This is a genomic window from Streptomyces sp. PA03-6a, assembly GCF_033792765.1.
GTDB lineage: Bacteria > Actinomycetota > Actinomycetes > Streptomycetales > Streptomycetaceae > Actinacidiphila.
In genome coordinates, this window is record NZ_JARAVK010000022.1 from 1 (window position 1) to 55,771 (window position 55,771).

Consider the following 55,771-nt stretch of genomic DNA (forward strand, 5'->3'; position numbering starts at 1 on the left):
CTGCTGCGTTGTGTACATACCGGGGCTCTTTGTTCTCGGCCGGCGGGTGCGGGCCAAGCACCTGGCGGTGCTCCTGGGGCCGGACCTGGCCCGGGTGCGGGCGGAGGGGAAGCGTAGCGGATAGGACCTGGGCCCGGGCCCCCGACGGAGGGGCGGGCACCACGGCGACGGACGACAAGGAGCCGCATGCGGACGCACCTCCGGGAAAGACCAACGGTCCAGCCACGCAAGCTCATCAGTGCAGGACACAGCGGCCGCTGACGCGCTGCTCCCCCGTCTCGACGGGAGAGGCGCTGCAGATGAGGAGGCCATCGTGACAGTCATATCCGTTCCCCAGGCCTTCAACGAGGAAGAGCTCTTCGTCGACCTCGAGTCGATCTTCGGGCAACCGCTCTTCCTGAAGTGCGAGGGCTTCAACTTCGCCGGTTCGATCAAGCTCAAAGCCGCGACCGAGATGGTGGAGACCGCCGAGCGGGAGGGGATCCTGACTCCGGAGTCGATCCTGGTCGAGTCCTCGTCCGGCAACCTGGGCGTGGCCCTGAGCATGATCGCCGCCAGCAAGGGCTACCGGTTCCTGTGCGTCACCGACGCACGGTGCAACCTGTCGACCCGGCTCCTGATGAAGGCCCTGGGCAGCCAGGTGCACATCATCTCGGGCCCCGACGCCCACGGCGGCTACCTCGGCGCGCGGCTGGACTTCGTCCGCGCGCTGTGCGCCTCGGACGACCGGTACGTGTGGCTCAGCCAGTACACCAACCCGGGCAACTGGAGGGCGCACTACCGGACGACCGCTCCGGAGATCGCACGGCAGTTCCCCGAGGTCGACGTCGTGTTCGTCGGGGCCGGCACCACGGGAACGCTGATGGGCTGCGCCCGCTGGTTCCGTGAGTGGTCCCGGCCGGTGAAGGTCGTCGCGGTGGACAGCGTCGGCTCCGTGACGTTCGGCGGGGCCCCGGGCCGGCGGATGATCCCCGGGCTGGGCATGAGCGTCCACCCGCCGCTGCTCGACGAGTCCTTCGTCGACGAGGTCGTCCTGGTCGAGGAGGCGGACACCATCCGCGCCTGCCACCGGCTGGCCCGCCGCGGCTTCCTGTTCGGCGGCTCGACGGGCACCGTGGTCAGCGGCGCGATGAGCTGGCTCGAGAAGAACGGCGCCCCCGGCCTCACCTCGGTGGCGATCGCGCCGGACCTCGGCGAGCGCTACCTCGACACGATCTACCAGAGCAACTGGCTGCAGGACCTGTACGGCGAGGACGTCCTCGAACCCGACGAGCGGGCCGACACGTCCTGGGCCGACCCCGCCTGGGCGGCGGCTGCCGAAGCCGCGTGGGCCAACACCCCCGCGGCACCCCCCGCCGAACCCGAACCCGAACCGGCGAGGACGCAGTCGGTCTCACCCGACGGTCAACTGCACTGACGGCCGGGCGGTGACGCCGCCCCCCGTCGAACGCGTGCTGCTGCGGCGGTCCCCGACCGCCGCAGCAGCACGTGCGCGTCAGATCGGGTTCCGCAAGAGGCATTCGGGCCGCCCGCACTGAGTAGATCCGCCGCGCGGAAATGAGCACGCGTGCTCATCCCCCGCCCAGGAGCATCGCCGTAGCCTCGTGAGCACGGTCGGTAACGACACCTGGGACCAAGGGGGAACCTACGATGATCCGCCGCGCCGCCACCGCTCTGGCACTCTCCGCCGCCTCTCTGCTGATCGCCGCGGGGGTCGTCACCGCCACCGGCCCGCAGTCCCAGGCCTCGACCGAAGCCTGGGTCGGACCCGGCGTCGTCAAGGCATGGGTCGGCCCCGGAGCCGCCACCCAGGCCTGGGTCGGACCCGGCGTCGTCAAGGCATGGGTCGGCCCCGGAGCCGCCACCGAAGCCTGGGTCGGCCCCGGCGTCGTCGAAGCCTGATCCGGTCCGGGCGGCACCGGGGGCCGGATGACGCGCCGGTCCGCACGACGTGAAGGCGGGCGCCGTCGACGGCGCCCGCATCCCCGTCCGGAACCGGCGCCCCCGGCCCAACACGCCCTTACATGGCAAGCGTTACCGGTGGTATGTCATGCGCATGACTACCTCTCGAAGCGCTCGCTTCGTCTCCCTGCCCCGCGCAGGCGCGGTGGCGGCCGCGGTCCTCGCGGTGACCGTTCCCGGGCTGCCACCGGCGGCCGGCGCGCCTGCGCCCGCCGGGGCCGCCGTCGCTGCCGCCCCCGGCGGCACCCTCTCCGTACAGAGCGCCGTGAACGGCCTCAACGCCTCCGACAGCGGCGGCACCGTGGCGCTGCACCGGCCCAAGGGCAACGAGGACCGGCAGCAGTGGACGGCGGTCGCCGTGTCCGGAGGGCAGGAACTGCGCAGCACCGACGACGCGAGCCACTGCCTCGGGCGTTCCGGCTCCGACGCGGCGATCGTGGCGTGCGGCGGCGCGAGCGCGGCCTGGGAGATCACGGCGGCCGGCGACGGTACCTACGCCCTCACCGTGCCCGGCACATCCGACCGCCTCACCCTGGGCGAGGCGCCGGGCGGGGGCGTGTACCCCGAGCGGCCGCGCGTGGGCGCCGCGGGCCCGCTGTCCCGGTGGTACCTCACACCCACCCCGCTCCCCCGGGCCGCCATGCCGCCCGCCGACCAGCGCACCCTTGACCAGGTCACCTTCCTGACCGCGCACAACGCCTACGCCAACGGCGTCGACGGCGGCTTCGCCCCGCCCTTCGTGAACCTCTTCCCCAACCAGTCGCGCGGCATCTCGCAGCAACTCGACGACGGCGTCCGCGGCTTCATGATGGACATCCACCAGACCCCGGACGGCGCGATCCTCTGCCACAACAGCTGCACGCTGGTCAGCCGTCCCGTCGCCCTCTGGGTGGACCTGCAGCGGATGGTCGACTTCCTCCGGCAGCACCCGGGGCAGTTCGTCACCGTCTTCCTGGAGGACTACGTCTCCCCCGAGGTGCTGCGCTCCGAGCTCTCCCGGGTGAACGGTCTGTACGACGTCCTGTACCGCCCCGACCAGGACGGCGTACGGGAGCACGGCTGGCCCACCATGGCCGACCTGGCCGCGCGCGACAAGCAGATGATGATCTTCACCGACCGGACCCGCGGCTCCGACACCGGCCTTAAGCGCGACAGCTTCGGCGTGCAGTACCAGCAGGAGTGGACCGTGGAGAACTACTGGTCGATGGGCTCCGGCGCGAGCACCTCCGACTGGTCCTGCTACAGCCGCTGGTACGGCGCCGGGGTCAACGTCCCGCTCACCCGCGAGGAGCCCGGTTTCCGGCCGCTGTTCGTCATGAACCACTTCCGGGACACGACCATCGCCGGCACCGCGTCCACCGACAACGGCAAGCTGCTCAACCGCACCCAGAACTTCTGCGAGCCCGCGGCCCGCAAGAAGCCGACGTACGTGGCCGTCGACCGCTACGACCTCGGCTCGCCGAAGAGCGCGGTCGACCAGCTCAACACCTACACCGTGGTGCCGTAGCCGTGGCCGCGACGTTACCGCGCCGGCCCCTCACGGCCGTGGCCGCCGCGCTCGTCACCCTCATCGGCCTGCTCACCCCCACGACCGCGCTCGCGCGGGACCCGGAGCCCTCGGCCCCCGCCGCCCCCGCGGCGCCGGCCACCGCACTCGCCGCGTCCTGGACCCCGCCGCTCAGCACCCGCGGGCGTTACGTCGTCGACGCCGAAGGCAACCGCTTCAAGCTCACGTCCGGCAACTGGCACGGCGCCAGCGGCACCTGGAACGGCTCGGGCGATCCGGCCGACCCCGCGAACCACCACGCGGGCGAGGACTCCGGCCGCATGCCGCTCGGCCTCGACCGGGCGCCGATCGCCGAGATCCTCTCCGGCTTCGCCGAACTCGGCATCAACAGCGTCCGGCTGCCGTTCTCCGGCGAGATGATCCACGACACCGTCCCCGTCACCGACGCGGCCGTCGCCGCCAACCCCCAACTGCGCGGCAGGACACCGCTGCAGGTGTACGACGCCGTGGTCGCCGCCCTCACTGACGCGGGCTTCGCCGTCATCCTCAACAACCACACCAACACCACCCGCTGGTGCTGCGGCGTGGACGGCAACGAGCGCTGGAACGCCTCGCAGTCCACCGGCACCTGGGAGGACGACTGGCTGTCCATGGTCCGCCGCTACCGCGACAACAAGCGCGTCGTCGGCGCCGACCTGTACAACGAGGTGCGCCGTTCGGTCTGGGACGACCCCAACTGGGGCCTCGGGGACGACCACGACTGGTTCGCCGCCTCGCAGCACCTGGGCGACCGCATCCTCCAGGAGGCCAACCCCGACCTGCTGGTCATCGTCGAGGGCATCAACTGGACGGGCCTGCCCGTCGACGGCCTCCCCCACGACCGCCCCACCCTCGAGCCCGTCCAGCGGCTGTCCCACACCCTCGTCCGGTCCGGGAAGCTGGTGTACTCCGCGCACTTCTACGGCTACACCGGCCCTCGCCACAGCGGCGCCACCGGCATCGGCGAGACCCACGACCCGCGCTACAGCGACCTCGGGCGCGACGAGCTGTTCGCGGAGCTGCGCCGGCAGGCCTTCTATGTGTCGTCGGACACCGGCCGGCACTACACGGCACCGCTGTGGATCAGCGAGTTCGGCGTCGGTGGCCGGGACGAGACCAACGAGAAGTCCCGCGCATGGTTTGCCAACTTCACCGACTTCCTGATCCAGACCGACGCCGACTTCGCCTACTGGCCGCTGGTGGGCTGGCACGAGAACCGCCACGGCAACGGCTGGGCGCTCCTGCACTGGGACGCCGCCGGCCACCGGATGGGCCTGTACGACGGCGACGACTGGCGGGCCTCCGCCTGGTCCCGGCTCGTCGGCAGCCCCGGCCGCACCGGGTACGTGGCCCCCGCCGACCGCTGGTCGATGCTCAGCCCGGACCACGGCGACTTCGTGCAGAGCCTGCGCATGCGGGCCCGTCCCGACTGGGACCCCGGCGCACGCAAGGCGGCGTGCCCGGACGGGCAGCGGCTGATCGGACTGGCCCACACCGGCAACCGCGGCCTGTGCACCGACACCGGAGCCGGGGACCTGTGGGCGTCCTCGGGCGCGTACCAGGTCGTCACGGACGAGCGGTACGTCCCGTCGGGCGGGGACTGGGCGTCGGGCTACACCAAGCTGCAGTGCCCGGCCGGTTCGTTCCTCGTCGGCTACGCCGTCCGCGGCGCCGCCGTCTCCAGCGCGCTGTGCGCCACCGCGGGCACGGCCCTGGGCGGCGGCGGGCGCACCGTGTGGTTCGACCGGGGCGACAACCGTCCCGCGTCGGGTGCCGGCGGGGACTTCGGTCACGGCAGCTACAAGGGCCAGTGCGCGGAGGACGAGTACGCGGCGGGCATCGCCTACACCGGCCGCTTCGGTTCCTCCCGCACGCCGGACGCGCTGTACTGCCGGTCGCTTCCGTAGGGGCGGGTCCGTGCCGCCGCCCACCGCGCCCCTGTGGCGGTGGGCGGCGGCACGGGGCCCGGTCAGCTGCCCGGGACGGTGTCGGTGAAGACGGTGCCCGCGGTGCGGTAGGCGGCCACCTTCGCGGCGACCTGGGCCGGGGTCAGCACCTGGTCCTTGACGAAGTAGACGTAGTCCACCTGCTGGTCGTAGGAGCGCGAGGTGCTGCCCGTCTGGCCGGCGAGGTCGATGAGCCAGTGGTTGAAGTCGATCCACTGGCCGGTCTCGGGCAGGTAGGGCTCGCCGTGGGTGCCGAAGACCTGGCCGTCGATGTAGTAGGTGATGGCGTTGTTGTCGATGGTGAACTGCAGGTCGTGCCAGCCGTCGTAGCTCTGGCGGTTCTCCGAGTGGGTGTTGACAGCGTTCCACGGGTCCGGGTTGTAGGTCTCCCAGGACGTCGTGTACATGATGTTGCTCGGCTCGCCCCAGCCGCCGTTGGGCAGGTACTCGAAGTCCTGCTCGCTGTAGTTCGGGTCCATCGGGGCGTTGAGCGGCGTGAAGGCGAAGAAGGTCTGCACGACGTGGTCCCCGTCGGGGCCGCCGGTCGGGGTGTCGTCGAAGCGCACCCGGGCGGCGTAGGTGCCGTTGCGGAACTTGCGGGCGCTGGTCTGGATCTCGCTCTCCTTGGTGCCGGCGGCGGTGCCGTCGGTGGTGAGGCGCAGGTTCATGACCTTGTTGCTTCCGGTGCCCGCCACGAAGGTGACGTCCTGCGGGGACCAGGTGGCGCCCGGCACGCCGGGACCGCCCTGCCCCGACTTCACGGTCCAGCCGTGGCTCTGCAGCGCGGGGTCGCTGCTCGAGGTGTAGCTGAAGTCGTCGAAGAGCGCGGGTGCGTTGGGGTCGGTGGGCGGCGTGGTCGGCGGATCCGTGGGCGGCGTCGTGGGGTCGTTGCCGGCGGGCGCGGTGCCCCAGACGACCGAGCCGCCGCGCTGCACGGTGACCTTGTCCCAGTCCGCGTACGACGTCTGGGAGCCGTTGAACGAGTAGTCGTCGGACTGGGTCAGGCGCTGCCAGTCCGCGCGGTAGAAGCGCAGCTGCATGTCGCCGGTGTTCTGCCCGGGGGCGAGCGATCCCGCGCCGGAGGTGAAGCCGATCTCCAGGTAACGGTCGGCGGTGGCGGTGGGGTTGGCGAGGGTGCCGAAGGTACCGGTGATGTTGGCGCACCCCTTGACCGCCCAGGAGCACGCGAAGCGGTACGCGGTGGTGGGGCTGTCGGCCTTGAAGTAGTAGCGCAGGGTCACCTCGCCGAGCGGGACGGACGAGGTGCCCCGGTTGGTGATCTCCAACCAGGGCTCGGTCTGGTCCGCGGTGGCCCCGGACGCGCTCGTCCGGTACTGCGCGGTGAGCGTGGCCGCCGCGGCGGAAGCGGGCAGCGCGACGAGCCCGGCGCAGGCGAGACCCGCCGTCGCGCAGGCGGCCACGGCGGTGCGGACCCGGGCGGTGGTGCGGAACGGTCCTGACATGGGGACCCCTTCCAGTCGGGTGGAGCGCGTGGGGGAGGGCTTACCACTTGGCAACTGGTCTTCCACTGGTAAGGGAAGGTGGCATAGACCAGATGAGGGGTCAAGCCCCGTAACAGGAAGGGAATTCGAGACGTCGGCGGCCCAAGCGACAGCGGAAGGCTGGAGAACTGGTCAGCAACTGGATAGCCTCGGGCACACGGCATTGCACGGCCATGGAGAAGGGCGGGCGCATGACGGGTGAGGCACCGCGGTCACCGCTGAAACGGGAACGGGTCCGCGACCACCTCCTGGAACTCGTCGAGTCCCAGGCACCGGGCACCCCGATCCCCTCGGAGCGCGCCCTGTGCGAGCGGCTCGACGTCTCGCGCCCCACCGTGCGCTCGGCCGTCGACGAACTGGTCACCACCGGCCTGCTCGTCCGGCGCCACGGGAGCGGCATGTTCGTCGCCCCCGCGAAGATCACCCAGGAACTCGCCCAGGGGGAGAACGCCTTCAGCCTGCCGCAGGCCTCCGGCCACTGGCTCAGCCGCGTCCTGGAGTTCGCCACGGTACGGGCCGGCGCCCGCGTCGGCCGCAAGCTCCGCGTGTCGCCCGCCGCCGAGATCGTCTACATCGCCCGCCTCCGCCTCGTCGACGGCGAGCCGATGGCCGTCGAGTACCTGCACGTACCGGCCGACCTGGTGCCGGGGCTGCGCGCCGCCGACATGGAGTCCGGGGACTTCTACGCGTACCTGCGCGAGCGGCACGGCGTCCACGTGCACGAGGCCGTCCAGTCCATCGAACCCACCGTCGCCAACGAGGAGGAGGCCCGGCTGCTGCACGTGCCGGTGCTCTCCCCCGCGCTCCTCTTCGACCGCCTCACCAGTGACGCCGCCGGCCGCCCCGTGGAGTACGTGCACTCCCTCTACCGCGGCGACCGCTACCGCATCGTCTCGCGCCTCTCCCTCGCCGACTCCGCGCCCGCGGGCCGGCCCGTTCCGGCGGGACACCACCCGGGCATGCCCCCCGACGAACGCGCCGCCCCGGCCGGCACGCTCGCCCACGTGGTGGGGGACGTACAGCCCCGCGGATGAGGGCCCGCAACCCGTACACATGTGCGGCCCTCAACCCCTATGATCACTCCGCTCCCGTGTCCACCGGAGCCGCGCACGACCCGAGACAGGCCATCCACGATGTCCAGCAAGCCCCCCAAATCCCCTTTGCTGCCCGCCCGCTGCGCGCAGGCGGCGATAGCCGCGGCCGCCGTCCTGGACGTGTTCCGGGCGGTGGCCCTCCAGGACCGCCGCCTGCATCCGACCGATGCGACGCGGCACACCTCCGGCCTGGTCTCCCAGGTCTTCGTGTACCTGATGACACTGACCGTCGTCCTCTTCCTCGTGTGGCTCGCCCGGTCCCGGCGCAATGCCCTGGCGCTGTCCCCGCAGGCACCACTCCCGGGCGGAGGCTGGCTGATCGGGGCGTGGTTCGTCCCGGTGGTGAACCTCTTCGTGCCCCGGCGGTTCGTCCTCGACATCGGACGTGCGAGTTCCCCGTCATGGAACCCGAAACGCGACTCGACGCTGGTGAACCTCTGGTGGGCGGCCTGGATCGGGCACGGAATCGTCCTCTCGCTGGCCACCCAAGCCGCCCCGGGCTCGCGGTCCGCCCTGGCGGTCGCGGAAGCGCTCATGATCGCCGCGGCCGTGCTGCTGGGCATCCTCATCGAGCGCATTACCACGCTCCAGAGCGCCGCGCTGGGCACCTCGGTTCCCCTCTCCCCCGTCACGCAGTCATGAGGCAGGCTGCACCCATGACCGGCTACGACATAGTGCGGGTCTTCTGCGGACCCGACGGCGGCCACGGCGACCGGCTGGCCGTGGTGCGTGACGGAAGCACCGTCACCGACGACCAGGACCGCGTCGCGTTCGCCCGGCGATCGGGCTTCGCCGAGACCGTGTTCGTGGACGACCCCGAGCGGGGCATCATCGACATCCGCTCGGCGGACGGACGGCTGCCCTTCGCCGGCTCCCCCTGCATGGGCACCGCCTGGCTGCTGGACGCCCCCGAACTGATCACCCCGGCGGGGGTCGTGGGCGTGCGCCTCGACGGCGAGTTCACGTGGCTGGAGGCCAGCCCCGCCTGGGCCCCGCACCGCACCCTGCGGCAGTACGACTCGCCGGAGGAAGTGGACGACCTGCCCGTACCGCCGCCCGGCGAGTGGGTCTACGCCTGGGCCTGGGAGGACGAGGCCGCCGGACGCGTCCGCGCCCGCGGCTTCCCGGGCCGTGGCGACGGCGTCGACGAGGTCGAGGCCACCGGCTCGGCGGCGCTGCTGCTCACCGACCGCCTCGACCGCTCCCTCAACATCGCCCAGGGCCGCGGCTCCCAGATCCTCACCGCCCCCGCACCGGACGGCCTGGTCGAACTCGGCGGCCGCGTCCACCTTGAGCGCGCCGTCCCCGGCACCCCCACACGCACCCGCCCCGCGATCACCCTCGGCACACCGACCTCGTCCCGCCGCCGTATCCATCTGCTCGACCTCTGACCCATGGCCGGGGACCGGGCGGTGGATCTCCTTCCGGACGACAGGCACGACCCCGAGATCCGGGTTCGAACGTCTTCCGTCAGCGAAGGGGGAAGCCGTCCGTCCCGCCGAGCCGGCGGATCTCGTCGAGCGGGAACGGGGTCTGCCTGCTCCGACGCTGGAAGGAGAGGTTGAAGTCGGAGATCACCGCGGCGACCGGCGAGTGCCGGGCGAGGATCGCCGTGGCCACCTCCGGGATTCCCGTGGGGCGTTTGCCCTCCGCATAGGCGCGCACCAGTGCGTAGCGGCCCTCCCGGTCCTCCCTCCGGAATCCGTACAGGGCGGTGACCAGCCAGTTCACCAGGTATGTGGCGGTGTAACAGCGGTCGTAGACCTGATTTCGGTCGAAGAAGTCGGCTTCCTCCTGCGACAGTTCGAACCCGGAGGACATCGCGAGGCCGTAGTCCGCGAAGTACAGCCGCCGGCCATCGGTCAGGATGTTCTCGAAGTGCGCGTCGAAGTGCAGGAGCCCGTGGCCGTTCATGAACGAGATCCCGGCCGCCAGTTCCCTCTCCACCATGGCGCAGGCCCGGTCGGCGGTCTCGTCCCCCGCTTCGACCTGGGTGCCCAGCCACTGGTGCAGGTTCTGCGGGATGTACTCCAGGAAGAGCGCGACGCTCGCCGAGGACTGCCGGAACGCCTCGATCCGGCGGCGCACCTGCGGTGCGCCGCCCCAGTAGGCGACGGCCCTTTCGATGTCGGCCAGTTCCTCGGGCAGGGGCGTCGAGTCCGGCAGCACCCGCCAGTGGTACATCAGGGGGAAGCCCTCGTGTTCCCCCGCGAGCACCCAGTTGGTCGTCATGGTGTGCACGGCGAGCTCGCGCCAGGCCCCGAAGCCCGGCCCGCCGATGGTGCCGACGCCGTACTGGCAGAAGACGGGCATCTCGAACAGATTCGCCGTGGACCGGACGTGCTCGGGTTGCCTCTCCAGATCGGTGAGGGGCACCCGCTTGACGAAGACCGGGGTTCCGGCGACCTCCAGCAGGGCCGCCTTCCCGCCGATACCGGATCCGAGCGGCACGGCCGTGTCGACGAGCTCGCGCAGGGCGCGGTCACTGCGCAGGGCCAGGGAGGTGGAGACGGCACCATGGGCGGTCAGGCGCCCACCGCGCGACATGTCGGGGCACTTCACTGCGGCCTCCACCGTCAACTCCCGCCGAGCGCAACGACCGCACTCTATGTCACGCTCGACGACGGAATCCGGGGGAGGGCCGCCCCCGGCGGACCGCCGCCGGGGAAAGTCCCTGGCCCCGGCGTTCCGCTCCGTCGCATGATGCGCGCATGGCCGAACGGTTGCGGGACAGCGCATGGCAGTACGTCGCGGGGATCGTGCCCGTCGAGGACCTGCCCATGCTGGCGGCGCACGCGCTCGTGGACGGCGACGATTCGCCGGCACTGCGGGAGCTCGCCGGGCTGTCGCGCCGCGAGGACGCGGACGTGATCCGTGAGCTGTACGGACGGGCACTGAGCGAGCTGGACATCCCGGTTCCGGACGAGGAGACCGCCGGCCGGCGGGTGCTCCTCGACCGTGCGCGGGCGCTCGTCCGGGGTGAGTTGACCGCGGTCGAGGTGGCATGCGGGCTCTACGCGGCCACGGCGAACACCCCGGAGGAGACGCACTTCCTCGACACCGCTGCCATGTACAGCGAGTGGCTCCTCCCCGCCCTCCTGCCCGGCTGGGAACGAGAGCTGCGCGCCGCCGCCCTCAGCCTGGTGACGTCCGCCGGGCGGCCGTAACTGCGGGGCCGGCTACGGCCGTCGGACGTACAGCATGTGGCCCAGCGCCAGCACGCTCAGGCCGAACATCAGCACGCCCAGGGGGACATGGAGCGACGGCATGTGGGCGATGCCCAGCACCACCTGTGCCGAGGCGAGGACGAGGAAGCCGGAAGCGTACAGGATGGGGCGGGGCGATCCGCCGCCCGGCCGCCATGCGAGGATCGCGGCGAGCACGTACAGCATCGAGGCGCCGTACATCACGCGTGCTCCCACGCTGTGCAGCACCTCGCCGTGGGACGAGGAGAGCAGTACTCCGGCGGTGACCGCCTGGAAGAAGATCGCCGAGGTCTGCAGGACGATCGCGACCTGGAGGAAGGTGAGGCTGCGGTGTCCTGCCGTTGTCTGTATGGCCATGACGCGGTCCCTCTTCTGTCGCACGGGTGCGGATCGGTACTGTCCCGTCACTCCGACGACCTGGACCCGTGAACTGTCAGGCGGGGCACCGGCCTGACGAACGGGTGCGGTGTCCCGTCGAAGTGGCGGGAGCGGAAGCGGACGGGACGAACAGGGAGCGGTCGCGAGGATGAGCAGCACCCCATTCCGGTCAGGGCACGACCGGTCGGATCCGGACCTGAGCGCGGTCGTCGGCGAGCGGCGCCATCTCATCAACCTCGCCTACCGGCTGCTCGGTTCACTGGCAGAGGCCGAGGACGCCGTGCAGGAGACCTACGCCCGCTGGTACGCGATGTCGCGGGAGCAGCAGGAGGCCATCGAGTCGCCCGGCGCCTGGCTGACGACGGTGGCCAGTCGCGTCTGCCCGGACCTGCTCGGCTCGGCCCGCGTCCGGCGCGAGCGCTACGTCGGCTCCTGGATACCCGAGCCGCTGCCCGACCGTGCGGAGTGGACCGGCGGGCCGGCCGTCGGGGGCGGGGCGGAGTCGGCCGACCCCGCCGACCGGGTCACCCTGGACGAGTCGGTGACCATGGCCTTCCTGGTCGTGCTGGAGGCGATGACGCCGGCCGAACGCGTGGCGTTCGTCCTGCACGACGTCTTCCGGTTCCCCTTTCCCGAGGTCGCCGGGATCGTCGGCCGGACGCCGGCGGCCTGCCGGCAGCTGGCGTACTCGGCCCGCCGGCGTGTTCGCGACGCGCGGGACCCGGCGGTGCCGACGGCCGGGCAGGCCGGTGTAGTGCGGCACTTCAAGGAGGCCTGGGAGGCCGGGGACATCAAGGCCCTCGTCGGCCTCCTCGACCCGGACGCCACGATGGTCGCGGACGGCGGCGGGCTGGTCGGCGCCGTCCTGCGCCCGGTCGAGGGCGGCGAGCGCATCGCCCGGTACCTTGTCCACATCGCGGCGAAGTCGCCGGGGCTGACGCTCCTGGAGCGGACGGTCAACGGCCTGCCCGGCCTGGTGGCCCAGCACGCCGGGGTCACCGTCACCGTGGCGGCGTTCGGCGTCACCGGCGGCCGTGTCACCCGGATCTGGGCGGTCCGCAACCCGGACAAACTCCGGCCGTGGACGGCGAGCGGATCCGCCTGACGACACCGCTCAGGCGACGTCCGCGCTGCCTTCGCGGTAGACCTTCGCCGAGGCGATGCGACCGTCCCGGAGTTCGTAGAAGGCGGCGATGGGGCAGGTGCGGCGCTCGCCGCGGTAGGTGAGGGTCTCGGTCATCTGGCAGGCCGCGCGGTCGCCCGCGGCGATGAGGTCGTGCACCTCCAGCGTGGGGAGCAGCCCGCGCATCGCCTCGTCGAAGAGACCCGTCAGCGCGGCGCGGCCGCGCACCGTGGTGGTGCCGGTGATCCACACGGCGTCGTCGGTGAAGCCGGCGAGGAGCGCGTCCAGGTCGCGGGCGTTGAAGGCCGCTACGTGCGCGTGTATCGCCGCCGCGGCGTCAGTGGTGGTCACGGGTACCAGTGTGGCAGGCCCCGCGGGACCGACCTGGCAGTGGTCGGTCCCGCGGGGCCGGTGATGCGGTCCCGCCGTCGGTCCCGGCGTCGGCGTCAGTTGACGTTGACGGCGGACCAGGCGGCGGCCACGGCGGTGTACTCGGCGCTCGACGCGCCGTAGAGGTCGGTGGCGGCCTTGAGGCTGGCGGTGCGGGCGCCCGCGTAGTTGGTGCCGGATGTCATGTAGACCGTGAGGGCGCGGTACCAGATCTTGCCGAGCTTGTCGCGGCCGATGCCGCCCACCGTGGAGCCGTTGCAGGTGGGGCTGTCGTAGCTGACGCCGTTGACGGTCCTGGCGCCGCTGCCCTCGGCCAGCAGGTAGGCGAAGTGGTTGGCGACGCCGGAGGAGTAGTGGACGTCGAGGTTGCCGACGCCCGAGCTCCAGCAGTCGGCGGAGCTGCCGTCCTTGGAGGGCTTGTCCATGAAGCGCAGCGCTGCCTTGCCGAAGCCGGACTTCACGATGCGTTCGCCGATGAGGTAGTCGCCGGTGTCGGAGGCGTTGCCCGCGTACCACTCGACCAGCGTGCCGAAGATGTCCGAGGTGGCCTCGTTGAGACCGCCGGACTCCCCGGAGTAGGTGAGGCCCGCGGTGCGCGACGTGACCCCGTGGGACATCTCGTGCCCGGCGACGTCGAGGGCGACCAGCGGCCCGAAGGTGGTGCCGTCACCGTCGCCGTAGGTCATGCAGAAGCAGCTGTCGTCCCAGAAGGCGTTGTTGTAGTTGTTGCCGTAGTGGACGCGGTTGTACGAGCCCTTGCCGTCGCCGGCGATGCCGCTGCGGCCGTGGACGGTCTTGTAGTAGTCCCAGGTCTCGTCGGTGCCGTACTGGGCGTCGACGGCGGCCGTCGCGCGGTCGGCGGTGGTGCCGGTGCCCCAGTGGTTGTCGGCGTCGGTGAAGAGGACCGCGGGGGCCCGGGAGAAGCAGATGCCGAAGATGCACAGGTCGGTCTTGTTCTGCGCGTCGCCGGTGTAGGTGTTGCCGCGGGTGGGGTCCTTCAGCTGGTAGGTGCTGCCGCTGAGGGTGGTCTCCAGGGACACGGTGCCGCCGTACAGGGACTTGCCGTCCCCGGCGGCGGTCTCCAGAGCGTCCCAGGCGTCGATGCGGGCGCCGGTGCGGGCGTCGGTGAGGACGACGCGGGCGGCGGGGTTGCCCAGGCTGTCGAGGCCGACGGCGGTGGTGCGCCAGGCCAGGCGGGGCGTGCCGTGCAGCGCGTCGACGACGAGCTGCGGCTTGGCCTTGGCCTGCCGGAACGTGGTCCCGCGGTGGGCGGAACGGAGCGCGGCCAGGCCCTTGTCGGCGGCGGTCGCGGCCGTGACGGCGGGGGTGGTGCTCGGGACGACGAGGTCGGAGCGGGTGGCCCGCTCGGCGCCCTCGTAGGCACCGCCCGGGGCGAGGTGGACGACGAGGTCGCCGCCGAGGACCGGCAGTCCGCGGTAGGTCCGGTCGTAGCGGACGTGCTGGGCGCCGTCCGTGTCGGTGACGACGTCGCGGACGGTACGGCCCTGCGCGGAGGTGAGGGAGAGCCGGCCGGCGTTGGCCGTGACGGCGGCGTCGGCGCGGGCGACGCCGGTGGCCCGGGAGGGGAGGTCACGTCCGGACGCGGACGCCGCGGAGGGCGTCAGGAGGGTGGCCGTGACGGCGGTCGCCGCGAGCGCCGCGGATATGGCGGTCGCGGCACGTCTGGTGCTGGGCTGCATCGTGCTCCTCTGGTGGGGGGCGTGCGCGGTCCCCGCATCTGCGCGGCCACGGTGGGGCGGGCCCGGGTGCGGAGGTGAGGCGGTGCCAGATTTAAGTGCCCATGACATGGGGATGTCCAGAGCGCGTCCGTGGTCCACACACGGGAACCGGCCGAACCACACACGGCGGACACGCGATGGGCGCAGGTCAGCGGGACGACCGGCGCGGATCGGCCCCCGTCGGACGCTCCGCGCCGGTCAGCTCACCTCGAACGCGCCGTGCCTCCCGGCCCCCGCCGAGAAACGCGCCGCACCCTCCCCCGCTTCCGCGAGGGACACCCGGCCGTGCCGCAACTCGACCTCGAGCGCGGCCGTTTCCTCCAGCCCCTCGGCCTCCAGCACCGCGAGCCGGTCGTGCCGTACGCAGGTCTGCGGGAAGGCCGCGATCTCCGCGGCGAGCCCCTCGGCGGCGGCGCGCGCCCCGCCGACCGGGGCCACCCGGTTGACCAGACCCATGGCGTACGCCTCGGCCGCTGCGACCGGACGCCCCGTCAGGATCAGGTCCATCGCCCGGGAGGTGCCGATCAGCCGCGGCAGCCGTACCGTCCCGCCGTCGATCAGGGGCACGCCCCAGCGCCGGCAGAACACCCCGAGCACGGCGTCCTCCTCGGCGACCCGCAGGTCGCACCAGAGGGCCAGTTCCAGGCCGCCGGCCACCGCGTGACCCGAGATCGCCGCGATGACCGGCTTGCCCAGCCGCAGGCGGGTGGGCCCCATCGGGCCGTCACCGCCGCCCTCCTCGGTCACGCCGGTCACCTCGTTGCCGCGCGGGGTGCCGATGGCCTTGAGGTCGGCACCCGCACAGAAGGTGCCGCCCTCACCCCACAGCACGGCGACCGAGGCGCCGCGGTCGGCGTCGAACTCGCGGAAGGCGTCGGCCAGCTCGCGCGCCGTCGGGCCGTCGACGGCGTTGCGCGCCTCGGGGCGCGAGAGCACCACCGTGGTGACGGGTCCGCTGCGCTCGACACGTACGGGCATGGCCTGTTCCCTCCGCCGCCGGTCACCTCTGCCTGGTCAGGAGAGGTTATCGCCGTGGGTCAGGGTCTCCCAGGCGACGAAGAGGTTGTTGCTGCCGGCCGGGCGCTGGGATTCGGTGAGCGCCTGGGTGTTGGTCATGGCGTAGCCGAGCCGGTTGTGGATCGCGTTGTAGCCGACCTCGGTGACCGGCCCGAGCCCCAGGTTGAGGTGCCCGCCGCACAGCCAGGACGGCACGGCCTCGCCCCGCTGGTACTTGGACTGGAAGCCCAGCGCCTGCCGGAGCCGTTCGCCGACCTGCGGGTAGAGGTCCTCGCCCTGGATGCGGCTGGTCTCCGCGACGTGCGAGATCGACGAGATGCCGTAGCCGGTGTGCGTGAAGTCGCGGCAGGTCTCCTGGGTGAGACCGGTCACGAAGGTGGACTGGCCCTGCCAGTAGCCGACGATCTCGTCGCGGGTGTCGAGCCCGCTGCCGGGCACGGTCTTGGGCAGTGCGCCGTCGGTGTCCAGGTAGACGTACGCGGCGACCCGGTTGAGGTAGCGGGTCACGGCCTTGTCGTACGAGGTGCGGTCGTCGAGGAAGACGGAGATGCCGACGGCGGCCTCCATCATGCTGAGCTCCCAGTTGCCGTTGCTCTTGGAGCCGTTGATGACCTCGGGGAGGTAGACGTTGCGCAGCATGGTGGCGAAGCGGTTCACGTTCGGCCAGCCGGTGTACGTGTAGCGGATGATCTCCGCCGCGCGCGGCCACACCGAGCCCGCCCAGCCGGTCTGCAGCGGGGCGTTGCTGTTGGTGTGGTCGGTGATGGTGGCCGACCATGCGTCCATCAGCTGGATCGCCTTCTGCGCGTACTTGGCGTCGCGGGTGATGTACCAGGCCAGCGCGTTGGTGTAGGCGGCGATCGCGTCCTCGCGCTCGTCGGTGCAGCCGTAGTTGGGGTTGGAGTAGGAGCCGCACTCGACGACCGCGCGCGGCTTGGGGGTGCGCGACTGCGAGGCGTACGCCGACGCCATCATCTGGTCGTAGGCGCCCTTCCAGGGCTGCGCTCCGGCCTGCACCTTGGCGCGTGCGAAGTCGAGTTGGGCTCGGCTGACCAGGACGCCGGGGTGGCTGAAGGCAGCGGGCGCGGCGTCGGCGCGACCGCTGCCGGGCAAGGCGGTCAGGAGGGCGGCGACCAGCGCCGCGACGAGGGCGAAGACGCCCTTGGTGAGGAGACCTTGTGACCTGTGGGACATGGGGGGACGCCTTCCCAGGAGACGGCATGTTCACATGGGTGAACCATGGATGCACCCGTGAACACTGCGATTGACGGATGACGGTAGGACTAGACCAATGCCCCGTCAAGTCCCCTGTCGTGCACGGCTGATACCTGCCACCAAGACGCACACGGCTCCGACGTACCAACGGGGCGTGGGGACACGTATCTGACCCACCCTCACACCCGGCCCCCGCCCGGCGGCGCTCCGATGGCGGGCCCGCCTCCCCTCCCCCAGGCTCGATACGCATGCGCCCATCCCGAAGGGGTCCCCATGGAACTGCAGCTTCAGGGCAAGGTCGCGGTGGTCACCGGAGCCGGACGGGGCATCGGCCTGACGGTGACGCAGACGCTCGCGCGGGAGGGCGTGCGCGTCGTCGCGGGCAGCCGCAGCGTCACCCCGGAGACGCGAGCCCTCCAGGACGCCTACGACGTGACCCCCGTGTCCGTCGACCTCTCCACCCCGGACGGCCCCGCCGAGCTCGTACGGCGGGCCGCGGAACGCTACGGAGCCGTCGACATCCTGGTCAACAACGTCGGTTCCGGGACGTCCCGCAGCGGCTTCCTCGAGGTGGACGACGCGGAGTGGCGGCGCGTCTTCGAGATCTCCTTCTTCAGCGCGGTCCGCGCCACCCGCGCCGCGCTCCCCCACATGGTGGCGGCGGGCGGCGGCGCGATCGTGAACATCACGTCCGTCAACGCACGCCTCCCCTTTCCCATGGTCGTGGACTACTCGGCCGCCAAGGCCGCGCTGGCGAACCTGACGAAGTCACTGTCCGAGGAGTTCGCCCCGCGGGGCGTCCGCGTCAACGCGGTCGCCCCGGGCCCCGTCCGCACGCCCTTCTGGACCGCTCCCGGGGCCTTCGCCGACCAGACGGCCGCGGCGGCCGGGACCAGCGCCCAGGAGGCCCTGGACGAGGTCGTGCCGCGCACCATGGGCATCTCCACGGGACGGGTCACCGAGCCCGAGGAGGTCGCCGCCCTGGTCGCCTTCCTCGCCTCGCCCGTCGCGGGCAACGTCACGGGCGCCGAGTTCACCATCGACGGCGGCCAGATCAAGACGACCTGACACCCCGCCGCGGCGGGAACACGGAAAACAGGGGCGGCCGACCCCGTCCCACGAGTCGGCCGCCCCCTCACAGGGCTCTCCCCCACGGTGAACCCCGTGGCCTTGGTTCACGGCATCGGCGTCAGAAGGCGAAGACGCCGGCCGTGTCACTGCCGCGCAGCACGCACGGGTTGCCGAAGGTCTGCGCGAAGGTGACGCGCCGGCCTTCCCAGACCCCGTCGGCGGTGACCACGACCGGGTCCCACACCCGGGTGCAGGTCACGCCCCCGGCGTCGGCCGTCATCGCCGCGAAGTCCCCGTGGACCGCGGTGAGCTCCGCGCAGGCGGCCACCGCGTCCGGGTGGTCCCCGTACGGGGTGGGCTTGCACCGCAGCACGACCGCGCGCTGTATCGTCGCCGTCGCGGGGTCTTCCCCCTTCCCCACGGACAGGACGAGCGCGGACGGCGCGTACAGGCTCGTCGCCCCGGCCGGCCGGGCTTCCGCCGAGCCGGCCGCGACCCCCGCCGAACACACCGCCGCCACCAGGGCCAGGCAGGTCCCCACCGCACTGAACCGCATAGCGAACACTCCTTCGGCAATTGATCCGGTTATCGGACGTCGAGGAGTCTCGTGCATCGAACGCCCGCCCGTCACATCGCTCCGCGACTTTCGGTCACCGGTTGTTCACAGTGTGTACTATCCGTTGTGTCGCACTTGCGGTGAGCTGGGCGTCCGGGTGAATGGACTCAGCGGAGCCGGGGCCTCCGTGAAAGCGCCTTCACGGATCGACACATCGTCTCCACATCGGCCGGAAAGCAGCGGGCCGCCGCCGTGTTCTGCACACGACGACGGCCCGCGAGGACGGTGCCGGGGGGCGCTATCCGGTGTAGCCCGCGAAGATCCGCGAGAACTCGTACGGGGACTGCGGGATGTTGGTGCACATGTAGAGCGCGCCGGTGCAGGCGTTGCGATCCCGGGTCGTCTCCCAGAAGGCGAGCAGGCCCAGGTGCTTGCCCTGGGCGAAGCTCACCAACTGACGGGCGTCGGCCTGGTCGTAGATCCGGCCGTCGTCGTTCTGCCCGAGCATCGGCGTGACGCCCACCATCGCCCACAGCTGGGCGTCGGACTTGCCGGGGTAGAGCGACTTGAGCTGGGTGAAGGTGCTGTTGGCCGCCTGGATCGCCGCGTCGCCGTAGTCGGCGCTGCGGTAGTAGTCCATCGCCATGATGTTGACGACGTCGAGGTTCACCCCCGCGTCCCGGGCCGAGCGCACGACGCCCAGACCGTCCGCCGTGAGCCCCTCCGGCAGGACGGGCAGGGTGAGCGAGATCCGCAGGCCCGGATGGGCCTGCTGGAGGCGGGCCAGTGCCTGGGAGCGGCGGGCGACGGACGCCGGGTCGGCGGTGGCGGCGCCCTCGATGTCGAAGTCGGCGTACGTCAGGCCGTAGGCGTTGACCACCGCGTTGTACTCGGCGTACAACGCGTCGACGGAGCCGCAGGCCTGGGCGAGTTCTATGCCGCTGGCACCGCCGAAGGAGATCTTGACGTCGCCTCCGGCCGCGCGGATCGCGTCGATCTGGTCCTTGTTCCAGGCGTCGCGCGGGTCATAGGCGTTGAACCACATCGCCTTGCAGGACGAGGCGGTGATGAAGGCCATCGTGAAGCTCTTCAGACCGCTCGCCGAGGACAGCGTGGTGAGGCTGGGCGTCGGCCAGGCGCCCATGTCGACGTACGGCGCGGTACGCACGCCGCCCGGGGGCGGGTTGGTGCCGCCGGAGGTGGTCGTACCGCTCACGGCGGTGCTGTACGCCGAGGCGTTTCCCGCCGCGTCCTTGGCGCGGACCCGGAAGGAGTAGGCGGTGCTCGCCTGCAGCCCGCCGGCGGTGTACGAGGTGCCGGTCACGGCGACGGGCGCGCCGCCGTCCCGGGAGACCTCGTAGCCGGCGACGCTGCCGGAGTCGTCGGTGGAGGCCGTCCAGCGGACGGTGAGGGAGGAGGAGGTGGCCGAGCCGACGCTCACCCCGCCGGGGACGCTGGGCGCGGTGGTGTCCGGTCCGCCGCCGGTGCCCGCGCAGGACCCGCCGTTGAGCTTGCAGTTCGCGGGCGCACCGGTGCCCGAGGAGACCCAGCCGAAGACGGCGGTCGCGCCGGGCGCGAGGGTGCCGTTGTAGTCGCGGTTCTTGAAGGTGTAGTGGCTGCCGCTCTGGGTCATCAGGGTGTCCCAGTACGAGCCGACGCTCGTCCCCGACGGCAGGTCGAACTCGACGGTCCATCCGCTGAGCGTGGTGGTGCCGCCGTTGGTGATCGTGTACTGCCCCTGGTATCCGGTCTCCCAGGTGGACGTCTTGACGAAGGCCGCGCTCGGGGCCGCTGCGGCGGCGGGCGGGGCGAGGAGCAGGACGAGCGCTCCGACGAGCGCGGTGACCAGGGCCAGAGTTCTTCGCATCCGGGCCTCCCGTGGGGGGAACGCGCAGTTGGTCTGTACCAAATGCATCTGGTGTAGACCTATCGAGTTGATGCGTTCGCGTCAATACACGCACCGGTCCGGGATCGCGGAGCCACACCCCCTGAGTGGCGGCCGGCCCGGTGGCAACCGGGTGAACCGCGGCCGGGCCGCACCCGCGGACGCCCACGGGGCAGGCATCATCGCTGAAGGCCGGGGCCGGTGCTCCCCCCTCCCCGATCGTGCCGGGCGGCCCGGGAGGTCGTCATGCACATCCTGCTCATGGCGTCGGCGTTCAACAGCCTGACGCAGCGCATGTACGCGGAACTCGGCGAGCTGGGCCACACCGTCGCCGTGGAGGTGACACCGGACGGCGACGCCATGCGCACGGCGGTCGCCCGCCACGAGCCGGAACTCGTCGTGGCACCCATGCTCAAGGCGGCGATCCCCGCGGACGTCAGGACCGCCCGCACCTGCCTCGTCGTGCACCCCGGGCCACCCGGCGACCGCGGCCCCGCCTCCCTGGACCGTGCCGTCCAGGAGGGCGTCGCCGCATGGGGCGTGACGGTCCTGCAGGCCGAGGAGGAGATGGACGCGGGCCCGGTCTGGGCCGCGGTGGACTGCGCGGTGCCCCCGGTCGGCAAGAGCGACCTGTACCGGGGCGAGATCTCGGACGCCGCCATGGAGGCCGTCCTGCTGGCCGTCGACCGGTTCGCGACGGGCGCGTACGTCCCGCGGCAGCAGGGCGACCCGGCCCTCGGAGCGGTCGTCCGCCTCCGCCCCGCTCTCGGCCAGGACGAGCGGCGCATCGACTGGGCCGCCGCTGCCGGAGGAACCCTTGCCCCCGGAGCTCGCCGGCGACCGGGCCACCTGGGCCGACATCCGCTACCGCGAGGACGGCGCGGCGGGCGTCCTGTCGTTCACGTTCGCGGGCGGCGCGATGTCCGCCACCGACTGCCGCCGGCTCCTCACCGCGTACCGCCACGCCTGCACACGGCCCACCTCGGTGCTCGTGCTGGGCGGCACCCGGGACGTCTTCTCCAACGGCATCGACCTCAAGACCATCGAGGCCGCCGCGGACCCGGGCGCCGAGTCCTGGGCGAACATCACCGCCATCGACGACCTGGTCGAGGCGGTCCTGACCACCACCGACCGCCTGGTGGTCGCCGCGCTCGGCGGCAACGCGGGCGCGGGCGGCGTGATGCTCGCCCTCGCCGCCGACGAGGTCTGGTGCCGCCAGGGCGCGGTGCTCAACCCGCACTACCGTCTGATGGGCCTGTACGGCTCCGAGTACTGGACGTACACACTGCCCCGCCGGGTCGGGCCCGCCATGACCGCGCGCCTGACGGAGCAGGCGCTCCCGGTCGGCGCGGCCGCGGCCCTGCGGATCGGCCTGGTGGACCGGCTGCTGATGTGCGGCCCGCAGGAGTTCGGCGCCGACGTCGCCCGCCTCGCGGCCCGCCTGGCCCGTACGGCCGGGACCCAGCCCAGGATCGCCGCCAAGAAGGCGGAGACCGAGCGCCGCGAGGCGGAGCGCCCCCTGGCGTCCCACCGCGCCGAGGAGCTGTCCCGCATGCGCGAGGCCTTCTTCGACCCCCGGTCCGCGTACCACGCCCTCCGCTCCGCCTTCGTCCACCGCCGCACCCCCACCGGCACCCCACCGCACCTGCGGGAGGCGCCGGCGGCCTCCTGCCCCTGAGGCGCGGCTGCGCGGATCGCGGGGCGGTCACCGTATTGGCCCTCTTCGACGTCCCCTCCCGGCGAGCCACTCGCTATCAAGGGGGATAGATGCCTTTATGTGGCATTTGTCGCTCGATGAGGAGGCATCCCGATGGATGCGACTGCTTCGACCAAGAACGACGCCGCGCGTACCCCGGCAGCCGGGGACGAGCAGGCCCCGATCCACATTCTCTGGATCAACGCGGGGCTCAGTTGCGACGGCGACTCGGTGTCGCTGACCGCCGCGACGTTGCCCAGCATCGAGGAGATCGTCCTGGGCGGCCTTCCCGGGCTCCCCAAGATCCAGGTGCACTGGCCGCTGATCGACTTCGAGTGCGGTCCGGTCGGGGGCGCCGACACCTTCATCGAGTGGTTCTTCAAGGCCGAACGCGGCGAGATCGAGCCGTTCGTCCTGGTCGTCGAGGGGTCCGTCCCCAACGAGGCGATCAAGGCGGAGGGCTACTGGTGCGGTTTCGGCGACAACCCCGAGACGGGCCAGCCGATCACCACCAGCGAGTGGATCGACCGGCTCGCGCCCAAGGCCCTGGCCGTGGTCGCCATCGGCACGTGTGCCACCTACGGGGGCATCCACGCCATGGAGGGCAACCCGACCGGCGCCATGGGCGTGCCGGACTACCTGGGCTGGGAGTGGAAGTCGAAGGCGGGCATCCCGATCGTCTGCGTGCCCGGCTGCCCCATCCAGCCGGACAACTTCGCCGAGACGCTGACGTACCTGCTCTACCAGGCGGCCGGCTCCGCGCCGATGATCCCGCTGGACGACAAGCTGCGCCCGGCCTGGCTGTTCGGCGCCACCGTGCACGAGGGCTGCGACCGGGCGGGCTACTACGAGCAGGGCCAGTTCGCCGACCGCTACGACTCGCCGCAGTGCCTGGTGAAGATCGGCTGCTGGGGCCCGGTCGTGAAGTGCAACGTCCCCAAGCGCGGCTGGATGGACGGCATCGGCGGCTGCCCCAACGTCGGCGGCATCTGCATCGCCTGCACCATGCCCGGCTTCCCCGACATGTTCATGCCGTTCATGGACGAGCCCCCAGGCGCACGGCTGTCCAGCACCGCCAGCGGCGCGTACGGCGCGGCGATCCGGCGGCTGCGCTCCATCACGGCCAGGACCGTGGACAAGGAGCCCAAGTGGCGTCACACCGGCCGGAAGCTCACCACCGGCTACAAGGCGCCCTGGTGACCTCACGGCACCGCCCCGGCCACTGACCCCCCTCCCCCGCTTGACGAAGGGCACGCACACACCATGGCTCCGAAGACGAAGACGGCCGGAGACGGCAGTGGCCTGATGGAGATGTCCTGGGATCCGATCACCCGGATCGTGGGCAGCCTCGGCATCCACACGAAGATCGACTTCAAGCAGAAGCGCGTCGCGGAGTGTTACAGCACCTCGTCGGTCTTCCGCGGCTACAGCGTCTTCATGCGGGGCAAGGACCCCCGCGACGCGCACTTCATCACCAGCCGGATCTGCGGCATCTGCGGCGACAACCACGCCACCTGCTCGGTCTACACGCAGAACATGGCGTACGGGGTGAAGCCGCCGCACCTCGGCGAGTGGATCATCAACCTCGGCGAGTCCGCGGAGTACATGTTCGACCACAACATCTTCCAGGAGAACCTGGTCGGGGTCGACTACTGCGAGAAGATGGTCCGCGAGACCAACCCGGGCGTCCTGGAGCAGGCCAACCGCACCGAGGCCCCGCACGCCGCCGAGCACGGCTACCGCACCATCGGCGACATCATGCGCTCCCTCAACCCGCTCGAGGGGGAGTTCTACCGCGAGGCGCTGCAGGTCAGCCGGTACACCCGTGAGATGTTCTGCCTGATGGAGGGCCGGCACGTCCACCCCTCCACCCTCTACGCGGGCGGCGTCGGCACCATCGCGTCGGTCCAGTTGTTCACCGACTACCTCACCCGGCTGATGCGGTACGTGGAGTTCATGAAGCGCGTCGTACCGCTCCACGACGACCTCTTCGACTTCTTCTACGAGGCCCTGCCCGGCTACGAGGAGGTCGGCCGCCGCCGCATCATGCTCGGCTGCTGGGGCGCCCTCAACGACCCGGACCACTGCGACTTCACCTACGCCAACATGACCGACTGGGGACGGAAGATGTTCGTCTCCCCCGGCATCGTGGTGGACGGGAAGCTGGTCACCAACGACCTCACGCAGATCAACCTGGGCATCCGCATCCTGCTGGGCAGCTCCTACTACCAGGACTGGGAGGGCCAGGAGCAGTTCGTCACCCACGACCCGCTCGGCAACCCGGTCGACCCGCGGCACCCGTGGAACCAGCACACCATCCCCGCGCCCCAGAAGCGCGACTTCGACGACAAGTACAGCTGGGTGATGTCCCCGCGCTGGTTCGACGGCAAGGACTATCTGGCGCTGGACACCGGCGGCGGCCCGCTCGCCCGCCTGTGGTCCACCGCGCTCAACGGCCTGGTCGACATGGGGTACGTGAAGGCCACCGGGCACAGCGTGGTGATCAACCTGCCCAAGACGCTCACCAAGCCGGAGACCACCTTCGAGTGGAAGATCCCGCAGTGGAGCAACGCCCTGGAGCGCAACCGGGCCCGCACCTACTTCCAGGCCTACTCCGCGGCCTGCGCCCTGTACTTCTGCGAGAAGGCGCTGGACGAGGTCCGCGCCGGCCGCACCCAGACGTGGGAGAAGTTCGAGGTCCCGGACGAGAGCATCGGCGTGGGCTTCACCGAGGCGGTGCGCGGCGTGCTCTCGCACCACATGGTCATCCGCGACGGCAAGATCGCCAACTACCACCCGTACCCGCCGACCCCGTGGAACGCCAGCGTGCGCGACACCTACGGCACCCCGGGCCCGTACGAGGACGCGGTGCAGAACACCCCGATCTTCGAGGAGAACTCCCCGGAGAACTTCAAGGGCATCGACATCATGCGGGCCGTGCGCAGCTTCGACCCGTGTCTGCCGTGCGGCGTCCACATGTACGTCGGCGGCGGGCGCACCGTGGAGAAGCTCCACGTCCCCACCGGTCTGAGCGGCATGGCCGGATGAGCGCGGAGCAGACGGCGCGGCGCGTCGAGGAGATCCTCGACGCGTTCGCGGCCTCCGGCGACGGCGAGACGGCACGCGCCGCCGAGGAACTGGTGCGCACCCTCATGGAGTTCTACGGCGCGGGCCTGACGCGCGCCGTCACCCTCCTCAAGAACGGCACGGCCGACCCGCTCGCCGTGCTGATCGCCGACGAGATGGTGGCGGGTCTGCTGACCCTGCACGACCTGCACCCCGAGGACACCCTCACCCGGGTCGGCCGTGCCGTCGAAGCGGCGCGCGCCGGGGCGACGGTGGGCATCGAGCACTTCGACCCCGAGACCGGCACGCTCCGGCTGAACGCCCGCGAGGACGGCGGCTGCGGCTGCCCCAGCACCATGGACGCCACCCGGCAGCGCATCGAGGCCGCACTGTCATGCTTCGCGCCCGAGGTGACAGTGGTCGAGATGCCGCGCTCCGGCCCCGCGGCGGGCGAGCCCGCGCTGCTGCAGATCGGCAACCGACCGCCGGGGGCGCCGTGAGCCCGCGGACCCCCGCGGCCGGACTGCGCCGTTTCGTGGCGCCCCGGCAGCCCGCGGTCGAGCGCTGCGAGCTGTGCGGGGTGGAGCTGACGGGCCCCCACCGGCACCTGGTCGACACCGGCAAGCGCGCGCTGGCCTGCGCCTGCGTACCGTGCGCGCTGCTCTTCGAACGGCCCGGCGCCGGCGGAGGCCGCTTCGCCTCCGTGCCCGACCGGGTGCTCAGCGACCCGGGCTCGGTGCCCGGCACGGCCTCCTGGCAGCGGCTGCGCATCCCCGTCTCGGTCGCCTTCTTCTTCCACAACTCGGTGCTCGACCGGCCGGTGGTCCTCTACCCGAGCCCGGCCGGCGCCACCGAGAGCGAGGTCGATCCGGGCACCTGGCAGGAGGTGTTCGGCGACTCGCCGCTGGCGACCGCGCTGCGGCCGGACGTGGAGGCGCTGCTGGTCCGCAGGGACGGCGACGGGGGCGACGGCGGCGAGTGCTTCCTCCTCCCGGTCGACCGGGCCTACGAGCTGGTGGGCCGGCTGCGCCTGAACTGGCAGGGGTTCGACGGCGGTTCCGGCGCCCACGCCGAACTGGCCGCCTTCTTCGACGACGTACGACAGCGGGCCGCACCGGTGCCGCGGGAGGGGTTGCCGACGTGACCGATCTGGACTTCGCCTGCACGGGCGTACGGGCGGACCGGTACGCCGCAGGACCGACGCTGGTCTTCCGGCTGCGCATCACCGCCCCAGGCGGCGAACGGGTGCACGCCCTCGCGCTGCGCTGCCAGTTGCGCATCGAACCGGCGCAGCGGGCGTACGGCGACGCCGAGGCGCAGGGCCTCGGCGACCTGTTCGGCGAGCGCGAGCGGTGGGGCAGCACGCTGCAGCCGATGCAGTTCGCCCAGGTGTCGCTGATGGTGCCGGGCTTCACCGGCGAGACCGAGGTGGACCTGCCGGTGCAGTGCACCTACGACATGGACGTCGCCTCGACGAAGTACTTCGAGGCCCTGCAGGACGGCGAGGCACCGCTGCTGCTGCTCTTCTCCGGCACCGCCTTCCTCGGCCCGGCCGGCTTCCAGGTGCAGCCGGTGCCCTGGGACAAGGAGGCCGTATGCCGCATGCCGGTGGCGGTGTGGCGCGAGACCATCGACGCCCACTTCCCGGGGTGCGGCTGGATCCGGCTCCCCCGTACGGCGCTGGAGTCGCTGCGGTCCTTCCGCAGCGCGAACGCGCTGCCCTCCTGGGAGGCGACCGTCGAGGCCCTGCTCGCCGGCGCCGCCGCCCCGGCGGGGGGTGCCACCCGGTGACGGCCGCCACGGAACGCTTCGCGACGGCCCGTCAGGCCGCCGACGCCGTCCTGTTCGAGGGCTACGTGCTCTACCCGTACCGGGCGTCCTCGGCGAAGAACCGGATGCGCTGGCAGTTCGGGGTGCTCGTGCCCCCGGCGTGGGCGGACGCGTCCGGCGAACCCGTCCTGCAGCGGACCCAGATCCTCATGGAGCCACGCGCGGACGCCGCGCTCCACGCGGAGCTGCGCTTCCTGCACGCCCAGCGGCGCACGGTGGAACAGGTCCTGGCCGACGGCGGGTTCGAGCCCACCGACGAACTCCAGCTGCCGGACCGGGTGCTGGTCCCGTGGGACGAGGGTGTGGAGGAACGCGTCGAGGTGTCCGTCGACATCGCGGCGCTGACCGCCGAGGACGTCGTCCTGCCCTTCACCGTCCCCGCGACGGAGGAGAGCGAGATCGTCACCGGCGCCGACGGCACCCCCGCCGGGCGCGTCCTGCGCCGCCGGGCGCGTCTGGAGGGCGTCCTGCGGATCTCCGCCGAGGAACTGCCCGGCCCCTACCGGGTGCTGAGGCTCACCGCCGTCGCAGAGAACACCGGGTGCGCCCTGGCCTGCAGCCGGGAGGAGGCACTGCCGCACGCGCTGGTCTCGGCCCATCTGATGCTGGGCCTGACCTCCGGCTACTTCGTGTCGATGACGGACCCGCCGGAGTGGGCGAAGGCCGCCGTCGCCGAGTGCCGCAACGAGAACACCTGGCCGGTGCTGGCGGGCGACCACGGCGCGGCGAACGTGGTGCTCTCCTCCCCCATCATCCTGGAGGACCATCCGCGGATCGCCCCGGAGAGCCCGGGGGCGCTCTACGACGCCACCGAGATCGACGAGATCCTGGCGCTGCGCACCGCCGCCCTCACCGACGAGGAGAAGCGGCAGGCGCGCGGTACGGACGACCGGGCCGCCGCGGTGATCGACCTGGCCGAGTCCATGCCGCCGGAGGTGATGGAGCGTCTGCACGGGGCCGTGCGCGCGCTGCGCGAGGTCACCGCTCCGGCAGGCACACCCGCCGCGGTTCCCGGGACCCCCTGGTGGGACCCCGGCGCCGACGCCTCGGTCGACCCGGCCCGGGACCGCGTGATGGTGGGCGACACCTGGGTGGCCGCGGGCAGCCGGGTCGTGCTGCAGCCGGGACGGCGGCGCACCGACGCACAGGACCTGTTCCTGCACGGGCGCAGCGCCCAGGTGGAGGCGGTGCTGCACGACGTGGACGGCGGGGTGCACCTCGCGGTCACCGTCGACGGCGACCCCGGCGCGGAGATCCGCCGTGAACAGGGCCGGTTCCTGTACTTCCAGCCCGACGAACTCGCTCCCCTGGAGGACGTGTGAGCACGGGCGGCGTGCTGGTCGCCGGCATCGGCAACATCTTCCTGGGCGACGACGGCTTCGGCGTCGAAGTGGTGCGCCGGCTGTCCGGGCACCCGCTGCCCGACGGCGTCCACGTCACCGATACCGGCGTGCGGGGCGTGCACCTGGCCTACCAGCTCCTCGACGGGTACCGCAGCGTGGTCCTCGTCGACGCCGTCGCACGCGGCGGCTCCCCGGGCACGCTGCACCTCATCGAGGCTCCGCCGCCCGGCGGCGACGGCCCGGGTGAGGCCCTCGTGGACGGGCACCGGATGACCCCGGACACCGTACTGGCGCTGCTCGACACCCTCAGCGCCGGGACGGGTGCCCCCAGGCCCTCCCGGGTCCTGGTGGTGGGCTGCGAGCCGGCCTGCCTGGAGGAGGGCATCGGTCTGAGCGCTCCCGTGGCCGCCGCCGTGGACGAGGCCGTGCGCCTGGTGCTGCGGGTCGTCGGCGAGGAGTGCGAGCGGCCCGCGGACCCGCACGCGGTGGCCTGACCGGCCCGCCGCGGCCACAGATCCCGGCAACGAGCAGAAAGGAGCACCCCGCCATGTGGAAGATCGCCCTGAGCGCGGTGGGCGCGGCCGTGGCCGCCCTCGCCTTGTCCCGCGTCCTGCCCGACGTGAAGCGCTACCTGCACATCCGGTCCATGTGAGGCCGAACGGGTAGGCCGTCGCCGCCCCGGCGGCGTGGCGGGCCGGGTGCCCCGGGCGCCGGGCCTTCAATGAGCCGCGTCAGCCGCCGGCACCGCCCACCGGGCGCGCCGGCAGCCGGGGCCCGGCCGGCACCCGCACACCGGAGAAGAGACCGATGCACGAGATGTCCATCGCAGTGGCGGTGGTGGAGCAGGTCGAGGAGGCCGCCGCCCGGCTCGCGGACGGTACGGGGGCGGCACCCTCCGCGGAGTCCGTCCACCTGGAGGTCGGCGAACTCGCCGGTGTCGTGGCGGACGCCCTCGCCTTCAGCTTCGACCTCGCCTGCACCGGCACTGTGCTGGAGGGCGCGGCCCTCACCACCGAGACCGTCCCCGGCCGGGCCCGCTGCGCGCGCTGCGCGCGGGACTGGCCCACCGGCATGCCCCCGCGGCTGACCTGTCCCGGTTGTGACAGCGCGGCGACGGAGCTGCTGTCCGGCCGTGAACTGCGGATCACCGAGGTGCGGTGGGCCGCGCAGCGCCGACCGGCCGCCACACTCCCCGAGGAGCGCTGAGGACTATGTGCAAAGTGACCGATCTGCGGCAGTCCGTGCTCGCCAGGAACGACCGCGGCGCACAGGACCTGCGCCAGGAACTGGCCGCACGCGGGACCGTCATGGTGAACCTGCTGTCGAGCCCGGGCAGCGGCAAGACGGCGCTGCTGGAGTCGGAACTGGGGCTGGCCCGGCTGCGGGGGGTGCCCGTGGCGGCGCTCACCGCCGACCTCGCCACCGAGAACGACGCGACCCGGCTGGCCCGCTCCGGTGCCCCCGTGCGGCAGGTGCTCACCGACGGGCTGTGCCACCTGGAGTCGGCGATGGTGCGGTCGCAGGTGGACTCCTGGCTGCCGGAGGGCACGCACCTGTTGTTCGTGGAGAACGTCGGCAACCTCGTCTGCCCCGCCTCGTACGACCTCGGCGAGTCACTGCGCGTGGTGCTGGCCTCGGTCACCGAGGGCGAGGACAAGCCGCTGAAGTACCCGACGGCCTTCGGCCTGGCGCATCTGGTGATCGTGACGAAGTACGACATCGCCGAGGCGGCCGGCTTCGACGAGGCGGCCTTCCTGGCGGCCGTCGCCCAGGTCAACCCGGGCGTGGAGGTGGTCGTCACGTCCACGCGGGACGGCGACGGCGCGGGCGTGCTGCTGGAACGGGCGCTGGCCGTGCACGCGGGGGCCGCGGTGCACCGTCCGGTGATGGCGCGCACCGCCGTGGAGAACGGCCACGCGCACGGGCACACCCATGCGCACCCGCACGAGCACCCGCACGAGCACCCGCATCAGGACGCCGCCGGGCACATCCCCTCCGTGGGCCACACGCACTGATGCCGGGTCAGCCGGGGCCCGCGACCCGGACCGCGCAGCGCCGCAGGGTGCTGGTCCGGGGGGTCGTGCAGGGAGTCGGCTTCCGGCCGTTCGTATTCGGTCTGGCCCGTGAGCTGGGGCTCGCGGGTCACGTCGGCAACACCGGCGACGGGGTGGTCGCCGAGGTCGAGGGCGCCCCCGGCGCGGTGGCGTCCTTCTGCACACGGATCGGCTCCGAAGCGCCGCCGCTGGCGGTGGTGGAGTCGGTCTCCCATCATCTGCTCCCCCTCGCGGGCGGCACGGACTTCACCATCAGCCCCTCGCGCCCCGGCGACGCGGCCTCCCGCACCCTGGTCTCGCCCGACACCGCCACCTGCGAGGCATGCTTGGCCGAGTTGCGCGACCCCGCCGACCGCCGCCACCGGCACCCGTTCATCACCTGCACGCACTGCGGGCCGCGCTTCACGATCGTCACCGGCCTGCCGTACGACCGGCCCAACACCACGATGGCCCGGTTCCCGATGTGCGCGACGTGCCGGGCCGAGTACGAGGACCCTGCCGACCGCCGCTTCCACGCCCAGCCCGTCTCCTGCCACGACTGCGGTCCCCGGTTGCGGCTGGTCCTGCCCGGCACGAAGGGCGCGGACGGCACGGACGGCACGGACGGCACAACATGGCAGGGCGAACCGCTCGCGGAGGCACGGCGGCTGCTGGCGGCGGGCGCGATCGTCGCGGTGAAGGGCCTGGGCGGCTACCACCTGGCCTGCGACGCGGGCAACGAGGAGAGCGTACGGCTGCTGCGGGCCCGCAAGGACCGCGGCGACAAGCCGTTCGCCCTGATGGCGCGGGACGTCGCGGACGTGGAGCGGCTGGCCCACGTCGGCCCGGCGGAGCGGGAGTTGATGACCGGCGCGCGTCGGCCGATCGTCCTGCTGCGGCGGCGCGCGGGGGTGCGCGGGGTCGCGGAGGCCGTGGCGCCGCGGGTCGCCGACCTCGGGGTCATGCTGCCGTACACGCCGGTCCACCATCTGCTGCTGGGGCTGCCGGGCGATCCCCCGGGGCCCCGGCTGCTGGTGATGACCAGCGGCAACCTGGGCGGGGAGCCCATCGTCACCGACGACGAGCAGGCGCTGGAACGGCTGGCGGGCCTGGCCGACGCATGGCTGACGCACGACCGGCCCATCCATGTGCCGTGCGACGACTCGGTGGTGCGGATCTGCGACGGCGAGGAACTGCCCGTACGGCGCTCGCGCGGCTACGCGCCCCTCCCGGTGCCCCTGCCCGTGCAGGTGGCGCCGGCGCTCGCCGTGGGCGGCGACCTGAAGAACACCTTCTGCGTGGGCGAAGGACGGCACGCCTGGCTGTCGGCCCACGTCGGCGACATGGACGACCTGGCGACGCTGACCGCCTTCACGGCCGCCGAAGGCCAGTTGGAGCAGATCACCGGGGTCAGGCCCGTGCTGCTGGCCGCGGACCGGCACCCCGGCTACCGCTCGGTGGGCTGGGCCCGGCGGTCCGCGGGCGAGCGGCCGCTGCGGCTGGTGCAGCACCATCACGCGCACGTCGCGGCGGCGATGGCCGAGGCGGGGCTGGACGGGACGCGTCCGGTGATCGGCGTCGCCTTCGACGGGACGGGCCACGGCGACGACGGCGCGGTGTGGGGCGGTGAGTTCCTGCTCGCCGACTACGACGGCTTCCGGCGGCCCGCGCACCTGGCGTACGTGCCGCTGCCCGGCGGGGACGCGGCGGTGCGCCGCCCCTACCGGATGGCGCTGGCGCATCTGCGGGCGGCCGGTCTGCCCTGGGCGCCGGAACTGCCCTGCACGGCCGCCTGCCCGGAGGACGAGCGGGCGCTGCTGGCCACCCAGTTGGAACGGGGGCTGCACTGCGTCCCGACCTCCAGCATGGGCCGGCTCTTCGACGCCGTCGCCTCGCTGGCCGGGGTGTGCCACGAGGCGGGGTACGAAGCGCAGGCCGCCGTCGAACTGGAGGCCGCGGCGGTGGCGGCGGGCCGACTGCCCACGGAGGGCTACGCCTTCACCCTGCGCATCGGCTCCGGCGCCGACGGAGCGACCGCCTGCGACCCCGGCCCGGTGCTGGCGGCCGTCGTTGCCGACCTGCACGCGGGCGTGCCCGCCGGGGTGGTCGCCGGGCGCTTCCACCGGGCGGTGGCCGACCTGGTGCGCCGGGTGTGCGCGGCCGTACGGGAGGCGGAGGGCACCACGACGGTGGCGCTCAGCGGCGGCGTCTTCGCCAACGCCCTGCTGTCCTCCGCGTGCGCGCGGGACCTGCGCGAGGACGGTTTCACGGTGCTGCGCCACCGGCTCGTCCCGCCCAACGACGGAGGCCTGGCGCTCGGCCAGTTGGTCGTCGCCGCCCGCGGCGGCCCCACGAACCCCCACCCACAGCGAGGAGACAGCTGATGTGCCTGGCGGTACCCGGCAAGGTGCTGGAGATCGAGGAACGGGACGGCACCAAGATGGCGGTCGTCGACTTCGGCGGCGTGGTGAAGGACGTGTGCCTGGAGTACCTGCCCGACCTCCAGGTCGGCGAGTACGCCATCGTCCACGTCGGCTTCGCGTTGCAGCGGCTCGACGAGGAGTCGGCGCGGCAGACGCTCGCCCTCTTCGGGAACCTCGGGCTGCTGGAGGAGGAGTTCGGCGACCCTTGGCAGCAGGCGGCCGCCGAGGCGGGAACGACGGCGGAGGCGGAGCGGTGAAGTACATCGACGAGTTCCAGGACCCGGAGCTGGCCCGGAGGCTGCTGGACGACATCCACACGACCGTGACCAGGCCCTGGGCGCTGATGGAGGTGTGCGGCGGCCAGACCCACACCATCATCCGGCACGGCATCGACCAGCTCCTGCCGAAGGAGGTGGAGCTCATCCACGGCCCCGGCTGCCCGGTCTGCGTGACCCCGCTGGAGGTCATCGACAAGGCACTGGAGATCGCCTCCCGCCCCGGGGTGATCTTCTGCTCCTTCGGCGACATGCTGCGCGTCCCCGGCACCGGGCGCGACCTCTTCGGCGTCCGCGGCGAGGGCGGTGACGTGCGCGTCGTCTACTCCCCGCTGGACGCGCTGCGGATCGCCCGGGAGAACCCGGACCGCGAGGTCGTCTTCTTCGGCATCGGCTTCGAGACCACCGCCCCGCCCAACGCGATGACGGTGTACCAGGCCCGGAAGCTCGGCATCGCCAACTTCAGCCTGCTGGTGTCCCACGTCCGCGTCCCCCCGGCGATCGAGGCGATCATGCGCTCGTCGGACTGCCGCGTGCAGGCGTTCCTGGCGGCCGGTCATGTGTGCAGCGTGATGGGGACGGAGGAGTACCCGGAACTGGCGGACGGGTTCGGCGTGCCGATCGTCGTCACCGGCTTCGAGCCGCTGGACATCCTGGAGGGCGTGCGCCGCGCGGTGCGCCAGCTGGAGCGCGGCCAGTACCGGGTGGAGAACGCCTACCCGCGCGCCGTGCGCCCGGAGGGCAACCCCGCGGCGAAGGCGATGCTCGCGGACGTCTTCGAGGTCACCGACCGTGCCTGGCGCGGCATCGGTGTCATCCCCGACAGCGGATGGCGGCTGTCGGAGCGGTACCGGGAGTACGACGCCGAGCACCGGTTCTCCGTCACGGGCATCACCACGCGGGAGCCGGCCGCCTGCCGCAGCGGCGAGGTACTGCAGGGCCTGATCAAGCCGCACGAGTGCGAGGCGTTCGGTGGTGTCTGCACGCCCCGTACGCCCCTGGGCGCCACGATGGTCTCCAGCGAGGGGGCCTGCGCCGCGTACTACCTCTACCGCCGGCTCGGCGGGACCAGCGCACCCCTGGAGGCGAGCCCCGTTGGCTGACATCGCAGAGACCCTCGCCGCCCCGGACTTCTCCGGCTGGACCTGCCCGGCGCCGCTGCGCGACCAGCCGCGGGTGGTGATGGGCCACGGCGGCGGGGGCGCACTGTCCGCGGAACTCGTCCGGTACGTCTTCGCCCCCGCCTTCGGCGGTGAGGTGCTGGCGGGGCTCGCCGACTCGGCGGCCGTGACGCTCGGCGGGGCCCGGCTGGCCTTCTCCACCGACTCCTACGTGGTGCGGCCGCTGTTCTTCCCCGGCGGCAGCATCGGCGACCTCGCCGTCAACGGCACGGTCAACGACCTGGCGATGAGCGGGGCCAGGGCCGCCTACCTCTCCTGCGGCTTCATCCTGGAGGAGGGGGTGGAGATGCCGCTGGTGGCGCGGGTCGCCGAAGCGCTCGGCGCGGCCGCGCGCACCGCGGGGGTGGAGGTCGTCACCGGCGACACCAAGGTCGTCGAGGCCGGCCACGGCGACGGGCTGTACGTCAACACCGCGGGCATCGGTCTGATCCCCGACGGTGTCGACATCCGTCCGCAGCGCGCGGCGCCGGGCGACGTGGTCATCGTCAGCGGGGAGATCGGGGCGCACGGCGTCGCCGTGATGAGCGTGCGCGAGGGCCTGGAGTTCGGGGTCGAGATCGAGAGCGACACTGCGGCGCTCGGTGGGCTCGTCGAGGCCGTGCTGCGCGTCACGACGGACGTGCACGTACTGCGCGACCCCACGCGTGGCGGTCTGGCGGCGGCCCTCAACGAGATCGCGGCCGCCTCGGGTGTCGGTGTCGTCCTGCAGGAGCGGGCGGTGCCCGTGCCACCCGCGGTGGCCAACGCCTGCGCGGTGCTGGGCCTGGACCCGATGTACGTCGCCAACGAGGGCAGGCTCGTCGCCTTCGTGCCCCGCGCGGTGGCTGAGGAGGTGCTGGCCGCGATGCGCGCGCATCCACTGGGCGCGGGCGCGGCGGTCATCGGGGAGTGCGTGGCGGACCACGCGGGCATGGTCGTCGCCCGTACGGGCCTGGGCGGGACGCGGGTGGTGGACCTGCCGCTGGGCGAGCAGTTGCCGCGCATCTGCTGACCGCGGACGGGACGTGCCGGGCCGGCCCGCATCCGCCGATGCGGGCCGGCCCGGCACGTCCCGCGCACCGCACCGCCCATCGTCGACGAGCCCCCAGGAGGACGGCGTGGCGTTCCGGCATCCGGCCGAGCGGACCGACGAGGAGGGCGGACGGGGCCGGTTCGAGCGGCTCGCCGAGGCGACGTCCAACTTCACGGCGTCGCCGCTCTTCTACTGCGTCTGCCTGCTCCTGGTGGCCGGCTTCCTCGTCGTCCACGCCCTCGGGCTGCCCTTGAAGTGGCAGCTGTTCGCCGCGGATCTGATGACGGCCGTCACGCTGTTGCTGCTCGCCCTGCTCAAGAACGCCGAACGTCGCGCCGAGCACGCCGTCCAGCGCAAGCTCGACGCGATCGCCGCCGCGCTGCTGGAGCAGGGCGGAAGCTCCCACGAGGCACGGGACACGCTGCGTGAGGTGATCGGCCTCCACGAGGAAGCGTGATCGCCCCCACTTTCTGATGATCCGTCAATCCTCTTTGAGTGGAACATCGCTGTCGATTCGTCACCTGATTGCGGGTAAGGCAGCACACTTTCGCAGGCGGTCGGCCGCAGGGCGCGTGACCTGCGGTGACGTGGTGAGCCGGGGCTGCGCTGGGACGCGTTCGGCGCCGTGAGCACCGCTTTCGGGTGGCAGGCCCCACGGGGTGCTGTTTTGCTCCGCGTGGAGCGGACGCCCTGGGACCGCTCCTCTCCCTGCCCGTTCGACCTGGAGCTGCCTCATGCCTACAACACGCGTTCTTGGCGGTGTCGCCATGGCCGCGGCCGTCATCGGTCTCACCGTTCCCACCGCCTCCGCCTCCGCCCCTGCCTCCGACTTCCCCAATGCGTGGGTCACCCCCTACTACGCCGTCCCCGGAATGCGGCTGATGGTCACCACCACGGCCTGCGGCCGTGACGCCAACTACTCCAAGGGCCAGTCCGAAGCCGGCGGCCAGGTCAACCTGCTGCCCCTGGGCAGGGGCGGCGGCCTGCTGGCCGGCAGCTTCCGGGTGCCGAAGCACACCCGGCCGGGCTGGTACACCGTGACGCTGCGGTGCCCGCCGCGCGTCCAGACCACCGCCTCCTTCCGGGTGGTCAGGGGCTTCGCGCACGGGTTCTCCGGCCGGGACTGCGACGACGACTTCGGTCCCGTCGGCCGGCGGTCCGCCCGACGCTGACCCCCGGTGCCCGGGTCCTCGGACCGCCGCCCCGGCCGCCGCGCAGGATGACGGTGGCGCGGCCGGGGCGGCGGGGGCGCCGGACGGCGGGTGAAGGTCCGGGGAACGCTCCCGCACCGACCTTTTTCACCCTTCCGGGTGGCGATCGGCGTCCGGACGGAAGAGTGTGGAGGGGAAGAGGGGGCGCGCGGCCCGCGAGGCGGCGCCGAGGCGGTGGCGGCGCGTGAGCGAGGAGACGGACATGCGAGAGAACGAGATGGGTGACGAGGTCTACCAGCCGGACGGGTCAGAGGTGCAGGACGACGCCGGGCTGCTGGAGCCCGAGGACACCCTGGACTACCACGGTGTCGACCAGATACTCGACGAGGGCTACTCACCGCCGGAGCGGCCCTGGGCGGTGAACAAGCCCGCCATCACCGCGGCGGGCCGCCTGCGGGGCGAGACGCTCGACGAACGCCTGGCCGAGGAGCTCCCGGACCTGCCGGTCCCCGACGGGGACGGCATCGGGGACGCGTGGGACACCGACGGGGAGCTGATCGACGGCGAGGTCGGGGGCCCGCGTGCCGGGCGTCTGGTCGCCCCCGACGAGGGCGCGCACTACGAGACCGAGGGCATGGTCGCCCAGGACATCGGCATCGACGGGGCGGCCGCCTCCGCCGAGGAGGCCGCGATGCATCTCGTACCGGAGTCCGAGGAGTACTGAGCCCTCCTGACCCGGTCCCGTCGGGACCCGGTCGCGCGGGTCACCCGGCCGGGGGGCGGTCCTTGCGCATGTCCGGCCCGCCGCCGGTCACCGTCCCGCATGCGGACTCCTCGCCGCTCTGCAGGGGCGGAGCGCCGATGGCGCAGTAGTGCTTGCACGCCGGAGCCGGCTTGGCCGGCTCTTCGGGGGTCTCGCGGAGCACGTCGGAGCGGATGCCGAACCAGGCGAGAAGCGAGCCCACCACGAGCATCCCGGCGCAGATCGTGACGGCGACCCGGAACCCGTGGCCGAAGGCGGCCGGGTCCTCGTAGTCGTCGCCGGAGAGCCCGGCCATGAGCGGCAGGGCGGCCACCGCGAGGAGGCCCGCCGCACGGGCCACGGCGTTGTTCACCCCGGACGCGGTGCCCGCGAGCCGCACCTCGGCGGCGCCGAGGACGGTGGCCGTGAGCGGGGCGACCGTGGTCGCCAGGCCCAGGGCGAACACGCACACCGCGGGCAGGACGTCGGCGACGTACGAGGCGTCCGCGCCGATCCGCAGCATCAGCAGCAGGCCGACGGCGGAGATCGCCGGCCCGACCGTCATGGGGATCCGCGGCCCGATGCGCTCGGCGAGCCGGCCCGCGCGCTCCGACAGCGCCAGCATGATGACCGTGATGGGCAGCAGCGCCGTCCCGGACGCCAGGGGGGAGTACCCGGCCTCGGTCTGCAGCTCCAGCACCAGGAAGAAGAACAGGCCGCCGAGCGCCGCGTAGACCGCGAAGGTGACCAGGTTCGCGGCGGTGAACTGGCGGTTCGAGAAGAGCCTCGGCGGCAGCATCGGGTGCGGGCTGCGCCGCTCGGTCACCACGAACCCGGCGAACGCGGCCAGGCCCGCCGCGCCGGAGACGCAGACGGCGGCGATGTCCGGGTGGCTTCCGCCCGCGGAGATCAGGGCGTAGGTGACCCCGGCGAGGCCGACCGCACCGAGCACGGCGCCCGCGACGTCGAAGCCGCCGGTGACGCTCTCGTCGCGGCTCTCCGGGACGTGCCGGGAGGCGACCGCGATGACCAGGACGGCCAGCGGGAGGTTGATGAAGAACACCCAGCGCCAGCTGACGGCGTCGACCAGCCAGCCGCCGAGCAGCGGCCCCAGCGCCCCCGCGATGCCGCCCAGGCCCGACCACACGCCGATCGCGCGGGCCCGGTCCTGGGACGCGAAGGACGCCTGGATCAGGGCCAGCGACCCGGGGGTGAGCAGCGCCCCGCCGACACCCTGCAGGGCGCGGGCGGCGATCAGCACCTCGATGCTGGGGGCGATGCCGCACAGCAGGGAGGCCAGCGCGAACCACACCGTGCCGATCATGAAGACCTTGCGCCGCCCGAAGCGGTCGCCGAGCGAGCCGCCCAGCAGGATGAGCGCGGCGAGGGTCAGGGTGTAGGCGTTGATCGTCCACTGGAGGCCGGCGAGCGTGGCGCCGAGCTCCTTGCCGATCGTCGGGAGGGCGACGTTGACGACGGTGCCGTCGAGGAGGGTCATGCCCGAGCCCAGGACCACCGCCGCGAGGACCCATCGCCCGCTCGCCCCGCCCAGCGTCAGCGTGCCGGCCCGGTCCGTCGCGCCCGCGGCTTCCGTCATCCCAGCCTCCGCCATCCCCCGCCGTCCCCCGCGGGTCGTCACCGAATCTACTCTGAGGGCCGGGGTACCGCGTGGCGGTGGGATCCGTCCACGGACTACCTTGGCCCCGGTCGACGATCATCGCGTACCGGGGGGAAGCATGCGCAGGCTGACGTATTTCGTGGCGTCCACGATCGACGGATTCGTGGCCGGGCCGGAGGGCGAGTACGACTTCCTCGCGGCCGTGGGCGACCACATGGAGACGGTCCTCGCCGAGTACCCGGAGACCCTGCCGGCGCAGGCCCGCGGCCCGCTGGGCATCGCCGACGCGCCGAACCGGCGGTTCGACACGGTGCTGATGGGCCGGGCCACCTACGAGGTGGGGCTGCCCTTCGGGCTCACCAGTCCCTATCCGCACCTGCGGCAGTACGTGGTGTCCGGCGGCATGACGGCGAGCCCGGACCCCGCTGTGGAGCTGGTCTCCGGTGACCCGCTGGAGTTCGTGCGCGGGCTGAAGCAGCGGGACGGGGCGGGCATCTGGCTGTGCGGGGGCGGCCGGCTGGCGGCCTCGCTGCGCCCGGAGATCGACGAGCTGGTCGTCAAGCTCAACCCCGTGGTGGCGGGCGCCGGTGTCCCGCTGTTCGCGGGCGAGTTCGCCCCGCAGGCGTACAACGTAACCGAGGTGCGGACGCACAAAAGCGGCGTGCTGATGGTGACGTACGCCCGCCGGGAGGACTGAGCGGCGTCCGGGGCGTCCCCACCCGGGAATCCCGCGCCGCGGTGGGCGTTGCACCAAGGGTGATCGCACCGCAGCTCCCCCCGATTCCGTTCTCGATCCTCGACCGCTCCCCCGTCCGCGAGGGCGCCGAGCCCGCGCAGGCGTTGCGGGACACGGTGTGGCTGGCACGGCACGCCGAGGAGCTGGGCTACCGGCGCTTCTGGGTGTCGGAGCACCACGGGGTGCCGGGGGTGGCGGGGTCCTCGCCTGCGGTGCTGGCCGCGGCGGTCGCCGCAGCCACGTCCCGGATCCGGGTGGGCACGGGCGGGGTCATGCTGCCCAACCACCGGCCGCTGGTGGTGGCGGAGCAGTTCGGGGTGCTGGAGTCGCTGTTCCCCGGGCGGATCGACATGGGGCTGGGGCGGTCGGTGGGCTTCACGGACGGAGTGCGCCGGGCGCTGGGGCGCGATGCCCAGGCCGCCGGGGACTTCGAGGAACTGCTGACGGAGCTGCTCGGGTACTTCACCGGCACGGCAGGCCCCGGCGCGGTGCACGCGCGGCCGCCGGAGGGGATGCGCGTCCCGGTGTTCGTGCTGGCCACGGGCGCGGGAGCGGCCACGGCGGCGGCCTTCGGGCTCCCCCTGGTGATCGCCGCGGTGCGGGGCGAGGAGCGCATGCGGGAGGCGATCGAGGCCTACCGCGCGGCGTTCCGGCCCTCGGCGTGGGCGGCGCGGCCGTACGTCGTGGTGTCGACGACCGTGTCCGTCGCGGAGACGACGGAGGCCGCGCGGCGGCTGCTGGTGTCCGAGGCCTGGTCGCTGGCGCACTCGCGTACGCAGGGCGAATTCCCGCCGCTCGCGCCGCCGGACGCGGTGCTGGCGCGGCACATGACGGCGCGCGAGCGCGAGGTGTTCGAGGGGACGCTGTCGAACGGCGTCCACGGCACCGAGGACGAGGTGACGGCCGCGCTGTCGGGCCTGGCGGCACGCACCGGGGCGGACGAGGTGCTGGTCACCACGGCCGGCTACGACCGGTCGGCGCTGCTGGACTCGCACCGCCGTCTGGCGCGGCTCGCGGGGCTGGGCACACACGCCGTGGCGGCGCGCTGACCGATGGCCGGAAGGTGCCTGCGGTGATCGCCGCCGTCACGGCGGCCGAGGGAAGCGCCCGCGCCCCCAACTCGGCTGCCACGGGCCGGTCATGGTCCGCGAGAACGCCGACCTCAGTGGCCCGCCGGGAGAGTTGCCGTTACCGGCCGGGCAACTCGTCGCCCTGCGACGGCTGCCGAAGCGGCGTCACGGTCACGGGAGGGACGTCAGGCGGTGGGGCCCTCGTACACGTCGTCGTTGCGGCCCTCCGCGAACTCCCACCACGACAGCGGCAGCCAGTCACCGTCCACGAAGGCGTCGACGGCGGAGCCCCGTCCGCTGATGGCCACGCGCGTGCCCACCGGGTACACCGTGCCGGACAGGCCGGGCACGGGGACGAGCAGCGTTCCTGAGCGGTGGGCCATTCTTCCCGCCTTTCCTCGCGGTCAATCACAAATCGCCATATTCCACGTGAAGAATAGCTGGCTTGTCTCGCACTGCCCAAGGGGGCAGCATGAGAAATAGGTCACGTAAGCCGCGAATCAGACACCAATCGGAGGTGTCCACGTGAAGGCCGTCGTCTACAAAGGACCGTTCGAAGTAGCCATCGAGGAAGTCGACAATCCACGCCTGCAGCACCCCAACGACGTGATCGTCAGGGTGACGTCGACCGCGATCTGCGGCTCCGACCTGCACATGTACGAGGGCCGGACCGCCGCGGAGCCCGGCATCGTCTTCGGCCACGAGAACCTGGGGATCATCGACCAGGTCGGCGAGGGGGTCACCACCCTCAAGCAGGGCGACCGCGTGGTCATGCCCTTCAACGTCGCCTGCGGATTCTGCAAGAACTGCTCGGCGGGTTTCACCGGCTACTGCCTGACGGTCAATCCGGGGTTCGCCGGAGGCGCTTACGGCTATGTGGCCATGGGCCCCTGGCCGGGCGGTCAGGCGGAATACGTGCGCGTACCGTACGCGGACTTCAACTGTCTGAAACTGCCGGAGGGCACCGCCAACGAGTCCGACTTCGTGCTCCTCGCCGACATCTTCCCGACCGGGTACCACGGCTGTGAGCTCGCCCAGGTCTCCCCCGGCGAGAGCGTCTCGGTGTACGGCGGCGGCCCGGTCGGGCTGATGGCCGCGTACTCGGCGATGCTGCGCGGGGCGGCCAAGGTGTTCGTCGTGGACCGCGTGCCGGAGCGGCTGCAGAAGGCCGAGGAGATCGGCGCGGTCCCGATCGACTTCACCAAGGGCAGTCCGGTGGACCAGATCAAGGAGCACACGAAGGGCGAGGGCACCGACAAGGGCGTCGACGCGGTCGGCTACCAGGCCCAGGCCGGCGGCGCGGGCCGCGAGGAGCCCGCGGCGGTGCTGAACTCCCTGATCGACACCGTGCGCCCCACCGGCGCCCTGGGCATCCCCGGCCTGTACGTGCCGTCCGACCCGGGCGGCCCGGACGAGCAGGCCAAGAGCGGCCGGCTGCTGGTCGCCATCGGCCGGCTCTTCGAGAAGGGCCTGCGGCTGGGCACCGGGCAGTGCAACGTCAAGCGCTACAACCGGCAGCTGCGCGACATGATCATCGAGGGTCGCGCCCGCCCGAGCTTCGTGGTCTCCCACGAGCTGCCCCTGACGGACGCGCCGTCGGCGTACGAGAAGTTCGACAAGCGGATCGAGGGCTACACCAAGGTCGTCCTCCACCCGGGTCAGGGCTGATCCGGCGCAAGCGCGGCGCCCGGGGTCCGGTCAGCAGCTCTCCGGGCCCTGGGCGTCGTAGGGCCCGGAGGGGCTGACCTCCTCCAGGGTGTACGTGTACAGGTCGAACTCGACCAACCCGTCCGCATGCGTGGTCACCCGGGGCGGGCGGGTCCCCGGATACCGGGAGGCGATGACGTCGGCGACCCTGTGGGCGGTCGCCGCGTCGGCAGCGGCGATGCGCACGTAGGCCACTCCCGGTTCGTACAGCGGTCCGAGTTGTCCGGTCATGCTGCTCCCCTTGTCCCGTCCGTCCGGCGGATTACCGCTGGAGACAGCCCGTCGGTCGTCGCGGTTGCCCGCGCGGGCTGGGTTCACTCGAAGATGTCAATGCGGGGGCTCAGGACAGCAGGAAGTCGGCCTTCCCGTCCTTGGCGCCCTGGATGAACATCCTGATCTCGTGGTCCGTGTAGATGAGGGCCGGCCCGTCGGGGTCGGTGGACTGCCGCAGCGCGACCCTGCCGTCGGCCAGTTTCATGGCCTCCACGCAACTGCCCCCGTTGCCGCCGCTCCACGGCTTGTGCCAGCCCTCGGTACCGAGGTCGACGGCGCGCATGCCGTTGTATATGCGGTCGTCCATGTATGTCAGATCTCCTTGCGGATGCCATCGAGGATGGCTGCGGTGCTGTGTGCCGGCGCGGCTTGCGCGCACATCCGGTCGAGGGCCTCGAGGAACGCCGAGACGTCGTCCACGTCGTCCAGGTAGGCGGCGCCCACCAGGCTCTCGGTGAACACGACGTCCGGCAGCTCGCGGATCTGGAACCGGAAGATGTGGAAAGGCCCGTACATCGCCGGGTGCGGCCCGGCGTCGAAGGGCATGATCTGCAGTCTCACCTGCGGCAGCTCACAAGCCTCGGCCAGCCGGTCCAGCTGGGCGCGCATGACGCCGGGACTGCCGATGGGGCGGCGCAGCACGGTCTCGTCCATCACCACCCACAGCAGCGGGGCCTCGGGCCGGGCGATCAGCGCCTGCCGTTCCCGGCGGAGCGCGACCAGGCGCTCGAGTTCCTCCGCGGAGGCGCCCGGGCGGCCGGCCCTCAGCACGGCGCGCGCGTAGTCCTCGGTCTGCAGCAGACCGGGGACGTAGTGCGGCTCGTAGGCGCGGATGATGGCCGCCTCGCCCTCGAGGCTGACGAAGGCGCTGAACCAGGACGGCAGGACGTCGCGGTAACGGTGCCACCAGCCGGGACGGTTGCCCTGCCGGGCGAGGTCGATGAAGGTCGCCGCCTCGGCGGCGTCGACGCCGTACAGCGCCAGCAGCTTCTCCACGTACGGGATGCGCAGGCCGACCTCGGCCTTCTCCATCCGGCGCACGGTGGCATGGGTGACGTCCAGCTCGCGCGCGGCCTGTTCGTACGAGCAACCCGCCTTCTCCCGCAGGTCGTGGAGGCGTTTGCCGAGGATCACGCGGAGGACGGTCGGCGCCCCGCTCGCCTTCGCCTCACCCACGTCGCAACTCACGCATGGCAGCAGTGTGCCATGTCAGGAATGGAACCCACACCCTGATACTAGCGATTGTGCAATTTGCAGAATGACCCTTGCCTTCTGTGCAAGCAGTGGCCATAGTTGCGTGTGTGCTCTTTGCCCTCAGCGCCCGGGACACCTTCCGGCTCCGACTGCCGGCGCAGGCCTCGTCGGTCGGCGTCGCGCGGCGCCAGGTGCGTTCCGCGCTGAGCGGATGGGGCCTGGCGGAACTGGGCGACGACGCCGGCCTCGTGGTGAGCGAACTCTTCACCAACGCGGTCGTGCACAGCGGCAGCGACCACGTCGCGTGCCTGCTCTGGACGGCGGGCGGCACGCTGCACATCGAGGTCGTCGACGAAGGGCGCGGGCCCGCGGGTCCCCAGGCACGTGCGGCCGCCGACGGCGACGAGAACGGCCGCGGGCTGGCCCTCGTCGCCCATTTGGCCGAAGGCTGGGGCGTTCGTCCGCCGGCGCACGGCACCGGTCGCGCGGTGTGGGCGACCCTCTCCTGCGCCCGCCCCGGGGCGGTCCGGCGCAGCGGTTGAACACCGGGTGACGACCGCCCGGCATCCGCGGGAAGGGTGGCCGTCGCCGCGGCGCGCCGTATTGGGATGGTGGCACCCCGCGTCCGGGCATAGGCTTCTCCCGACGGAAAGGCCCTCGGGGGAGCACCAACACCCCCTGCCTCCGCCCCGGGAGGAACCGCCCACCGCGGTCCCCGCCCGGTTCCGCAACCGGCGCCACCGCGTCCGCTCAGCCATCAGCCCGACCGGGCGGTCGGCGTCCGGCAGCGGCCGGGCCGGCGTCCGGCTCACCCGACACGAAGGAGTGCGCGGTGACACCCGAGAAGTCAAAGCGGAACCAGCTCCCCAAGGAGCCTGACGATCAGCCCGCGCAACAGCGGGAGGTGCGGAACCTGGACGTCTGGGCCAGGTCGGCACCGATCCGACTGGCCGGCTACGAGGACGATCTGAACGAGCCGCACATCCTGCGCAGCATCGACTGACCCTCCGGCACGGCCGGTTCACGGGCCGTACGGGCAACGAAGCCCGTACGGCCCCTGCCGTGTCCCGGGCCTCGCGGCGGCGTTTCCGGCCCGCTCAGCCTGCCGCGTCCACGGCGCGGCCGCCCGGCGGTTCGATGGCGTAGAGGTCCAGGACGTCGGGCGGTACGGCGCGGCCCGGTCCCCCGGCGCGCACCCACGCGACGATGTCGCCGAGGGCGGCGGGGTCGTTGACCAGGCCGAGCCAGACCGGCCGGCCTCCGGCCGCGCGCCCCTCCGGCGAGGGCTGCACGACGACGACGTTGGCCTGTTCGCACACGTCGAGGCACTCGGTGACGCGTACCCGGCAGACCCCGGCGAGTTCCCGCCGGAGCAGGTCGAGTTGAGCGTCGTGGTCGACGCCGGGGACCTTCTCCGTACCGCAGCAGCAGTCGCGGCAGACGCTCACCGTGCAGGCGCCCTGCCGCGGCACACCGCCGCTCACGTGAGGGTGATCCGCACGCCCACCGTGCCCTCGCGGCCGCGGCGCAGCCGGCTGCCGAACAGGGTCAGCCGGCCGATCAGGCCGTACTTGCGTGCGACCAGGGAACGGTAGCGCTCGGTCTCCTGCGGTCCGAGGATCTCGGCGCGCGCGGGCACCTGCTCCCCGGTGGGGTTGCCGCGTACGTCGCAGGGGCCGACCAGTACGTCGGCGCGGTTGCGGATTCGCTTGACCTTGCCGGAGTCCGCCGCGGTCCAGGCGCCGACCGCCTCACCGTCGCGGACCACCCAGACCGGGGTGGCAACGGTACGGCCGTCCCGCCGGTAGGTGGTCACCAGTACGTACTTGCCCGCCGCGAGCCGGGCGGACGCGCTGTCCTCGATCATGGACCAAGGCTACGCGGGAACGGCCTCCTCGGCCGGTGCCCGGAGCGTTTTGCCCAGGCACACGCTGAGCGGACTGTCCTTGTAGTGGCCGAACTTGGTCACCGGCGTGTAGCCGCAGGAGGCGTAGAGGGCGATCGCCTCCGGCTGCATCTGCCCCGTCTCCAGCACCATCCGGGTGCGGCCCGCCGCGGCGGCGCCGGCCTCCAGTGCGGCGAGCATCCGGCGTGCGAAGCCCCGGCCCCGGGCCTGCGGCACCACGTACATGCGCTTGACCTCGGCGTCGCCGTCCTCGAAGCCCTCCGGGGAGGCGTCCTGACCGCGCCAGCCGCCGGTCGCCACGGGGGCGCCGTCGAGGTAACCGACCATGAACTCGCCCTGCGGGCCGTCGAAGTGGTCGGGGTCCATCGCCGTCTCGTCGGGGCCGCCGTACCGCACGACGTACTCCTGCTGCACCTGCTCGGTCAGCAGCACGGCGTCGGGGTGGTCGTAGCGCGTCTTCCGGATCTCCACCCGCACATCGTACGGGTGTGCGGCCTACGCCCCGGTACGGGCGCCCTCGGGCGGGCCGGTATCGTCCCCGTCATGCTCACCGTGACGACCGTGAACGTGAACGGGCTGCGCGCCGCGGCCAAGAAGGGCTTCCTCCCCTGGCTGGAGGCGACCACGGCCGACGTGGTGTGCCTCCAGGAGGTCCGCGCCGAGGCCGCGCAGCTGCCCGAGGAGGTCCGTGCGCCCGAGGGCTGGCACGTGCTCCACGCCCCGGCGGCCGCGAAGGGCCGGGCCGGGGTGTCCCTCTACTCGCGGCAGGAACCGTCCGCGAGCCGGATCGGCTTCGGCTCGGAGGAGTTCGACGGCTCCGGCCGCTACGCGGAGATCGACCTGCCCGGCGTGACGGTCGCCAGCCTCTACCTCCCCTCGGGCGAGGTCGGCACGGAGCGACAGGAGGAGAAGGAGCGCTTCATGGCGGCGTTCCTGGAGCACATGGTCAAGCTGCGGGAGAAGGCCGCCGCCGCCGGCCGCGAGGTGCTGATCTGCGGCGACTGGAACATCGCGCACACCGAGCGCGACCTCAGGAACTGGCGGGCCAACCAGAAGAACGCCGGCTTCCTCCCCGAGGAGCGGGCGTGGCTCTCCCGCGTCTACGACGAGGCCGGGTACACCGACGTCGTGCGCCACCTCACCCCGGAGGGCGAGGGCCCGTACACGTGGTGGTCCTACCGCGGCCGCGCCTTCGACAACGACAGCGGCTGGCGCATCGACCTCCACGTCGCGACCCGCGGCCTGGCGGCCCGGGCGGCGCAGACCCGGGTCGAGCGCGCGGACACGCACCCCGAGCGCTGGTCCGACCACGCGCCGGTGACGGTCGCCTACGATCTCGGCCGGTAGGTCCTCCAGGGGAGCAGGGGGAACCGGGGGCATGCGGCGGCACTGGCCGCGGGGCGTGGAGCGCACGGACCGTCCGGGCTTCGCGCTGTCCCGGTCCGGGGACGGCCTGCTGTGGGGCGTGTGCGCGCGGGTGTCGGGGCTGCTCGTGGACCCGTACCGGCGTCCGTACCAGCTCGTCGCGTGCGAACCGTCCGGCCCGCTGCTCGACGTCCTGGACGGGCCGGGCACGGGATTCCCCGGTGACCTCTGGCTGAGCCCGCGGGACTGCGGGCGGCACGCCGCGCCGGATCCGTTCGACGACCCGCACGCGCCTTGGCGGCTGGAGGACGCGCGGATCACGGGTCACCGCCGTCGCCGCGGCGCGCCCGCCGCGTGGGACGTGTTCCTGGACGCCGTGGACGGGTGGCCCGAGCCGCCCGGCGAACCCTGCCTCGCGGCGGGGCTGCTGATCCACGACGGACACCGGGCCCTGGGCGTCTGCCGGGACGCCTCGGACGTCGTCCCGCCGGACGGAGCGCCGTCCCGGACGCCGCTGCGGCTGCTCGGCTGCGCGCCCGGCCCGGAGCTGCGGGCCGCCCTCGGAACCGGCACCCGCCGCTCCCTGCGCCTGGACGAGGCCGTGCTGGAGGTCCTCGGCGACAGGGGCGAGGCCGTCCTGGACCGGTACGTGACCGCGGAGGTCGCCGGGTGGCGGCCGTCGGCACTCGGCCCCGGGCTCGTCGACGTCGATCTCGCCGACGGCGTGTGGGAGCCCTTCCCGGCTCGTTCCCGGGCGCTGTGGGACCGGTGGCTCGCCGGGCCCCCGGCGGAGTCCGGTACCTGGTCCGGGTACGCCACCCGTGAGCGGTCGTTGTGGCTGGGCCTCGTCCGGGACCGCGGCTGCGCGGGCCCGCGTCCGGCGCGGCCCGCCGGGCTCGTGTACGACCTGGACGGCCGGCACGTCACTGACGAGCCCGGCCTCCACCTCGCGCTGGGTGAGGCGGTGAACGGTCCGGGCGGCTACTTCGGCTGCAATGCGGACGCCCTGGCCGACTGCCTACGCGGCGGCTTCGGGGTCACCACCCCGTGCACCCTGGTGTGGCGGGATTCCGCGGTCGCCCGGCGGGCGCTGGGCGTGACGCTGAACTCCCACGGGGAGCCGGACAGCCGCTTCGGCCTGGTCCTGGAGGTGCTGGCCGAGGGCGGCGTGGAAGTCGTCCTCGCCTGAGGGCGTGGCGGCACCCGGTGCCGCCGTACGGGACCGCCTAAGGGCGCCGTCGCCGTATCGTCTAGTCAGCTGCCCTTTTCCGGAGGAGTACCCATGGCGCCGCCCGTCGTCCGCTCTCTGCGCGAGCAGATCCGCGAGTTCATCGTGGACGGCATCGTCAGCGGGCGGTGGAAGCCCGGGGAGCGGATCGTCGAGCGGGGCATCGCCACCGAGCTGGAGGTCAGCCAGACGCCCGTACGGGAGGCGCTGCGGGAGCTGGAGGTCATGCGGCTGATCGAGTCCGCCCCGAACAAGGGGGTGCGGGTGCGCCGGCTGACCGCCGGGGACCTGGAGGAGATCTACCCGGTGCGGGCGGGCCTGGAGCAGATCGCCGCGGAGCTCGCGGCGCCGCGCCTGCGGCACGACCTGTCGGCGCTGGAGGCCGAGGTCGCGCTGCTGCACGAGGCCGACGAGGAGGGCGACGCCGGAGCGCAGGTACGGCACACCGTGGCGTTCCACCGCGAGCTGGTGCGCGCCTCCGGCAACAGCGTGCTGCTGCACACCTGGGAGTCGCTGGGCATCGAGGTGTGGACGGCGCTGTCGATCCGCTGGCTGGGCACCCGGCAGCGGCTGTACGCCGAGGAGCACCAAGCGGTGGTGGAGGCCTTCCGCAGGGACGACCCGCGGGTCGGTGAGCTGGTCAAGGAGCATGTGCTGGGCTGTGCCCCGCAGGGCGGCTGACGCCGGCCCGGAACACCCCCGCCCGGGAAACCCCCCACCCGGAACACCCCCCGCCCGGACGCCCGGAGCCCCCTTTGTGACCCTCGCCACAAGGTATTTGATCGATCATCGATCAGTCTTACCCTTTGAGACACGGGGACACCCCTGCCCGCACGGAACCAACTGGGAGGCGTTCACCATGACCGACGCCACGCTGAGCGCGCTCGATCACCTGCCGGACCCGGACCCGGAGGAGACCGGCGAATGGGCCGCCTCACTCGACGCGGTCACCCACGCCGCCGGCCCTGATCGCGCGGCGTACCTGATGCGCCGCACCTTCGACCACGCGCAGGCGTCCGGTCTCGCGGTCCCGTCGCTGCTGGAGACGGAGCACATCAACACCATCCCGACCGCCGCGGAGCCCGAGCTCCCCGGCGACCTGGAGATGGAGCGGCGCATCGCCGGATGGAACCGCTGGAACGCCGCCGCCATGGTGACCCGCGGCAGCCGCCTGGGCCTGGGCGGCCACATCGCCACCTTCGCCTCCGCGGCCTGGCTGTACGAGACCGGCTTCAACCACTTCTTCCGCGGCAAGGAGGGCGACGGCTCCGGCGACCAGCTGTACGTCCAGGGCCACGCCTCCCCCGGCATCTACGCCCGCGCGTTCCTCGACGGCCGGCTGACCGAGCGGCAGCTGGACAACTTCCGCCAGGAGGCCGGCGGCGACGGCCTGCCGTCCTACCCGCACCCGCGGCGACTGCCCTGGCTGTGGGAGTTCCCGACCGTGTCGATGGGCCTCGGCCCGCTCGCCGCGATCCAGCAGGCGCGCTTCAACCGCTACCTGACCCACCGCGGCATCAAGGACACCTCCGGCTCGCACGTGTGGGCCTTCCTCGGCGACGGCGAGATGGACGAGCCGGAGTCGACCGCCGCCCTCGGCCTCGCCGGCCGTGAGGGGCTGGACAACCTCACCTTCGTGATCAACTGCAACCTGCAGCGTCTCGACGGGCCGGTCCGTGCCAACTTCAAGATCGTCCAGGAGCTGGAGGCGAAGTTCCGCGCCGCCGGCTGGAACGTCGTCAAGTCGCTGTGGGGCTCCGCCTGGGACGAGCTGTTCGCCCTCGACACCACGGGCGCGCTCGTGCGGCGGCTGCGCGAGGTACCCGACGGGCAGTTCCAGACCTACGCCACCCGCGACGCCGCGTACATCCGCGAGCACTTCTTCGGCGCCGACCCGGCCCTGGCCGAGATGGCGAAACTGCTGACGGACGCCAAGATCACCGAGTGCTTCCACACCTCCCGCGGCGGCCACGAGCCGCGCAAGGTGTACGCCGCCTACCGCGCGGCCACCACGCACAAGGGCGCGCCGACCGTGATCCTCGCGCAGACCGTCAAGGGCTGGACGCTGGGCCGCGGTTTCGAGTCGCGCAACGCCAATCACCAGATGAAGAAGCTCACCCTCCCCGAGTTCCGCGCCATGCGCGACCTGCTCGAACTCCCCATCGCGGACAGCGCGCTCGCCGGGGACCTGGTGCCGTACGCCCACCCGGGCGCCGACTCCCCCGAGGTGCGCTACCTGCAGGAGCGCCGCGCCGAACTCGGCGGCCCCGCCCCGGCCCGCCGGGTGCACCCGGTGGCGCTCCCGGAGCCGTCCGCGAAGCCCTTCGAGGCCCTGGCCAAGGGCTCCGGCAGCCAGGAGATCGCGACCACGATGGCCCTGGTCCGGCTGATGAAGGACCTGATGCGGGAGAAGGAGAGCGGTCGCCGCTGGGTGCCGATCGTCCCCGACGAGGCGCGCACCTTCGGCATGGAGTCGCTCTTCCCGAGCGCGGGCATCTACTCGCCGCTCGGCCAGACCTACGACCCGGTCGACCGCGACATGCTCCTGTACTACCGGGAGGCGGAGAACGGGCAGATCCTCAACGAGGGCATCACCGAGGCCGGTTCGATGGCCTCCTTCACCGCCGCGGCGACCTCGTACGCCACGCACGGCGAGCCGATGATCCCGTTGTACATCTTCTACTCGATGTTCGGCTGGCAGCGGACCGCCGACCAGATGTGGGCCCTCGCCGACCAGCTCGGCCGCGGCTTCCTGGTCGGGGCGACCGCGGGCCGCACGACGATGACGGGTGAGGGCCTGCAGCACGCCGACGGCCACTCGCACCTGATCGCGTCCACCAACCCGGCGGCGGTCTCGTACGACCCGGCCTTCGCCTACGAGGTCGGCGTCATCGTCCGCGACGGCCTGCGCCGCATGTTCGGCCCGGACGCGGAGGACGTCTTCTACTACCTGACGGTCTACAACGAGCCCAAGATCCAGCCGGCCATGCCCGCGGAGCCGGGCGTCGAGGAAGGCATCGTCAAGGGCCTGTACCGCTTCCGCGCCGCCGACACCGCCGGGCTGTCCGCCGACGCGCCGCGGCTGCAGCTGATGGCCTCCGGCACGGCGATCCACTGGGCCCTGGAGGCGCAGCAGCTGCTGGCCGCGGAGTGGGGCGTGGCGGCGGACGTGTGGTCGGCGACCTCGTGGAGCGAGCTGCGGCGCGGTGGCCTGGCGTACGACGCGGCCCGGCTGCGCGGCGAGGACGCCCCGCTCCCCCACGTCACCCGTGTCCTGGAGGGCGCACAGGGCCCGGTGCTGGCGGTGAGCGACTGGATGCGCGGGGTGCCGGACCAGATCAGCCAGTGGGTGCCGCAGGAGTGGCACTCGATCGGCACCGACGGCTTCGGCCTGTCGGACACGCGCGATGCGGCGCGCCGCCACTTCGGCGTGGACCCGCAGTCGGTGGTCGTCGCCGCGCTGGCCGCGCTCGCCGGGCGCGGCGAGGTCAAGCGGGAGACCGTGCACGAGGCCCGGGAACGTTACGGGCTCTGAGCTCCCCGCTCCGCCCCGGGCGGGGGCATGAGGGCCGGGCACGCCGTCACAGGCGTGCCCGGCCCTCTTCCGTGTCCGCCCCCTGCGCCCCCTCCCCAGATACATAAGGCAGTGATATAAATTCCTTATGCATCTTCCCGACGACGACCCGGACCACGGCCACGCCGTCGACGTGGCGCGGGCACTGGAGCGGCTGTACCGCATGCTGCGCAGGCTCAGCCAGCCGAGCGAGCTGTCGCTGACCACGGTGGCGACGCTGTCCACGCTGGAGCAGTCCGGCCCGCTCCGGCTGACCGAGCTGGCGACCCTGGAGGGCGTCACGCAGCCGGCGATGACCCAGGTCGTGTCACGGCTGGCCGAGGCGGGACTGGCCGGTCGCGCGGCGGACCCCGCGGACGGGCGTGTGGTGCTCGTCCACATCACCGACGCGGGCCGGGAGGCCATCGCCCGGCGTCGCGCCGTGCGCGCCGAGCGGCTCGGGGAGTTGCTGGAACAGCTGAGCCCGGACGAGCGGGCGGCCCTGGTGGCCGCGCTGCCGGCCGTGGAGGCACTGACCCGGCTGGGGCCGCCCCCGGCCCCGTCGCGCCCGGCCCAGCGGAGCAGTTGATCAGGCATCGGTTTCTACGTCGGAGCACCTACATGACCGCGCATGCGCAATCGTCCCGTTCCGTGAATCCGTTCAAACAGCCGAAGGCCGTGTTCGCGGTCGCCTTCGCCTGTGTGGTCTCGTTCATGGGGATCGGTCTGGTCGACCCCATCCTGCCCGCGATATCGCAGCAACTGGACGCCACTCCGAGCCAGGTGACGCTGCTGTTCACCAGCTACCTGGTGGTGACCGCGGTCGCCATGCTCATCACCAACTGGGTCTCCAGCCGGATCGGCGCCAAGCGGACGCTGATCGCGGGCCTCGCCCTGATCGTGGTGTTCTCCGCCCTGGCCGGCACCTCGGGGAGCATCGGCGGCATCGTCGGCTTCCGGGCGGGCTGGGGCATCGGCAACGCGTTGTTCATCGCCACCTCCCTGGCGGTGATCGTGGCCTCGGCGAGCGGCGGATTCGTGGGCGCGATCATCCTCTACGAGACCGCGCTGGGCGTCGGCATCGCGGTGGGCCCGCTGCTTGGCGGCCTGCTGGGCAACGTGAGCTGGCGCGGCCCGTTCTACGGTGTCGCCGTCCTGATGGCCATCGCGCTGGTCGCCACCGTCGTCCTCGTGGAGCCGATCCCGTTGCCGGCCCGCAAGACCGGGCTGAGCGAGCCGCTGCGGGCGCTGCGCCACCGCGGCCTGCTGACGATGTCGCTGACGGCCCTCTGCTACAACTGGGCCTTCTTCACCGTGCTCGGCTACGCGCCCTTCCCGATGGGGCTCGGCGCGGTCCAGCTCGGCCTGGTCTTCACCGGCTGGGGCGCCCTCGTCGCGGTCTTCGCCGTCTTCGGGGCGCCGCGGCTGCAGGCCCGGCTGGGCATCGCGCGGACGCTCTACGCCAACCTCGCGCTGTTCGCCCTCACCGTGCTGGCCATCGCGATCTGGACCGACGACCGGACCGTGCTGATCGTCTGCGTGATCGTCGCCGGTGTCTTCATCGGCGTGAACAACACCGTCACCACCCAGGCCGTCATGACCGTCGCGCCCGTCGACCGCGCCGTCGCCTCCGCCGCGTACGGCTTCGTCCGCTTCATCGGCGGCGGCCTGGCGCCGTTCGCCGCGGGCAAGCTGGTCGAGGCCTTCGGGATCCACGTGCCGTTCTACATCGGCGCCGGGGCGCTCGTACTGGGCATCGTGATCCTCTCCACGGCCCACGGGCTGCTCAAGGAAGCCGAGAAGGTCCAGGCCGAACAGGTCGACGCCGCCCCGGAACCCGCTCCGGAGCCCGCCCCCGGGGCCGACGCCGCCCCCTCGCTGGTGCCGGTCGAGCACGACACCGCGGCGCACGACGACCCGGGGCGCGGCGCCATCGTCGCCGCCGTGGACAGCTCCCCGCACGCCGAACGGGTCGCCGCGGCCGCCGGCCGCCTCGCGACGATCAACGGCCGTACGGTGCACGTCGTCCACGTCGAGGAGGCCGCGGTCGCGGGTGACGCGGCCGCCGACCCGGAGGACCTGGAGTCCGCCCGGATCGCCGTCCGGGGGCACCTGGACCGGCTCGCCGCCCTCGGCATCCCGGCCGTCGGGCACGTGCTGCGGAACGCCACCGGCCACGGGGAGGTGGGCCGTGTGGTCGCCGAGCACGCGGAGCGCACCGGGGCCCGCGCCATCGTCGTCGGGGCGCCCACCCACGGCGGGCTGTCCGCGCTGCTGGACGCCGGCGCCGGGCAGGCCCTGATGCGGTACGCGACCTGCGACGTCGTCCTGATCAACCCGCGTTCGGCGGAGCTGGAGGCCGCGGCCTGATCCCACGGCGGAAGATCACGGTGGCCGCGCCATCGAAATACCGGCAAACCCGACGTATGGTGGCCTGACGGTGCCATGTGCCGGGGGACGCGGTCACCGTGCCTCCCCATGATCGTGACGGCGGCTCCGGAGGCGGCCATGGCCGATCCCAAGGGCTTTCTCACCACCCCCCGCCGCACCCCCGCGCGGCGCCCCGTCTGCGAGCGCGTCGAGGACTGGCAGGAGGTCTACACCGGCCAGGGCCTGCTGCCGATCATCTCCGCGCAGGCCGGCCGGTGCATGGACTGCGGCATCCCGTTCTGCCACGACGCCTGCCCGCTGGGGAACATGATCCCCGACTGGAACGACCTGGTGTACCGCGAGGACTGGGCCGCCGCGGCGGAACGGCTGCACGCCACCAACAACTTCCCCGAGTTCACCGGCCGGCTGTGCCCTGCGCCCTGCGAGAGCGCCTGCGTCCTGACCATCAACGCCGACCCCGTCACGATCAAGAACGTCGAGGTCGCCATCGCCGACCGCGCGTGGGAGGACGGCCTCGCTTCCCCCCGTCCCCCCGAGCGGCGCTCCGGCCTCACCGTCGCGGTGGTCGGCTCCGGACCCGCCGGACTCGCCGCCGCCCAGCAGCTCACCCGGGTCGGCCACACGGTGACGGTCTACGAACGGGCGGACCGGCTCGGCGGCCTCCTGCGCTACGGCATACCGGAGTTCAAGATGGAGAAGCACCATCTGGACCGGCGCCTGGCGCAGATGCGCGCCGAGGGCACGCTCTTCCGCACCGAGGTCGAGGTGGGCGCCGACCTCGACGCGGAACGGGTCGTCGCCGAGCACGACGCGGTGCTCCTGGCGGTGGGCGCCACGGCATGGCGCGAGCTGCCGGTGCCCGGACGGGAACTGGCGGGTATCCACCAGGCGATGGAGTACCTGCCGCTGGCGAACCGCGTGCAGGAGGGCGACCTGACCGAGTCGCCGGTCAGCGCCGAGGGCAAGGACGTCGTCATCGTCGGCGGCGGCGACACCGGCGCCGACTGCCTGGGCACCGTGCTCCGGCAGCACGCGGCCTCGGTCGTGCAGCTCGACATCAACCCCCTGCCGGGCGAGTACCGCCACGAGCAGGAGCCGTGGCCGGTGTACCCGCACGTCTACCGGGTCTCCCCCGCCCACGAGGAGGCCCGTGAACTGGCCCGGCGCGGCGTCTGGGACCCGGCGGAGCACGGCGGTGTGCCGCTGCCCGGCCCGGAGGGCGACATCCGGGTGTTCTCCGCCTCGACCTTCCGCTTCGAGGGCGACGACGAGGGGCACGTCCGGTCGCTCCACCTGGTCGGGGTGGAGCCGCGGCACCGCCGCCCGCAGCACGGCACCGAGCGCGTCA

Annotated in this window: 56 protein-coding genes and 1 pseudogene (1 of these 57 cut by a window edge); 40 read left to right on the forward strand and 17 right to left on the reverse strand. The window is 72.6% G+C overall.

Annotated features, from left to right (window positions below):
• The first annotated feature begins 313 nt into the window (after positions 1-313).
• The 4 genes from sbnA (at position 314) to PV350_RS08180 (ending at position 5,415) form a co-directional block, all read left to right on the forward strand.
• Positions 314-1,417: a 2,3-diaminopropionate biosynthesis protein SbnA gene (sbnA, locus tag PV350_RS08165; protein WP_499509562.1), complete on the forward strand. Its 1,104-nt coding sequence runs from the start codon at positions 314-316 to the stop codon at positions 1,415-1,417.
• A 233-nt stretch (positions 1,418-1,650) separates the two neighbouring features.
• Complete coding sequence (locus PV350_RS08170) at positions 1,651-1,902, forward strand: hypothetical protein (RefSeq protein ID WP_500333252.1); 252 nt, start codon at positions 1,651-1,653, stop codon at positions 1,900-1,902.
• Positions 1,903-2,056: 154 nt separating this feature from the next.
• Positions 2,057-3,469, forward strand: a complete 1,413-nt coding sequence (locus tag PV350_RS08175) for a phosphoinositide-specific phospholipase C-related protein (protein ID WP_500333253.1) — start codon at positions 2,057-2,059, stop codon at positions 3,467-3,469.
• 2 nt (positions 3,470-3,471) lie between these two features.
• Entirely contained in the window at positions 3,472-5,415 is a 1,944-nt protein-coding gene (locus PV350_RS08180; protein ID WP_499509565.1) for a glycoside hydrolase family 5 protein, read from the forward strand.
• A gap of 62 nt (positions 5,416-5,477) precedes the next feature.
• Here PV350_RS08180 and PV350_RS08185 read toward each other — a convergent pair whose 3' ends face one another.
• Positions 5,478-6,917 carry a cellulose binding domain-containing protein gene (locus PV350_RS08185; protein WP_499509566.1) on the reverse strand — a complete coding sequence of 480 codons (1,440 nt, stop codon included), beginning with the start codon at positions 6,915-6,917 and terminating at the stop codon, positions 5,478-5,480.
• Positions 6,918-7,147: 230 nt separating this feature from the next.
• Here PV350_RS08185 and PV350_RS08190 point away from each other — a divergent pair, with 230 nt between their 5' ends.
• The 3 genes from PV350_RS08190 (at position 7,148) to PV350_RS08200 (ending at position 9,441) form a co-directional block, all read left to right on the forward strand.
• Entirely contained in the window at positions 7,148-7,990 is an 843-nt protein-coding gene (locus PV350_RS08190; protein ID WP_500333254.1) for a GntR family transcriptional regulator, read from the forward strand.
• A 99-nt stretch (positions 7,991-8,089) separates the two neighbouring features.
• Complete coding sequence (locus PV350_RS08195) at positions 8,090-8,692, forward strand: DUF4328 domain-containing protein (protein WP_499509568.1); 603 nt, start codon at positions 8,090-8,092, stop codon at positions 8,690-8,692.
• A gap of 14 nt (positions 8,693-8,706) precedes the next feature.
• Positions 8,707-9,441 carry a PhzF family phenazine biosynthesis protein gene (locus PV350_RS08200; RefSeq protein WP_499509569.1) on the forward strand — a complete coding sequence of 245 codons (735 nt, stop codon included), beginning with the start codon at positions 8,707-8,709 and terminating at the stop codon, positions 9,439-9,441.
• A gap of 79 nt (positions 9,442-9,520) precedes the next feature.
• On the opposite strand, the gene PV350_RS08205 is transcribed toward PV350_RS08200, so the two are convergent.
• Entirely contained in the window at positions 9,521-10,597 is a 1,077-nt protein-coding gene (locus PV350_RS08205; protein WP_500333270.1) for a protein kinase family protein, read from the reverse strand.
• 164 nt (positions 10,598-10,761) lie between these two features.
• On the opposite strand from PV350_RS08205, the gene PV350_RS08210 reads away from it, so the two are divergent.
• Positions 10,762-11,217: a hypothetical protein gene (locus PV350_RS08210; protein WP_500333255.1), complete on the forward strand. Its 456-nt coding sequence runs from the start codon at positions 10,762-10,764 to the stop codon at positions 11,215-11,217.
• 12 nt (positions 11,218-11,229) lie between these two features.
• Here the strand turns inward: PV350_RS08210 and PV350_RS08215 are convergent, their stop codons facing one another.
• A complete protein-coding gene (locus tag PV350_RS08215; RefSeq protein ID WP_499509571.1) occupies positions 11,230-11,613 on the reverse strand; it encodes a hypothetical protein in 384 nt (127 codons plus the stop codon).
• Positions 11,614-11,782: 169 nt separating this feature from the next.
• On the opposite strand from PV350_RS08215, the gene sigJ reads away from it, so the two are divergent.
• Positions 11,783-12,739 carry an RNA polymerase sigma factor SigJ gene (gene sigJ, locus PV350_RS08220; protein WP_500333256.1) on the forward strand — a complete coding sequence of 319 codons (957 nt, stop codon included), beginning with the start codon at positions 11,783-11,785 and terminating at the stop codon, positions 12,737-12,739.
• A gap of 9 nt (positions 12,740-12,748) precedes the next feature.
• On the opposite strand, the gene PV350_RS08225 is transcribed toward sigJ, so the two are convergent.
• From PV350_RS08225 to PV350_RS08240, 4 genes are all read right to left on the reverse strand, one after another.
• Positions 12,749-13,108, reverse strand: coding sequence for a nuclear transport factor 2 family protein (locus tag PV350_RS08225; protein WP_500333257.1), 360 nt, complete (start codon positions 13,106-13,108; stop codon positions 12,749-12,751).
• 95 nt (positions 13,109-13,203) lie between these two features.
• Positions 13,204-14,847: a M4 family metallopeptidase gene (locus PV350_RS08230; RefSeq protein ID WP_500333258.1), complete on the reverse strand. Its 1,644-nt coding sequence runs from the start codon at positions 14,845-14,847 to the stop codon at positions 13,204-13,206.
• A gap of 237 nt (positions 14,848-15,084) precedes the next feature.
• The gene (locus PV350_RS08235) at positions 15,085-15,864 is read right to left on the reverse strand and encodes a crotonase/enoyl-CoA hydratase family protein (RefSeq protein ID WP_500333259.1); all 780 of its coding nucleotides are present in this window, start codon (positions 15,862-15,864) and stop codon (positions 15,085-15,087) included.
• A gap of 36 nt (positions 15,865-15,900) precedes the next feature.
• Positions 15,901-17,097, reverse strand: coding sequence for an alginate lyase family protein (locus PV350_RS08240; protein ID WP_499509576.1), 1,197 nt, complete (start codon positions 17,095-17,097; stop codon positions 15,901-15,903).
• Positions 17,098-17,391: 294 nt separating this feature from the next.
• Between PV350_RS08240 and PV350_RS08245 the strand changes: the two genes are divergently transcribed.
• Positions 17,392-18,186 carry an SDR family NAD(P)-dependent oxidoreductase gene (locus tag PV350_RS08245; RefSeq protein WP_499509577.1) on the forward strand — a complete coding sequence of 265 codons (795 nt, stop codon included), beginning with the start codon at positions 17,392-17,394 and terminating at the stop codon, positions 18,184-18,186.
• 121 nt (positions 18,187-18,307) lie between these two features.
• On the opposite strand, the gene PV350_RS08250 is transcribed toward PV350_RS08245, so the two are convergent.
• Positions 18,308-18,745 (reverse strand): subtilase-type protease inhibitor, encoded by a 438-nt coding sequence (locus tag PV350_RS08250; protein WP_499509578.1) that lies wholly within the window; start codon positions 18,743-18,745, stop codon positions 18,308-18,310.
• 298 nt (positions 18,746-19,043) lie between these two features.
• Positions 19,044-20,612: a cellulose binding domain-containing protein gene (locus tag PV350_RS08255; RefSeq protein WP_499509579.1), complete on the reverse strand. Its 1,569-nt coding sequence runs from the start codon at positions 20,610-20,612 to the stop codon at positions 19,044-19,046.
• Positions 20,613-20,876: 264 nt separating this feature from the next.
• Here PV350_RS08255 and PV350_RS08260 point away from each other — a divergent pair.
• The 18 genes and pseudogenes from PV350_RS08260 (at position 20,877) to PV350_RS08345 (ending at position 37,364) form a co-directional block, all read left to right on the forward strand.
• Positions 20,877-22,308 (forward strand): annotated as a pseudogene (locus tag PV350_RS08260) (enoyl-CoA hydratase-related protein).
• A 132-nt stretch (positions 22,309-22,440) separates the two neighbouring features.
• Entirely contained in the window at positions 22,441-23,526 is a 1,086-nt protein-coding gene (locus PV350_RS08265) for an NADH-quinone oxidoreductase subunit B family protein (RefSeq protein WP_499509581.1), read from the forward strand.
• A gap of 63 nt (positions 23,527-23,589) precedes the next feature.
• Positions 23,590-25,374, forward strand: coding sequence for a nickel-dependent hydrogenase large subunit (locus PV350_RS08270; RefSeq protein WP_499509582.1), 1,785 nt, complete (start codon positions 23,590-23,592; stop codon positions 25,372-25,374).
• Positions 25,371-25,892 carry a NifU-related iron-sulfur-binding protein gene (locus PV350_RS08275; protein ID WP_499509583.1) on the forward strand — a complete coding sequence of 174 codons (522 nt, stop codon included), beginning with the start codon at positions 25,371-25,373 and terminating at the stop codon, positions 25,890-25,892. The genes PV350_RS08270 and PV350_RS08275 overlap by 4 nt, the downstream gene beginning before the upstream one ends.
• 35 nt (positions 25,893-25,927) lie before the next feature.
• Positions 25,928-26,536 (forward strand): DUF5947 family protein, encoded by a 609-nt coding sequence (locus tag PV350_RS08280; protein ID WP_500333271.1) that lies wholly within the window; start codon positions 25,928-25,930, stop codon positions 26,534-26,536.
• On the forward strand, positions 26,533-27,183 hold the full coding sequence (locus tag PV350_RS08285) for a DUF6084 family protein (protein ID WP_500333260.1): 651 nt from the start codon (positions 26,533-26,535) through the stop codon (positions 27,181-27,183). The genes PV350_RS08280 and PV350_RS08285 overlap by 4 nt, the downstream gene beginning before the upstream one ends.
• Positions 27,180-28,544: a hypothetical protein gene (locus PV350_RS08290; RefSeq protein WP_500333261.1), complete on the forward strand. Its 1,365-nt coding sequence runs from the start codon at positions 27,180-27,182 to the stop codon at positions 28,542-28,544. Before PV350_RS08285 ends, PV350_RS08290 begins: the two co-directional genes overlap by 4 nt.
• Positions 28,541-29,059 (forward strand): hydrogenase maturation protease, encoded by a 519-nt coding sequence (locus PV350_RS08295; protein ID WP_499509587.1) that lies wholly within the window; start codon positions 28,541-28,543, stop codon positions 29,057-29,059. The genes PV350_RS08290 and PV350_RS08295 overlap by 4 nt, the downstream gene beginning before the upstream one ends.
• 53 nt (positions 29,060-29,112) lie before the next feature.
• Positions 29,113-29,217: a DUF6893 family small protein gene (locus tag PV350_RS08300; protein ID WP_499509588.1), complete on the forward strand. Its 105-nt coding sequence runs from the start codon at positions 29,113-29,115 to the stop codon at positions 29,215-29,217.
• 155 nt (positions 29,218-29,372) lie between these two features.
• The gene (locus PV350_RS08305) at positions 29,373-29,771 is read left to right on the forward strand and encodes a hydrogenase maturation nickel metallochaperone HypA/HybF (protein ID WP_499509589.1); all 399 of its coding nucleotides are present in this window, start codon (positions 29,373-29,375) and stop codon (positions 29,769-29,771) included.
• A 5-nt stretch (positions 29,772-29,776) separates the two neighbouring features.
• Entirely contained in the window at positions 29,777-30,580 is an 804-nt protein-coding gene (hypB, locus tag PV350_RS08310) for a hydrogenase nickel incorporation protein HypB (RefSeq protein WP_500333262.1), read from the forward strand.
• A complete protein-coding gene (hypF, locus tag PV350_RS08315; protein ID WP_499509591.1) occupies positions 30,580-32,982 on the forward strand; it encodes a carbamoyltransferase HypF in 2,403 nt (800 codons plus the stop codon). The genes hypB and hypF overlap by 1 nt, the downstream gene beginning before the upstream one ends.
• The gene (locus tag PV350_RS08320; RefSeq protein ID WP_018560791.1) at positions 32,982-33,278 is read left to right on the forward strand and encodes a HypC/HybG/HupF family hydrogenase formation chaperone; all 297 of its coding nucleotides are present in this window, start codon (positions 32,982-32,984) and stop codon (positions 33,276-33,278) included. Before hypF ends, PV350_RS08320 begins: the two co-directional genes overlap by 1 nt.
• Positions 33,275-34,399, forward strand: coding sequence for a hydrogenase formation protein HypD (hypD, locus tag PV350_RS08325; RefSeq protein ID WP_500333263.1), 1,125 nt, complete (start codon positions 33,275-33,277; stop codon positions 34,397-34,399). Before PV350_RS08320 ends, hypD begins: the two co-directional genes overlap by 4 nt.
• A gap of 1 nt (position 34,400) precedes the next feature.
• Complete coding sequence (gene hypE, locus PV350_RS08330) at positions 34,401-35,468, forward strand: hydrogenase expression/formation protein HypE (protein ID WP_499516717.1); 1,068 nt, start codon at positions 34,401-34,403, stop codon at positions 35,466-35,468.
• Between the two features lie 106 nt (positions 35,469-35,574).
• Positions 35,575-35,946 (forward strand): low affinity iron permease family protein, encoded by a 372-nt coding sequence (locus PV350_RS08335; RefSeq protein WP_500333264.1) that lies wholly within the window; start codon positions 35,575-35,577, stop codon positions 35,944-35,946.
• Positions 35,947-36,223: 277 nt separating this feature from the next.
• A complete protein-coding gene (locus PV350_RS08340) occupies positions 36,224-36,661 on the forward strand; it encodes a sortase (RefSeq protein WP_499509594.1) in 438 nt (145 codons plus the stop codon).
• 241 nt (positions 36,662-36,902) lie between these two features.
• Entirely contained in the window at positions 36,903-37,364 is a 462-nt protein-coding gene (locus PV350_RS08345; RefSeq protein ID WP_499509595.1) for a DUF5709 domain-containing protein, read from the forward strand.
• 40 nt (positions 37,365-37,404) lie between these two features.
• Here the strand turns inward: PV350_RS08345 and PV350_RS08350 are convergent, their stop codons facing one another.
• Positions 37,405-38,979, reverse strand: a complete 1,575-nt coding sequence (locus tag PV350_RS08350) for an MFS transporter (RefSeq protein WP_500333265.1) — start codon at positions 38,977-38,979, stop codon at positions 37,405-37,407.
• Positions 38,980-39,118: 139 nt separating this feature from the next.
• On the opposite strand from PV350_RS08350, the gene PV350_RS08355 reads away from it, so the two are divergent.
• Positions 39,119-39,697: a dihydrofolate reductase family protein gene (locus PV350_RS08355; protein ID WP_500333266.1), complete on the forward strand. Its 579-nt coding sequence runs from the start codon at positions 39,119-39,121 to the stop codon at positions 39,695-39,697.
• A 59-nt stretch (positions 39,698-39,756) separates the two neighbouring features.
• Positions 39,757-40,785, forward strand: coding sequence for an MsnO8 family LLM class oxidoreductase (locus tag PV350_RS08360; protein ID WP_499509598.1), 1,029 nt, complete (start codon positions 39,757-39,759; stop codon positions 40,783-40,785).
• A gap of 206 nt (positions 40,786-40,991) precedes the next feature.
• Here the strand turns inward: PV350_RS08360 and PV350_RS08365 are convergent, their stop codons facing one another.
• Complete coding sequence (locus PV350_RS08365) at positions 40,992-41,189, reverse strand: hypothetical protein (RefSeq protein WP_499509599.1); 198 nt, start codon at positions 41,187-41,189, stop codon at positions 40,992-40,994.
• A 142-nt stretch (positions 41,190-41,331) separates the two neighbouring features.
• On the opposite strand from PV350_RS08365, the gene PV350_RS08370 reads away from it, so the two are divergent.
• Positions 41,332-42,474 carry a glutathione-independent formaldehyde dehydrogenase gene (locus PV350_RS08370; RefSeq protein ID WP_499509600.1) on the forward strand — a complete coding sequence of 381 codons (1,143 nt, stop codon included), beginning with the start codon at positions 41,332-41,334 and terminating at the stop codon, positions 42,472-42,474.
• A gap of 30 nt (positions 42,475-42,504) precedes the next feature.
• Here PV350_RS08370 and PV350_RS08375 read toward each other — a convergent pair whose 3' ends face one another.
• From PV350_RS08375 to PV350_RS08385, 3 genes are all read right to left on the reverse strand, one after another.
• On the reverse strand, positions 42,505-42,744 hold the full coding sequence (locus PV350_RS08375; protein ID WP_499509601.1) for a hypothetical protein: 240 nt from the start codon (positions 42,742-42,744) through the stop codon (positions 42,505-42,507).
• A 109-nt stretch (positions 42,745-42,853) separates the two neighbouring features.
• Positions 42,854-43,093: a DUF397 domain-containing protein gene (locus PV350_RS08380; protein WP_499509602.1), complete on the reverse strand. Its 240-nt coding sequence runs from the start codon at positions 43,091-43,093 to the stop codon at positions 42,854-42,856.
• A 5-nt stretch (positions 43,094-43,098) separates the two neighbouring features.
• Positions 43,099-43,920, reverse strand: a complete 822-nt coding sequence (locus tag PV350_RS08385) for a Sco1979 family transcriptional regulator (protein ID WP_499516718.1) — start codon at positions 43,918-43,920, stop codon at positions 43,099-43,101.
• 167 nt (positions 43,921-44,087) lie between these two features.
• On the opposite strand from PV350_RS08385, the gene PV350_RS08390 reads away from it, so the two are divergent.
• Positions 44,088-44,522 (forward strand): ATP-binding protein, encoded by a 435-nt coding sequence (locus PV350_RS08390; protein ID WP_499509603.1) that lies wholly within the window; start codon positions 44,088-44,090, stop codon positions 44,520-44,522.
• A gap of 290 nt (positions 44,523-44,812) precedes the next feature.
• The gene (locus tag PV350_RS08395; protein ID WP_018560806.1) at positions 44,813-44,983 is read left to right on the forward strand and encodes a hypothetical protein; all 171 of its coding nucleotides are present in this window, start codon (positions 44,813-44,815) and stop codon (positions 44,981-44,983) included.
• 94 nt (positions 44,984-45,077) lie between these two features.
• Here PV350_RS08395 and PV350_RS08400 read toward each other — a convergent pair whose 3' ends face one another.
• Genes PV350_RS08400 through PV350_RS08410 form a run of 3 tightly spaced genes read right to left on the reverse strand, consistent with a single transcriptional unit; the run spans position 45,078 to position 46,357 of the window.
• The gene (locus PV350_RS08400; RefSeq protein ID WP_499509604.1) at positions 45,078-45,464 is read right to left on the reverse strand and encodes a (2Fe-2S) ferredoxin domain-containing protein; all 387 of its coding nucleotides are present in this window, start codon (positions 45,462-45,464) and stop codon (positions 45,078-45,080) included.
• A complete protein-coding gene (locus PV350_RS08405; RefSeq protein WP_499509605.1) occupies positions 45,461-45,847 on the reverse strand; it encodes a PPOX class F420-dependent oxidoreductase in 387 nt (128 codons plus the stop codon). The genes PV350_RS08400 and PV350_RS08405 overlap by 4 nt, the downstream gene beginning before the upstream one ends.
• 9 nt (positions 45,848-45,856) lie before the next feature.
• Positions 45,857-46,357, reverse strand: a complete 501-nt coding sequence (locus PV350_RS08410) for a GNAT family N-acetyltransferase (RefSeq protein ID WP_499509606.1) — start codon at positions 46,355-46,357, stop codon at positions 45,857-45,859.
• Positions 46,358-46,429: 72 nt separating this feature from the next.
• On the opposite strand from PV350_RS08410, the gene PV350_RS08415 reads away from it, so the two are divergent.
• The 7 genes from PV350_RS08415 to PV350_RS08445 all read left to right on the forward strand — a co-directional run.
• Positions 46,430-47,233: an exodeoxyribonuclease III gene (locus tag PV350_RS08415; RefSeq protein WP_499509607.1), complete on the forward strand. Its 804-nt coding sequence runs from the start codon at positions 46,430-46,432 to the stop codon at positions 47,231-47,233.
• Positions 47,234-47,264: 31 nt separating this feature from the next.
• Positions 47,265-48,440, forward strand: a complete 1,176-nt coding sequence (locus tag PV350_RS08420) for a barstar family protein (protein WP_500333267.1) — start codon at positions 47,265-47,267, stop codon at positions 48,438-48,440.
• A gap of 93 nt (positions 48,441-48,533) precedes the next feature.
• Positions 48,534-49,160 carry a GntR family transcriptional regulator gene (locus PV350_RS08425; protein ID WP_499509609.1) on the forward strand — a complete coding sequence of 209 codons (627 nt, stop codon included), beginning with the start codon at positions 48,534-48,536 and terminating at the stop codon, positions 49,158-49,160.
• Between the two features lie 178 nt (positions 49,161-49,338).
• Positions 49,339-52,014: a pyruvate dehydrogenase (acetyl-transferring), homodimeric type gene (aceE, locus tag PV350_RS08430; RefSeq protein ID WP_500333268.1), complete on the forward strand. Its 2,676-nt coding sequence runs from the start codon at positions 49,339-49,341 to the stop codon at positions 52,012-52,014.
• Positions 52,015-52,141: 127 nt separating this feature from the next.
• Positions 52,142-52,621 (forward strand): MarR family winged helix-turn-helix transcriptional regulator, encoded by a 480-nt coding sequence (locus tag PV350_RS08435; RefSeq protein WP_499509611.1) that lies wholly within the window; start codon positions 52,142-52,144, stop codon positions 52,619-52,621.
• 32 nt (positions 52,622-52,653) lie between these two features.
• Positions 52,654-54,402 carry an MFS transporter gene (locus PV350_RS08440; RefSeq protein ID WP_500333269.1) on the forward strand — a complete coding sequence of 583 codons (1,749 nt, stop codon included), beginning with the start codon at positions 52,654-52,656 and terminating at the stop codon, positions 54,400-54,402.
• A 138-nt stretch (positions 54,403-54,540) separates the two neighbouring features.
• Positions 54,541-55,771 carry the 5' portion of a glutamate synthase subunit beta gene (locus PV350_RS08445; RefSeq protein ID WP_500333272.1) on the forward strand. It continues 296 nt past the right edge of the window, so the window shows 1,231 of its 1,527 coding nt (coding positions 1-1,231); its start codon is at positions 54,541-54,543; its stop codon lies off the right edge, out of view.

Coding starts and splice junctions, on each gene's coding strand:
- PV350_RS08170 (WP_500333252.1), top strand. CDS start 1,651: ATGATCCGCCGCGCCGCCACCGCTCTGGCACTCTCCGCCGCCTCTCTG.
- PV350_RS08175 (WP_500333253.1), top strand. CDS start 2,057: ATGACTACCTCTCGAAGCGCTCGCTTCGTCTCCCTGCCCCGCGCAGGC.
- PV350_RS08185 (WP_499509566.1), bottom strand. CDS start 6,917: ATGTCAGGACCGTTCCGCACCACCGCCCGGGTCCGCACCGCCGTGGCC.
- PV350_RS08190 (WP_500333254.1), top strand. CDS start 7,148: ATGACGGGTGAGGCACCGCGGTCACCGCTGAAACGGGAACGGGTCCGC.
- PV350_RS08195 (WP_499509568.1), top strand. CDS start 8,090: ATGTCCAGCAAGCCCCCCAAATCCCCTTTGCTGCCCGCCCGCTGCGCG.
- PV350_RS08200 (WP_499509569.1), top strand. CDS start 8,707: ATGACCGGCTACGACATAGTGCGGGTCTTCTGCGGACCCGACGGCGGC.
- PV350_RS08205 (WP_500333270.1), bottom strand. CDS start 10,597: ATGTCGCGCGGTGGGCGCCTGACCGCCCATGGTGCCGTCTCCACCTCC.
- PV350_RS08210 (WP_500333255.1), top strand. CDS start 10,762: ATGGCCGAACGGTTGCGGGACAGCGCATGGCAGTACGTCGCGGGGATC.
- PV350_RS08215 (WP_499509571.1), bottom strand. CDS start 11,613: ATGGCCATACAGACAACGGCAGGACACCGCAGCCTCACCTTCCTCCAG.
- sigJ (WP_500333256.1), top strand. CDS start 11,783: ATGAGCAGCACCCCATTCCGGTCAGGGCACGACCGGTCGGATCCGGAC.
- PV350_RS08230 (WP_500333258.1), bottom strand. CDS start 14,847: ATGCAGCCCAGCACCAGACGTGCCGCGACCGCCATATCCGCGGCGCTC.
- PV350_RS08235 (WP_500333259.1), bottom strand. CDS start 15,864: ATGCCCGTACGTGTCGAGCGCAGCGGACCCGTCACCACGGTGGTGCTC.
- PV350_RS08240 (WP_499509576.1), bottom strand. CDS start 17,097: ATGTCCCACAGGTCACAAGGTCTCCTCACCAAGGGCGTCTTCGCCCTC.
- PV350_RS08245 (WP_499509577.1), top strand. CDS start 17,392: ATGGAACTGCAGCTTCAGGGCAAGGTCGCGGTGGTCACCGGAGCCGGA.
- PV350_RS08250 (WP_499509578.1), bottom strand. CDS start 18,745: ATGCGGTTCAGTGCGGTGGGGACCTGCCTGGCCCTGGTGGCGGCGGTG.
- PV350_RS08255 (WP_499509579.1), bottom strand. CDS start 20,612: ATGCGAAGAACTCTGGCCCTGGTCACCGCGCTCGTCGGAGCGCTCGTC.
- PV350_RS08265 (WP_499509581.1), top strand. CDS start 22,441: ATGGATGCGACTGCTTCGACCAAGAACGACGCCGCGCGTACCCCGGCA.
- PV350_RS08270 (WP_499509582.1), top strand. CDS start 23,590: ATGGCTCCGAAGACGAAGACGGCCGGAGACGGCAGTGGCCTGATGGAG.
- PV350_RS08275 (WP_499509583.1), top strand. CDS start 25,371: ATGAGCGCGGAGCAGACGGCGCGGCGCGTCGAGGAGATCCTCGACGCG.
- PV350_RS08300 (WP_499509588.1), top strand. CDS start 29,113: ATGTGGAAGATCGCCCTGAGCGCGGTGGGCGCGGCCGTGGCCGCCCTC.
- PV350_RS08305 (WP_499509589.1), top strand. CDS start 29,373: ATGCACGAGATGTCCATCGCAGTGGCGGTGGTGGAGCAGGTCGAGGAG.
- hypB (WP_500333262.1), top strand. CDS start 29,777: ATGTGCAAAGTGACCGATCTGCGGCAGTCCGTGCTCGCCAGGAACGAC.
- hypF (WP_499509591.1), top strand. CDS start 30,580: ATGCCGGGTCAGCCGGGGCCCGCGACCCGGACCGCGCAGCGCCGCAGG.
- PV350_RS08320 (WP_018560791.1), top strand. CDS start 32,982: ATGTGCCTGGCGGTACCCGGCAAGGTGCTGGAGATCGAGGAACGGGAC.
- PV350_RS08340 (WP_499509594.1), top strand. CDS start 36,224: ATGCCTACAACACGCGTTCTTGGCGGTGTCGCCATGGCCGCGGCCGTC.
- PV350_RS08345 (WP_499509595.1), top strand. CDS start 36,903: ATGCGAGAGAACGAGATGGGTGACGAGGTCTACCAGCCGGACGGGTCA.
- PV350_RS08350 (WP_500333265.1), bottom strand. CDS start 38,979: ATGACGGAAGCCGCGGGCGCGACGGACCGGGCCGGCACGCTGACGCTG.
- PV350_RS08355 (WP_500333266.1), top strand. CDS start 39,119: ATGCGCAGGCTGACGTATTTCGTGGCGTCCACGATCGACGGATTCGTG.
- PV350_RS08365 (WP_499509599.1), bottom strand. CDS start 41,189: ATGGCCCACCGCTCAGGAACGCTGCTCGTCCCCGTGCCCGGCCTGTCC.
- PV350_RS08375 (WP_499509601.1), bottom strand. CDS start 42,744: ATGACCGGACAACTCGGACCGCTGTACGAACCGGGAGTGGCCTACGTG.
- PV350_RS08380 (WP_499509602.1), bottom strand. CDS start 43,093: ATGGACGACCGCATATACAACGGCATGCGCGCCGTCGACCTCGGTACC.
- PV350_RS08405 (WP_499509605.1), bottom strand. CDS start 45,847: ATGATCGAGGACAGCGCGTCCGCCCGGCTCGCGGCGGGCAAGTACGTA.
- PV350_RS08415 (WP_499509607.1), top strand. CDS start 46,430: ATGCTCACCGTGACGACCGTGAACGTGAACGGGCTGCGCGCCGCGGCC.
- PV350_RS08420 (WP_500333267.1), top strand. CDS start 47,265: ATGCGGCGGCACTGGCCGCGGGGCGTGGAGCGCACGGACCGTCCGGGC.
- PV350_RS08425 (WP_499509609.1), top strand. CDS start 48,534: ATGGCGCCGCCCGTCGTCCGCTCTCTGCGCGAGCAGATCCGCGAGTTC.
- aceE (WP_500333268.1), top strand. CDS start 49,339: ATGACCGACGCCACGCTGAGCGCGCTCGATCACCTGCCGGACCCGGAC.
- PV350_RS08435 (WP_499509611.1), top strand. CDS start 52,142: ATGCATCTTCCCGACGACGACCCGGACCACGGCCACGCCGTCGACGTG.
- PV350_RS08440 (WP_500333269.1), top strand. CDS start 52,654: ATGACCGCGCATGCGCAATCGTCCCGTTCCGTGAATCCGTTCAAACAG.